General features: G+C 69.3%; 57 protein-coding genes (1 of these 57 cut by a window edge). 29 read left to right on the top strand and 28 right to left on the bottom strand.

What is annotated here, in order from left to right:
- Positions 1 to 615: the 5' portion of an ATP-binding cassette domain-containing protein gene (locus VHC63_12970; GenBank protein HVV37514.1), read on the bottom strand. It extends 276 nt beyond the left edge of the window; 615 of the gene's 891 nt are visible here — the first part of the coding sequence; the start codon lies at positions 613 to 615; the stop codon falls past the left edge of the window.
- 64 nt (positions 616 to 679) lie between these two features.
- Here VHC63_12970 and VHC63_12965 point away from each other — a divergent pair, with 64 nt between their 5' ends.
- The gene (locus VHC63_12965; protein HVV37513.1) at positions 680 to 2,344 is read left to right on the top strand and encodes a fatty acyl-AMP ligase; all 1,665 of its coding nucleotides are present in this window, start codon (positions 680 to 682) and stop codon (positions 2,342 to 2,344) included.
- 71 nt (positions 2,345 to 2,415) lie between these two features.
- Here VHC63_12965 and VHC63_12960 read toward each other — a convergent pair whose 3' ends face one another.
- Genes VHC63_12960 through VHC63_12950 form a run of 3 tightly spaced genes read right to left on the bottom strand, consistent with a single transcriptional unit; the run spans position 2,416 to position 4,669 of the window.
- Positions 2,416 to 3,045 carry a zf-HC2 domain-containing protein gene (locus VHC63_12960; GenBank protein HVV37512.1) on the bottom strand — a complete coding sequence of 210 codons (630 nt, stop codon included), beginning with the start codon at positions 3,043 to 3,045 and terminating at the stop codon, positions 2,416 to 2,418.
- Entirely contained in the window at positions 3,035 to 3,610 is a 576-nt protein-coding gene (locus tag VHC63_12955) for a sigma-70 family RNA polymerase sigma factor (protein HVV37511.1), read from the bottom strand. Before VHC63_12955 ends, VHC63_12960 begins: the two co-directional genes overlap by 11 nt.
- 42 nt (positions 3,611 to 3,652) lie before the next feature.
- Entirely contained in the window at positions 3,653 to 4,669 is a 1,017-nt protein-coding gene (locus VHC63_12950; protein ID HVV37510.1) for an LLM class F420-dependent oxidoreductase, read from the bottom strand.
- A 62-nt stretch (positions 4,670 to 4,731) separates the two neighbouring features.
- On the opposite strand from VHC63_12950, the gene VHC63_12945 reads away from it, so the two are divergent.
- The gene (locus VHC63_12945; protein ID HVV37509.1) at positions 4,732 to 6,021 is read left to right on the top strand and encodes a DUF4389 domain-containing protein; all 1,290 of its coding nucleotides are present in this window, start codon (positions 4,732 to 4,734) and stop codon (positions 6,019 to 6,021) included.
- On the opposite strand, the gene VHC63_12940 is transcribed toward VHC63_12945, so the two are convergent.
- From VHC63_12940 to VHC63_12930, 3 genes are read right to left on the bottom strand one after another with little or no spacing between them, the layout of a single operon-like run.
- Positions 6,022 to 6,876, bottom strand: a complete 855-nt coding sequence (locus VHC63_12940) for a CPBP family glutamic-type intramembrane protease (GenBank protein ID HVV37508.1) — start codon at positions 6,874 to 6,876, stop codon at positions 6,022 to 6,024.
- Between the two features lie 3 nt (positions 6,877 to 6,879).
- Positions 6,880 to 7,752, bottom strand: a complete 873-nt coding sequence (locus VHC63_12935; protein HVV37507.1) for a PAC2 family protein — start codon at positions 7,750 to 7,752, stop codon at positions 6,880 to 6,882.
- A gap of 3 nt (positions 7,753 to 7,755) precedes the next feature.
- Positions 7,756 to 8,796 (bottom strand): phosphotransferase family protein, encoded by a 1,041-nt coding sequence (locus VHC63_12930; GenBank protein ID HVV37506.1) that lies wholly within the window; start codon positions 8,794 to 8,796, stop codon positions 7,756 to 7,758.
- A gap of 59 nt (positions 8,797 to 8,855) precedes the next feature.
- Between VHC63_12930 and VHC63_12925 the strand changes: the two genes are divergently transcribed.
- The 10 genes from VHC63_12925 to VHC63_12880 all read left to right on the top strand — a co-directional run bounded on the left by VHC63_12925 (position 8,856) and on the right by VHC63_12880 (position 18,473).
- The gene (locus VHC63_12925; GenBank protein HVV37505.1) at positions 8,856 to 9,563 is read left to right on the top strand and encodes a tetratricopeptide repeat protein; all 708 of its coding nucleotides are present in this window, start codon (positions 8,856 to 8,858) and stop codon (positions 9,561 to 9,563) included.
- Positions 9,530 to 10,123 (top strand): DinB family protein, encoded by a 594-nt coding sequence (locus VHC63_12920; GenBank protein HVV37504.1) that lies wholly within the window; start codon positions 9,530 to 9,532, stop codon positions 10,121 to 10,123. The genes VHC63_12925 and VHC63_12920 overlap by 34 nt, the downstream gene beginning before the upstream one ends.
- A gap of 164 nt (positions 10,124 to 10,287) precedes the next feature.
- Complete coding sequence (locus tag VHC63_12915; protein ID HVV37503.1) at positions 10,288 to 10,449, top strand: hypothetical protein; 162 nt, start codon at positions 10,288 to 10,290, stop codon at positions 10,447 to 10,449.
- 141 nt (positions 10,450 to 10,590) lie between these two features.
- Positions 10,591 to 11,256, top strand: coding sequence for a helix-hairpin-helix domain-containing protein (locus VHC63_12910; protein ID HVV37502.1), 666 nt, complete (start codon positions 10,591 to 10,593; stop codon positions 11,254 to 11,256).
- The gene (locus VHC63_12905) at positions 11,249 to 13,042 is read left to right on the top strand and encodes a ComEC/Rec2 family competence protein (GenBank protein HVV37501.1); all 1,794 of its coding nucleotides are present in this window, start codon (positions 11,249 to 11,251) and stop codon (positions 13,040 to 13,042) included. The genes VHC63_12910 and VHC63_12905 overlap by 8 nt, the downstream gene beginning before the upstream one ends.
- Positions 13,017 to 13,862: a dihydropteroate synthase gene (gene folP / locus VHC63_12900; GenBank protein ID HVV37500.1), complete on the top strand. Its 846-nt coding sequence runs from the start codon at positions 13,017 to 13,019 to the stop codon at positions 13,860 to 13,862. Before VHC63_12905 ends, folP begins: the two co-directional genes overlap by 26 nt.
- Positions 13,859 to 14,848 carry a DNA polymerase III subunit delta gene (holA, locus tag VHC63_12895; GenBank protein HVV37499.1) on the top strand — a complete coding sequence of 330 codons (990 nt, stop codon included), beginning with the start codon at positions 13,859 to 13,861 and terminating at the stop codon, positions 14,846 to 14,848. The genes folP and holA overlap by 4 nt, the downstream gene beginning before the upstream one ends.
- A 9-nt stretch (positions 14,849 to 14,857) precedes the next feature.
- Complete coding sequence (locus tag VHC63_12890; GenBank protein ID HVV37498.1) at positions 14,858 to 16,156, top strand: pitrilysin family protein; 1,299 nt, start codon at positions 14,858 to 14,860, stop codon at positions 16,154 to 16,156.
- Entirely contained in the window at positions 16,153 to 17,481 is a 1,329-nt protein-coding gene (locus VHC63_12885; protein ID HVV37497.1) for a pitrilysin family protein, read from the top strand. The genes VHC63_12890 and VHC63_12885 overlap by 4 nt, the downstream gene beginning before the upstream one ends.
- Before the next feature lie 83 nt (positions 17,482 to 17,564).
- A complete protein-coding gene (locus VHC63_12880) occupies positions 17,565 to 18,473 on the top strand; it encodes a glycosyltransferase family 1 protein (GenBank protein HVV37496.1) in 909 nt (302 codons plus the stop codon).
- On the opposite strand, the gene rpsT is transcribed toward VHC63_12880, so the two are convergent.
- The gene (rpsT, locus tag VHC63_12875; protein HVV37495.1) at positions 18,470 to 18,730 is read right to left on the bottom strand and encodes a 30S ribosomal protein S20; all 261 of its coding nucleotides are present in this window, start codon (positions 18,728 to 18,730) and stop codon (positions 18,470 to 18,472) included. The genes VHC63_12880 and rpsT overlap by 4 nt on opposite strands.
- Positions 18,731 to 18,799: 69 nt before the next feature.
- Between rpsT and VHC63_12870 the strand changes: the two genes are divergently transcribed.
- Both VHC63_12870 and lepA read left to right on the top strand, forming a co-directional pair.
- Positions 18,800 to 19,720 carry an NAD(P)-dependent oxidoreductase gene (locus VHC63_12870; protein HVV37494.1) on the top strand — a complete coding sequence of 307 codons (921 nt, stop codon included), beginning with the start codon at positions 18,800 to 18,802 and terminating at the stop codon, positions 19,718 to 19,720.
- The gene (lepA, locus tag VHC63_12865; GenBank protein HVV37493.1) at positions 19,707 to 21,503 is read left to right on the top strand and encodes a translation elongation factor 4; all 1,797 of its coding nucleotides are present in this window, start codon (positions 19,707 to 19,709) and stop codon (positions 21,501 to 21,503) included. Before VHC63_12870 ends, lepA begins: the two co-directional genes overlap by 14 nt.
- A gap of 3 nt (positions 21,504 to 21,506) precedes the next feature.
- Here lepA and VHC63_12860 read toward each other — a convergent pair whose 3' ends face one another.
- Together VHC63_12860 and VHC63_12855 are read right to left on the bottom strand one after the other, a co-directional pair.
- Positions 21,507 to 22,343, bottom strand: coding sequence for a hypothetical protein (locus VHC63_12860; protein HVV37492.1), 837 nt, complete (start codon positions 22,341 to 22,343; stop codon positions 21,507 to 21,509).
- On the bottom strand, positions 22,340 to 22,837 hold the full coding sequence (locus VHC63_12855; GenBank protein HVV37491.1) for a GGDEF domain-containing protein: 498 nt from the start codon (positions 22,835 to 22,837) through the stop codon (positions 22,340 to 22,342). Before VHC63_12855 ends, VHC63_12860 begins: the two co-directional genes overlap by 4 nt.
- Positions 22,838 to 22,858: 21 nt before the next feature.
- Between VHC63_12855 and VHC63_12850 the strand changes: the two genes are divergently transcribed.
- Complete coding sequence (locus VHC63_12850; protein HVV37490.1) at positions 22,859 to 24,130, top strand: nucleotide sugar dehydrogenase; 1,272 nt, start codon at positions 22,859 to 22,861, stop codon at positions 24,128 to 24,130.
- A 3-nt stretch (positions 24,131 to 24,133) separates the two neighbouring features.
- Here the strand turns inward: VHC63_12850 and VHC63_12845 are convergent, their stop codons facing one another.
- From VHC63_12845 to VHC63_12835, 3 genes are read right to left on the bottom strand one after another with little or no spacing between them, the layout of a single operon-like run.
- Complete coding sequence (locus tag VHC63_12845; protein HVV37489.1) at positions 24,134 to 24,802, bottom strand: hypothetical protein; 669 nt, start codon at positions 24,800 to 24,802, stop codon at positions 24,134 to 24,136.
- A gap of 50 nt (positions 24,803 to 24,852) precedes the next feature.
- Positions 24,853 to 26,721 carry a DUF4012 domain-containing protein gene (locus VHC63_12840; GenBank protein HVV37488.1) on the bottom strand — a complete coding sequence of 623 codons (1,869 nt, stop codon included), beginning with the start codon at positions 26,719 to 26,721 and terminating at the stop codon, positions 24,853 to 24,855.
- Positions 26,696 to 27,724: an MraY family glycosyltransferase gene (locus VHC63_12835; GenBank protein HVV37487.1), complete on the bottom strand. Its 1,029-nt coding sequence runs from the start codon at positions 27,722 to 27,724 to the stop codon at positions 26,696 to 26,698. Before VHC63_12835 ends, VHC63_12840 begins: the two co-directional genes overlap by 26 nt.
- 34 nt (positions 27,725 to 27,758) lie before the next feature.
- Between VHC63_12835 and VHC63_12830 the strand changes: the two genes are divergently transcribed.
- Entirely contained in the window at positions 27,759 to 28,832 is a 1,074-nt protein-coding gene (locus VHC63_12830) for an ATP-dependent DNA ligase (GenBank protein HVV37486.1), read from the top strand.
- A gap of 803 nt (positions 28,833 to 29,635) precedes the next feature.
- Here the strand turns inward: VHC63_12830 and VHC63_12825 are convergent.
- The 6 genes from VHC63_12825 to VHC63_12800 all read right to left on the bottom strand — a co-directional run bounded on the left by VHC63_12825 (position 29,636) and on the right by VHC63_12800 (position 35,686).
- Complete coding sequence (locus VHC63_12825; protein ID HVV37485.1) at positions 29,636 to 30,055, bottom strand: PPOX class F420-dependent oxidoreductase; 420 nt, start codon at positions 30,053 to 30,055, stop codon at positions 29,636 to 29,638.
- A gap of 3 nt (positions 30,056 to 30,058) precedes the next feature.
- A complete protein-coding gene (ligD, locus tag VHC63_12820) occupies positions 30,059 to 31,039 on the bottom strand; it encodes a non-homologous end-joining DNA ligase (protein HVV37484.1) in 981 nt (326 codons plus the stop codon).
- On the bottom strand, positions 31,036 to 32,502 hold the full coding sequence (locus VHC63_12815) for an AarF/ABC1/UbiB kinase family protein (protein HVV37483.1): 1,467 nt from the start codon (positions 32,500 to 32,502) through the stop codon (positions 31,036 to 31,038). Before VHC63_12815 ends, ligD begins: the two co-directional genes overlap by 4 nt.
- Before the next feature lie 10 nt (positions 32,503 to 32,512).
- Positions 32,513 to 32,881, bottom strand: coding sequence for an NUDIX hydrolase (locus VHC63_12810; GenBank protein HVV37482.1), 369 nt, complete (start codon positions 32,879 to 32,881; stop codon positions 32,513 to 32,515).
- Between the two features lie 85 nt (positions 32,882 to 32,966).
- Positions 32,967 to 34,070, bottom strand: a complete 1,104-nt coding sequence (locus VHC63_12805) for an acyl-CoA dehydrogenase family protein (GenBank protein ID HVV37481.1) — start codon at positions 34,068 to 34,070, stop codon at positions 32,967 to 32,969.
- Complete coding sequence (locus tag VHC63_12800; GenBank protein ID HVV37480.1) at positions 34,070 to 35,686, bottom strand: AMP-binding protein; 1,617 nt, start codon at positions 35,684 to 35,686, stop codon at positions 34,070 to 34,072. The genes VHC63_12805 and VHC63_12800 overlap by 1 nt, the downstream gene beginning before the upstream one ends.
- A gap of 20 nt (positions 35,687 to 35,706) precedes the next feature.
- On the opposite strand from VHC63_12800, the gene VHC63_12795 reads away from it, so the two are divergent.
- Both VHC63_12795 and VHC63_12790 read left to right on the top strand, forming a co-directional pair.
- A complete protein-coding gene (locus VHC63_12795; GenBank protein ID HVV37479.1) occupies positions 35,707 to 36,702 on the top strand; it encodes an NAD-dependent epimerase/dehydratase family protein in 996 nt (331 codons plus the stop codon).
- On the top strand, positions 36,702 to 37,841 hold the full coding sequence (locus tag VHC63_12790) for an acyl-CoA dehydrogenase family protein (protein ID HVV37478.1): 1,140 nt from the start codon (positions 36,702 to 36,704) through the stop codon (positions 37,839 to 37,841). Before VHC63_12795 ends, VHC63_12790 begins: the two co-directional genes overlap by 1 nt.
- Here VHC63_12790 and VHC63_12785 read toward each other — a convergent pair.
- The 6 genes from VHC63_12785 to VHC63_12760 all read right to left on the bottom strand — a co-directional run bounded on the left by VHC63_12785 (position 37,831) and on the right by VHC63_12760 (position 44,810).
- Complete coding sequence (locus VHC63_12785) at positions 37,831 to 38,694, bottom strand: polysaccharide deacetylase family protein (protein ID HVV37477.1); 864 nt, start codon at positions 38,692 to 38,694, stop codon at positions 37,831 to 37,833. The two genes, VHC63_12790 and VHC63_12785, sit on opposite strands and share 11 nt — an antisense overlap.
- A 143-nt stretch (positions 38,695 to 38,837) precedes the next feature.
- Positions 38,838 to 40,031: an NAD(P)/FAD-dependent oxidoreductase gene (locus tag VHC63_12780; protein HVV37476.1), complete on the bottom strand. Its 1,194-nt coding sequence runs from the start codon at positions 40,029 to 40,031 to the stop codon at positions 38,838 to 38,840.
- A gap of 6 nt (positions 40,032 to 40,037) precedes the next feature.
- A complete protein-coding gene (locus VHC63_12775; GenBank protein ID HVV37475.1) occupies positions 40,038 to 41,420 on the bottom strand; it encodes a wax ester/triacylglycerol synthase family O-acyltransferase in 1,383 nt (460 codons plus the stop codon).
- A 9-nt stretch (positions 41,421 to 41,429) separates the two neighbouring features.
- Entirely contained in the window at positions 41,430 to 42,299 is an 870-nt protein-coding gene (locus VHC63_12770; GenBank protein HVV37474.1) for a TIGR01777 family oxidoreductase, read from the bottom strand.
- Positions 42,300 to 42,309: 10 nt separating this feature from the next.
- Positions 42,310 to 44,028 (bottom strand): VanW family protein, encoded by a 1,719-nt coding sequence (locus tag VHC63_12765; GenBank protein HVV37473.1) that lies wholly within the window; start codon positions 44,026 to 44,028, stop codon positions 42,310 to 42,312.
- A 26-nt stretch (positions 44,029 to 44,054) separates the two neighbouring features.
- Positions 44,055 to 44,810: an alpha/beta hydrolase gene (locus VHC63_12760; GenBank protein HVV37472.1), complete on the bottom strand. Its 756-nt coding sequence runs from the start codon at positions 44,808 to 44,810 to the stop codon at positions 44,055 to 44,057.
- A gap of 31 nt (positions 44,811 to 44,841) precedes the next feature.
- Between VHC63_12760 and VHC63_12755 the strand changes: the two genes are divergently transcribed.
- The 11 genes from VHC63_12755 to VHC63_12705 are packed head-to-tail and all read left to right on the top strand — an operon-like array spanning position 44,842 to position 53,114.
- Positions 44,842 to 45,534: an RsmE family RNA methyltransferase gene (locus VHC63_12755; GenBank protein HVV37471.1), complete on the top strand. Its 693-nt coding sequence runs from the start codon at positions 44,842 to 44,844 to the stop codon at positions 45,532 to 45,534.
- 18 nt (positions 45,535 to 45,552) lie between these two features.
- Complete coding sequence (locus VHC63_12750) at positions 45,553 to 46,107, top strand: transcriptional regulator (protein HVV37470.1); 555 nt, start codon at positions 45,553 to 45,555, stop codon at positions 46,105 to 46,107.
- Entirely contained in the window at positions 46,088 to 47,182 is a 1,095-nt protein-coding gene (gene hemW, locus VHC63_12745; GenBank protein HVV37469.1) for a radical SAM family heme chaperone HemW, read from the top strand. The genes VHC63_12750 and hemW overlap by 20 nt, the downstream gene beginning before the upstream one ends.
- A gap of 13 nt (positions 47,183 to 47,195) precedes the next feature.
- Complete coding sequence (locus VHC63_12740; GenBank protein ID HVV37468.1) at positions 47,196 to 47,909, top strand: hypothetical protein; 714 nt, start codon at positions 47,196 to 47,198, stop codon at positions 47,907 to 47,909.
- Between the two features lie 9 nt (positions 47,910 to 47,918).
- Positions 47,919 to 48,188, top strand: coding sequence for an excisionase family DNA-binding protein (locus VHC63_12735; GenBank protein HVV37467.1), 270 nt, complete (start codon positions 47,919 to 47,921; stop codon positions 48,186 to 48,188).
- Positions 48,189 to 48,539: a histidine triad nucleotide-binding protein gene (locus VHC63_12730; protein HVV37466.1), complete on the top strand. Its 351-nt coding sequence runs from the start codon at positions 48,189 to 48,191 to the stop codon at positions 48,537 to 48,539. It abuts the gene before it with no gap.
- A gap of 25 nt (positions 48,540 to 48,564) precedes the next feature.
- The gene (locus tag VHC63_12725; protein HVV37465.1) at positions 48,565 to 49,536 is read left to right on the top strand and encodes a PhoH family protein; all 972 of its coding nucleotides are present in this window, start codon (positions 48,565 to 48,567) and stop codon (positions 49,534 to 49,536) included.
- Positions 49,533 to 50,030 carry an rRNA maturation RNase YbeY gene (gene ybeY, locus VHC63_12720; GenBank protein HVV37464.1) on the top strand — a complete coding sequence of 166 codons (498 nt, stop codon included), beginning with the start codon at positions 49,533 to 49,535 and terminating at the stop codon, positions 50,028 to 50,030. The genes VHC63_12725 and ybeY overlap by 4 nt, the downstream gene beginning before the upstream one ends.
- Positions 50,027 to 51,304 (top strand): hemolysin family protein, encoded by a 1,278-nt coding sequence (locus VHC63_12715; GenBank protein HVV37463.1) that lies wholly within the window; start codon positions 50,027 to 50,029, stop codon positions 51,302 to 51,304. The genes ybeY and VHC63_12715 overlap by 4 nt, the downstream gene beginning before the upstream one ends.
- 2 nt (positions 51,305 to 51,306) lie before the next feature.
- Entirely contained in the window at positions 51,307 to 52,143 is an 837-nt protein-coding gene (era, locus tag VHC63_12710; GenBank protein ID HVV37462.1) for a GTPase Era, read from the top strand.
- 17 nt (positions 52,144 to 52,160) lie between these two features.
- Positions 52,161 to 53,114, top strand: a complete 954-nt coding sequence (locus VHC63_12705; protein ID HVV37461.1) for a 2-dehydropantoate 2-reductase — start codon at positions 52,161 to 52,163, stop codon at positions 53,112 to 53,114.
- 71 nt (positions 53,115 to 53,185) lie between these two features.
- On the opposite strand, the gene VHC63_12700 is transcribed toward VHC63_12705, so the two are convergent.
- The 3 genes from VHC63_12700 to VHC63_12690 form a co-directional block, all read right to left on the bottom strand.
- Positions 53,186 to 53,812: a hypothetical protein gene (locus VHC63_12700; protein ID HVV37460.1), complete on the bottom strand. Its 627-nt coding sequence runs from the start codon at positions 53,810 to 53,812 to the stop codon at positions 53,186 to 53,188.
- A 190-nt stretch (positions 53,813 to 54,002) separates the two neighbouring features.
- Positions 54,003 to 55,889, bottom strand: a complete 1,887-nt coding sequence (locus VHC63_12695; GenBank protein HVV37459.1) for an ATP-dependent DNA helicase — start codon at positions 55,887 to 55,889, stop codon at positions 54,003 to 54,005.
- A 29-nt stretch (positions 55,890 to 55,918) separates the two neighbouring features.
- The coding region (locus tag VHC63_12690) for an NAD(P)/FAD-dependent oxidoreductase (GenBank protein HVV37458.1) at positions 55,919 to 57,154 on the bottom strand (1,236 nt) is incomplete at its 5' end.

Here is a 57,154-nt window from a genome sequence, read left to right as displayed (position 1 = left end):
GCCGTTGGCGACGATCGTCACCCGTTCGCAGAAGTCCTCGACAAGGTCGAGTTGATGGCTCGAGAAGACGACCGCGACGCCGGCGTCGGCTTGCTCGCGGAGGATGCCCCCGACGTTCTCGATCGAGATCGGGTCGAGGCCGCTGAACGGCTCGTCGAGCACGAGCAGCTCGGGCTCGTGCACGAGCGCCGCCGCGAGTTGCACGCGCTGTTGGTTGCCAAGGGAGAGCGCATCAACCTTGTCCTCGGCGCGCTCACCGAGGCCGAGCCGCGCCAGCAGCTTGTGGGCGTTCTCGAGGGCGCGTGTGTGCTCGACGCCGTACAGCTGAGCGAAGTAGGCGAGCTGCTCGGCGATCTTCATCCCCGGATACAGGCCGCGCTCCTCGGGCAGGTAACCGAAATGGCGGCGCGAGTCGCTGTCGACAGGCTTGCCCTTCCACGTCACCGTGCCGCTGTCGGGCTCGGAGATGCCGAGGATGCTGCGCAACGCCGTCGTCTTGCCCGAGCCGTTCGGGCCGAGAAAGCCGACGACTTCACCCGGAGCGACCCGCAGCGAGAGACCGTCGAGCGCGACCACCTCACCGAATCGCCTGGTCAAGCCCTCCGCGATCAACATTGCCGCGCACCCTAACGAAATGTTCACGTGTAACCGGAACACGGGCGGGTAGGTCAGACCACTCGTGGCGGAGATTGTCGAAACGACGCTGGCTGGACGCATGCTCGCCGCTGCCGATCGTGGCGGACGAGTGCGCTTCATCACGGGCGACCAGGTGGACGAAGTGCGATGGACCGAGTTGCTCGACGACGCGCGACGCGTCGCCGGTGCCCTCGCAGCACACGGCGTCGGACCGGGTGCCCATGTGGCCTTGCTCGGCACCACCAGTCGCACACTGACGACGACGCTCCAAGCCACCTGGCTGTCGGGGGCCACGGCGATGGTGCTGCCGTTGCCGATGCGCCTCGGATCGGTCGAGGAGTTCGTCACGCAGACCCGCGCGCGTATCCGCGCCGCCGATACCGATGTCATCGTTATCGACGACGACCTCGCCGCCTTTTACGAACCGGTCGCCGCCGACCCTCCCGTCGTGTTGATGCGCGACCTGTTCGCCGAGGCGGGCACGCGGCGACCCGACATGTTCGACGTCCCCGTCGTCGATCCCGAAAGCCTCGCCGTCCTGCAGTTCACGTCGGGTTCGACGTCGGATCCCAAGGGCGTGATGCTGCCGCACCGCACGGTGCTGGCGAACCTCGACGGCGCGGCAACCGCCGCGCAACTCACCGACGACGACGTCGCCGTCTCGTGGCTGCCGCTGTACCACGACATGGGCCTCATCGGGTTGTTCACCCTGCCGATGGTGCTGGGGATCGACCTCGTCCTCGCGTCGCCGCAGGACTTCATGGCGGCGCCGGCGCGCTGGGTCGAATGGATCTCGGCCTACGGCGGGACGTGCACCGCCGGGCCCAACTTCTCCTACGCGTTGGCGGCGCGGGCGCTGCGGCGTGCCAGCGGGCTCGACCTCTCGCGCTGGCGCCTGGCGCTCAACGGTGCCGAGCCGGTCAACCCAGCGACGGTCAACGAGTTCTGCGAGGCGGGCGCGCCGTTCGGCTTCGCACCCGGCGCCGCTTTCCCGGCCTTCGGGATGGCGGAGCTCGCCATCGCCGGCACGTTCCCGGTACCCGGTACGGGACTGCGGGTCGACACCGTCGACAGCCGCGTCGTCGAATCGGACCACTTCGCCGCCGTCGTGGACCCGTCCGCCGCGCAGGCGCGCAGCTTCGCGCTCCTCGGCCGTCCGATCCCGGGACTCGAAATCCGCATCACCGATCCCGAGACGGGGTCGGCCATGCGCGAGCGTGAGGTGGGCGAACTTGAAATCCGCGGCACCTCCGTCACTCCGGGTTACTACCAGCGCCCCGAAGAAACGGCGGCCACCTTCCGCGGCGAGTGGTTCCGCACCGGCGACCTCGGCTATCTCGTCGACGGTGAGCTGGCGCTGTGCGGCCGCATCAAGGATGTGATCATCGTCGGGGGCCGCAACGTGTTCCCCGAAGACGTCGAGCGCGCCGCCGAGCGGGTGGACGGTGTGCGCCCGGGCAACGTCATCGCCTTCAGCATCCAGAACGAGCGGGGCAAGGAACGCCTCGTCGTCGTCGCCGAGACGAAAGCCGACGACCACGAACCGATCCGCGCTCAAGTCGCCACCCGCGTGCGCGAGGCGGTCGGCCTGCCCACCGACGACGTCATCCTCGTCCTCCCCGGCAGCCTCCCCAAGACCAGCTCGGGCAAGCTGCAGCGCAGCCTGTGCCGCAGCCGCTACGAAAGCGACGACCTTCAGCCCGCTTAGGTCACGCATCCAAACTTGTGTTCTGTCGCACCCGTTTCGTGTGCGACAGAACACAAGTTGCGCGGGGTGCGCTAGCTGAGCGTTCCCTGGCACACGATCGAGCCGTCGGGTTCGATCATGCGGATGGACCGGATCGTGGCGACGGGCACGGGGCTGCGGGCGCCGAGGGTGCCGTGGCCGGCGTGCAGCGCGAGGTCGCCCACGGACGTGACGTGGCCGCTCTGGTCGATCACCTGCAGCGTGAGCGACGGGTAGCTCTCGTCCGAGCGCATGTCGACGTAGATCCACCCCGGGGTGCCGGCGTGCACCCACGCCTTGCCGACGTACGTGCCCTGTGCCCGCAAGGCAACCGTGTGCAGGTCACTGCTGGTCGACGGCGCGCTCAGCCGGCCCAGGCCGAGGCCGACCACGAGCAGTGCGGCGGCGGCCGCCAGCAGACGCAGCGCGACGCGGCGACCGCGACGCGGCGCGCTGGCCCCTTGGACCCGGGAGAGAACCTTCGCCTCGAAGCCGACCGGCGGCTCGGCGAGCGGCGCCAACCCGAGGACGGCATCGGCCACCTCGACGAAGGCGTCGGCTTCGGCCCGGCACTCGGCGCACGTCTGCACGTGGGCTTCGACCGCGCTGCGATCGCGCCCGTCGAGGGCGCCGGCGGCGTACTCGGGCAACAGGTTGCGCGCGAGGGCGCAGTCAAGACTCATGGTGTTCCTCGTTGGGAGCCAGGGAAGCGAGTTGGTCGCGCAGGCGGATCATCGCCTGGCGGATGCGGGTCTTGGCCGTGCCGAGCGGAATCGACTCGGCCTCGGCGACTTCAGCGGCGGTGCGACCGCCGACGACGGCGAGCAGCACGGCGCGCCTTTGTGCCTCGGGCAGCGACGCCACCGCGGCGCGCACCTGCGCCGTGTCGCTCGCCTCCAGCGCCGGCACGTCGGCGAGGCCGATGGTCGACGGGGGCAACACGGCGGCGAGGGCGTCGGGGTCCGATGGCGTCGCCCGCCGCATCCGCAGCGCGTCGATGGCGGCGTTGCGCGTGATGGTCAGCAACCACGTCGCCACGGACGCGCGGCGGGCGTCGAACACCGCCGCGGCCTTCCAGGCGCGCACGAACGCTTCCTGGGCGATGTCGTCGGCCAGCGTGGCGTCGTTGGTCACGGCGTAGGCGAGGCCGTACACGCGGCGCTGAAACCGACGCACGAACGCGACGGCGGCATCGGCATCGCCGGCGGCCATGCCGGCGAGCAACGCGTCGTCAGTCGCAGCCCACACGTCTATGTACGAACCGAGGGCCCGCCGGGATTGCTTCGGGTGCTACCCCGCCTTGAGTTCGGCGACGACCTGCGCCCACACGTCGCGATCGCCGCCGTAGGGGGCGTAGAACGAGAGGCGGTCGAGGATGTCGCCGTAGCGCGCCAGCAGGCCTGACGCGACCTTGTCGGGCGAGGCGACGACGGCGAAGGCATCAAGGATGTCGTCGTTGATGACCGTGCCCATCTCTTCCCACTTGCCCTCCTTCGACATGGCGTTGAGCTTCGGGTGCACGTCGTCCCACCCGTGGAGTTCGAGCACGCCCTTGTAGGCCGGCGTCGACCCGTAGAACGCGATCTGGCGCCGCACACCCACCGCCGCCTTCTCCATCTCCTCGTCGTTTGCGCCGGTAACGACGAACGCCGGGATCGACAGCTCGAACTGCGAGCGTTCGCGGTTGCCCGCCTTGAAGCCGCGCTCGAGCGCCGGCAGCGTGACCTCTCGGATGTAGCGCTCGGTGGTGAAGCCGTGCACGAGCATGCCGTCGCACGTCTCGCCGCACACTTCGGTCATCTTCTCGCCGACGGCGGCGAGGAACACCTTGGGCGGACCGTAGGGGTTCGGGCCGGGGGAGAAGAACGGCGTCATCAGCGCGTGGGTGTAGAACTCGCCGCGGAAGTCGAGCTTCGTGCCGTTGTTCCAGCAATCCCAGATGGCGCGCATCGCGAGCACGAACTCGCGCATCCGGGGCGCAGGGTGCGACCACGGCATCGAGAAGCGCTTCTCGATGTGGGGCTTGATCTGGCTGCCGAGGCCGAGCAGGAAGCGGCCCTTGGATGCCAGCTGCAAGTCGTTCGCCGTCATGGCGGTGATCATCGGATTGCGGGCGAAGGCCACGGCGATGCCGGTACCAAGCTCGATGGTGTCGGTCGCCTCGGCCGCGAGCAGCAGCGGGAAAAACGGGTCATGGGATGTTTCCGCGCTCCAGATGCCGCTGTAGCCCTGGTCTTCCTGCAGTTTGGCGAGCGCGCCAACGCCTTCGGTCGATCCGCCGAACCCGAGTCCTCCGTCAACTTTCATGCCGCGCACACTAAAGGCAAATCATCCGACGTGGCGGCTCCCCGCCATGGGAAACTGCGCGCATGGCTGATGACGAGGTGCCCGCCCGTCCGCGGCGTGAGCGGCCTCTCCGCGCTCCCGGCCGCGAGGAACCGGCGAACGAACCGGCCGCACCACCGGCGCCGCCGGAACCGCCGACGGTGACGACGCCGCCGGTAGGCCCTCCCGTCGTGGAATTCGTGTCGCCCCAGGCGGAACCCGAGCGCGACGACCACGTTGTGGTCACCTTCGACGGGCCCACGACGCAGCGACGCTGGACGGTCGCGCTGCGGCTGATCCTCGCCATACCGCACTTCTTCTGGCTCGAACTCGTCACTATCGCCGCCGGCGCCGTCGGCGTCATTGCGTGGTTCGCCGCGCTCTTCACCGCGCGCGTTCCCGAGGGAATGGCGAACTTCCTCTCCGACGTCGTCCAGTACCAGGCGCGGGTCTACGCGTACTCGTACATGCTGTTGACCGACCAGTATCCGCCGTTCGCGCTGGCGAACTCCGACTACGCGGTCAGCGTCGCGACGCATCCGGGCCAGCTCAATCGAGCGGCGGTGTTCTTCCGCCCGATTCTGTTGGTTCCGGCGGGAATCATGACGTTCCTCGTCGGTGTCGGGATGCAGATCGCCATGATCGTGGGATGGATCATCACCCTGATCCTCGGACGCCTCCCGACGCCGTTGTGGGAAGCGAACGCCGCCGTCCTGCGTTACGCGACCCGCTTCCAGGCGTTCGCGTTCATGCTCACCGCCGAGCAGCCCAAGGCGTTGTGGGGCGACCCGCCGGCGCCTGCTGCGGCGGCAGCCGCATTGGGCGAACCAGACCTGCCCGAGAGACCGCGCATCACGCGGCTGGTTTTGTCGAAGGCGGCGCGCCGGTTGCTCGTGACGTTCATCGTGCTCACGATCGTCGTCTATGGCGGCCTTATCGTCGTCGGCGGCGTGACCGGGGTGAAGACGGCGCGGGCGTACCAGAAGCTCGACGACAGCCACCACACGCTGGGGGTCGCCGTCAACCAGTTCGGCGCCGACGCGCAGCAGTGCGCCATCAGCGGCGGCCTGACGTGCCTGCACGACGCCAACAATCGACTCGCCAACGCGTTCGACGGCTTTGCCACCGAAGTGGGGAACATCAGCTTCCCCGCGCAGCTCGACGCGTCGCCGCTGATCGCGGACGCGCACGACTGTTCCTCCGCGCTGCGGCGCATGGCGGTGGCCTCAACCCAGGCCGACTACGGCGCGGCGGCTGCCGATTACCAATCGGCGCTCAACCGCTTCAACCAGGACTACTCCGACTTCGCCTACAACGCCGACAACACCAACTGACTACGTCAGCAGCGCGGTCAACGCCACCGCCTGGGCGTTGAAGAAGAAGTGGGCCCACGTGCCCGGGCCGAGGCGTCCGGTCAGGTGACGGAGCAGGCCGAGCACAAGACCACCGCCCGCGATCGACGCGGCGTAGATGAACGTGATGCGGCCCTGCCAATTGATCATGTGGGCGGCGCCGAATAGCAGCGCCGTCGCCACGAGCCCCGGGGCGGTGCCGAAGCGCTGCACCAGGCGCGGCTGCATCAGACCGCGGAAGAACAGTTCTTCGATGAGCGGCGCGCCGACGCACACGATCAACACGAGGACGATCCAGTCGAGCGGCCCGCGCGCCACCCGATTGAAGATGTCCTTCTCGGGCGCGGTCGGGTGCCGGAAGGGAATCGGAATCGGGGCCACGACGATGCCGCCGACGAGTCGTCCGGCGAAGGCGCCGGCGAGTCCGAGGCCAACGTCGATCTTGCGGAAGCGCCAGTCGAAGTCGCGCCGCAGTGAACCGGTGCCGCGCCGGCGGCTCACCACCACGCACGCGCCGATGAGGCCCGACCACAGCCCGAGCTGGCTCACGATCACGTGCAGCAGGCGGTACTTGTCGTGCTTGTCGACCGTGTGGAACAACACGTCGACGAGGATCGCGAGCCCAACGCCGATGCCGTAACCCAACACGGCGGTGATGACGCCCGGCTTGACGGGGGCGACGTCGACTTCGGCGATTCCGGCGTTGGCCGGTTCGACGTCGTCCCACAGCACCTCGGCGTCGGCGGCGTACCCCGTCCAGCGCGCTCCGTCCCAGAAGCGGTAGCGGTGGCGGCCGAACGGATCGGCGTACCATCCCTTCGCCGGTGTCGTCTCCACGCGCTAGGAGTTCTGGTCCCGCAGGAACTCTTCGATCGCGCTGAGTCCTTCTTCGAGCGCGGCGGGGTCGGTGGCGATCGGGGTCGGGCCGACGGAGTCGTCGTCCGCGTCGACCTGCTGCTCGAGCTGCGCCACCAGCGCTCGGTGCTCGGCCGATTCCGCTACGAGCGAGTCGATACGCAACTTCGCCGCCGCGGCTTCGGAATGCAGGTCCGCCGACTGCAGGGTGAGGCCGGCGACACTCGCGAGACCGTCGATCAACGCCGCGGCGGCCGCGGGATACGCAGAGGCGGCGAGGTAGTGCGGCACCCGGGCCCACACGCCGAGCGCCGGCATGCCGACGGCCTGGCAGCTCGCTTCGATCGCGGCGTGGATGCCGCAGGGCACTTCGATCGCGCCCTTCACGTAGCCGATCTGCTCGGCCAGGGCGCGGGTCGCGGCGGTGGAGGCCAGCCGGGTCGGGCGGGTGTGGGGGACGGGCGCGGGGAACGAACCGAGGCCGACGACCATGCGCGCTTCGTAGCCCTGGGCGAGCGCGACCACCTCGGCGCAGAAGGCGCGCCACGCGGCGTCGGGTTCGGGGCCGTGAATGACGACGACGTCGTTGCCGCCGCGGTCGACGCCGTAGCGCACTTCGATCGTGGGCCACTCCACCGACTGGATCACGCCGTCGGAGAGCTGCATCGTCGGCCGGCGAGCGCGATAGTCGATCAGCGCGTCGGCGTCGAAGGACCCGATGCGGTGCGTGTCCATCTGCTCGAGCAGCGAGTCACGCGCCATCGCCGTGCCCGAGCCGGCGTCGACCCATCCGTCGAGCGCCAGCACGAAGACGGGCCGCTCGAGTTCGACGTGCTCCTCGGGGACATACAACGGCATGCGCTACAGATTCCTCGCCGCGTTCTTGGCCTGCTCGCCGAGGAAGACAACCTGCTGGCCGAAGCCTTCGAACGCCGCGCCGTCGTTGCCCATGGCGCCGTGGGCGTAGCGGGCGAAGACGCCCTCGAGGATGCAGGCGAGCTTCCAGTAACCGAACGAGACGTAGAAGTCGAGCTCGGCGACGTCACGGCCGGTCTTGTCGGCATACCGCTGCTTGAGCTCAGCGCGCGACGGAAAGCCGTCGACCGCGGTGGCGCTGACCGCTGGCAGCGCCGAGTCACGGTCGCTCTTCTCGTTCCAATAGACCATGAGCAGGCCCATGTCGGCGAGGGGGTCGCCGAGGGTGCACAGCTCCCAGTCGAGGACGGCGGCGACCGATCCGTCCGCCGCGATCATGCAGTTGTCGAGGCGGTAGTCGCCGTGCACAATCGCCGCTGGACCCTGCTCGGGAATGCGGGCGGCGAGGAAGTCGTGCATCTCGTCGATGACGGGCACGGTGCGCTCGTTCTGCGCCGCCGACGCCGTGAACTGCGAGTGCCAGCGCTTGAGTTGGCGCTCGATGTAGCCGTCGTGGCGCGCCAGGTCGTCGAGGCCGACCTCCTTGAGGTCGACGGCGTGGATGGCGACGAGCGTGTCGATGATGTCCTCGCCCATGTGGCGGCGCTGCTCTTCGGTGAACAGCTTCTCGGCCGTTGCGGCGTCGCGCACGATCGTGCCCTCGACGAACTCCATGACGTAGAACGGCGCACCGTTCACCGCCTCGTCGGTGCACAAGCCGACGGCGACGGGGACCGGGACGTTCGTCGGACCGAGGGCGGCGATCAGGCGGTGCTCCCGACCCATGTCGTGGGCCGACGCGAGCACGTGGCTCGTCGGCGGGCGGCGCAGCACCCACTTGCGTCCGTTGGCATCGGTGACCGAGAACGTGAGGTTGGAGCGGCCGCCGGCGACGAGCTCGAACGTCAACGGCGCCACGGCCTCGGGGACGTGCTGGGCGAACCAACCGGTCACCCCGGCGACGTTGATGCCCGTGGGATCTGCCATAGGCCGAAACTACCTGCTCGTGGATTACGTGAGTCGTTTTGAGCGTTAGCGTCTCTATCGTGATTGACGCCACTGACGACACATTCGAACGCGACGTCCTCGAGCGTTCGACCGAGGTTCCGGTCATCGTCGACCTGTGGGCCGAATGGTGCGGACCGTGCAAAACGCTGGGTCCGATCATCGAGAAGGTCGTGGCCGAAACCGACGGGCGCGTCGAACTCGTGAAGGTCGACGTCGACGCCAACCCGCGGGTGAGCGCCACGTTCCGCGTCCAGTCGATCCCCGCGGTCTACGCGCTCAAGGATCGCCGCGTCGTGGACAACTTCATCGGCGCCATTCCCGAGGCGCAGGTGCGCGCCTTCGTGGAGAACCTGGCCCCGCCGCCGTCCGAAGTCGACCTGCTGGTGGAGAGAGGCGACGAAGCCTCCTTGCGCGCCGCGTTGGCGATGGAGCCCGGCCACGTCGACGGTGTCCTGTCGCTGGCGAACCTGCTCGTGGATCGCGGCGACAACGAAGAGGCGCTGGCGTTGCTGGCGCGCATCCCGGAGAGCGCCGAGACGCGCCACGTCGCTGCCCGCGCCCGCGCCGGTTCGGTGGTCACCAGCGACAACAGCGACGAGAACGACGCGAAGCTCGAGGCGTTGCTGCCGCGCGTGAAGAGCGACGAGGACGCCCGCCAGCAATTCGTCGACATCCTCGAGTTGATGGGTGCGGACGACCCGCGCACGGCCGCGTGGCGCAAGAAGCTGACGTCGGCCCTGTTCTAAGGGCGGTCCTCGGGCAGCTCGACATCTGGTGGTGGGGGTCGGTCACCCACCGGATGGCGGGCCTCACCGGCGACGAGTTCCTCTGGCGCCCGACGCCCGACGCTTTCTGCCTGCGGCGCGAGGCCGACGGCCTCTTCTACGAGTGGCCACCCGGCAGCCGCGGCGAGACGACGCCGCCCGTCACCACCATCGCGTGGCGACTCGCTCACATCGCCCAGGGTTGCTTCATGGCGCGCTGGCACACGTACTTCGGCGCCGGGATGCTGGAGGACTGGACGACCGAGCCGTTCCCGTCGTCCGCCACCGGAGCGCTCGCCTACTTCGAGGAGTGGAAGACGAAGTGGTGCGACGCGCTGCGCACCGCCGGCGAAGACAAGTTGTGGGAACCGCTCACCGGCATCGAGGGCGACATCCCCTACATGCAGCTGGGCGTCGGCGATCCCTTCATCGGCATCGTCCTCCACGTCAACCGCGAAGTGATGCACCACGGCGCCGAGATCTGCCTCTTGCGCGACCTCTACCGCGCCGCCAACGACGCCGGGTTTCCGCGAACGACCTAGGCCGCGCGCAAGAAGCTCGTGGTTGTTTGGAGGGTTTTGGCCGCGGGGCCGTGGACGGTGACGGTGCCGGTGGTGGGGGTCCAGGCGATGTTCCATCCGCCTTCGTGCACGGGGTGGTGGTGGCAGGAGCACAGACGCCGTTGATGAGGTCTTCGTACTGGATGGTGACACCGACCGCGGCCACGTTGCGCCCGCCGTGGACGGGGGTTCTCCTCGGTGGCCGGTTGATCGCCAGTCCGGTTTCCGGACTCATCATGTCGTCGGGTGTGTCGATCACGATCCGGCCCAAGGCGTCGCCGAACCCGCGGGACCGCACGATGCCGTAGTGGTCGTCGAGGTTGCTCGGCTTCTTGTCTTGGTCGTAAAGGCGGCGTATTTGAACTGACTCTTGTGGGTCGGGACCGCGGCTTCTACCGTCGGTCTCGCCGCTTCCCCCTTGGCGTAGTTGTCGCGCGCAGGGGGAACCCGTGAACGAACTTCCTCGGCCGTTGCCGCCGCCGTCGTGGCGCGACCGCATCGGCGAGTTGCAGAGCATCCCGGTGGTGGCGGTGGTCGCCGTCGTCGTTGCCGCGCTCGCAGTCGGTGGCACGCTGGTGTTCGCGCGCGGTGGTGTCGGTGCGACGGGCGCGCCGAAAGTCGAGCTGTCGCTGCCGCGAGCCGACGCCCCGTCGAGCACCGACGCGTCCCCCACCACCACATCGGGCGAACTGCATGTGCATGCGGCCGGCGCCGTCGCGCAGCCCGGTGTGGTCACCGTGCCGGGCGGGTCGCGCGTGACCGATGTGGTCGCCGCCGCGGGCGGGCCCGCCGCTGACGCCGACCTCGACCAGATCAACCTCGCCGCGCCCGTGACCGACGGCGAACGCATCTACGTCCCGCACAAGGGCGAGGTCGTCGCGGCGCTGGCGAACGGCGGAGGCGCCGGCGGCGCGGCGGCCGACGCCATCGTCAACCTGAACGACGCCGACGAGACCGCACTCGAGACCCTGCCCGGTGTCGGACCGGCAACGGCCAGGGCGATCCTCGACTACCGCACCCAGCACGGCAAGTTCCGCTCCGTCGACGACCTGCTCAACGTGCGCGGCATCGGTCCGTCGAAACTGAGCCAGATCAAGCCGCACGCCCGTGTCTGATCGGCAGGTCGTTGTCCTAGCGATCGCGGTCGCCGCCGGAGCTGTGACCGCACGGTCCATGCCGTTGCTGCTCGTAGGCGTTGCCACGCTCGGGGCGTGGGCGGCGCGCCGGCCGTGGCTGCTCATCGCGTTCACCGCGCTGCTCGCCAGCGCCCTTGGTGCCCGCGCCCTCGATGGTTTGCGGCCGCCGCCGGCGACAGCGCTGCCCGCCACGTGGGCCACGCTGCTGACCGATCCGGCAACGGTGACAGGCGGGGCCGTGGGCGTCGAGCTACGGGTCGGTCATCGTCACGTCACCGCGTACGCGCGCGGCGCGGCCGCCTCGACGCTCGCGCCGCGCCTGGCGGGCGAGCGCGTGCGCGTCGACGGCGCGCTGGCACCGCTGTCACCGGTGCAGCGCGCCCGACTCCTGCCGCGTCACATCGCCGCGCAACTGACCATCAATCGCGTGACGGGCGTGCGCGCCGCCAATGTCGTCGGCCGCGCCGCCAACGCCTTCCGCCGCGTCGTTTTCCGCGGCGCCGAGGCCCTGCCCGAGGGCTTGCGGCCGCTCTTCGGCGGCATGGTCCTCGGCGACGACCGCGGTCAGAGCGTCGAGCTGGCCGACGCCTTCCGCGCGTCGGGCCTTACCCACCTCCTCGTGGTTTCTGGCGAGAACGTCGCGTTCGCCCTCCTCGTCGCCGCGCCGCTCGTCCGTCGCGGCCGCTTGTGGTGGCGCTTCGCTGCGACCATCGCCGTGCTGTTCGCCTTCGGCACGCTGACGCGGTGGGAGCCGTCGGTGCTGCGGGCCGAGGCGATGGCGGCGGTCGCAGCAGCCGGCGCTTTTGCCGGCCGGCCAATGGCGGCGACGCGCCTGCTGGCGCTGTCGGTAACGGGCTGCGTCCTCGTCGACCCGCTGCTGGTGCACAGCGTCGGGTTCCGGCTGTCGGTGGCGGCGTGCACCGGGCTCGTCGTGCTCACGCCACCGCTGCGACGCCGCCGCGTTCCGCTGCTGCTAGCGGCGTCGATTGGCGCGCAGCTCGGTGCCGCGGTCGTGCTCGTGCCGACGTTCGGCACCGTGCCGCTGGTGTCGCTGCCGGCCAACGTGCTGGCGGTGCCCGTCGCTGGTCCGTTGATGATGTGGGGCATGACGGCGGGCACCCTCGCCGGCCTCGTCACGCCGCTCGCCCCGCTGCTGCACGCGCCCACCCACCTCGCGTTGGCGTGGGAAGCGGCGGTGGCCGAGCACGCCGCCGCCCTGCCCGTCGCCCCGGTGGCGGGCGTCGCGTCGCTCGTCGTCGGCCTGGCGGTGCTAGCGACGATGGTCGACCGGCGGCTTGTAGTCGTGGCCTCGGCCGCCGTGCTGACCGTGGTTGGTCTGGCGTTGCGGGGGCCGGCGCCGGCGGCCGCGGCAACGATCGCCCCCGACGTGAGCCTATGGGTCGTGCGCGGGCGCGCCGTGGTGGTCATCGGTGCCCGCGTGCCGCCGAGCGTGCTCGACGACCTGCGCGCCCGGCGCGTCCATCGCATCGACGTGCTGATCGAGACAAGGCCCGGTGGTGCGGCTGCGGAGGCCGCCGAAGCCGTCATTCATGCGTTTCGCCCGCGGGTCGTGCTGGCTCCCGAGCACCATCAGATCGCAGGTGCCTACACCGCGCGTCTCGGGGCGGAGGTCGACGTGGGCGACGCCGCGGTTCGGGTGGTCGACGCCGGCCCGCCGCTGCGCGTGCGCGTCACACCCGCCCAGTCTCCTCGGGTCGGCTCGCTACGCTCGCTTTCCCATGGCCGTGATCCTCCGCCTCGGTGACCGGGCAGTCGACGTAACCCACCGCAGCCTCGTGATGGGCATCCTCAACCGGACACCCGACTCCTTCTACGACCGCGGCGAGTTCTGGAACTTCGACGCCTTTCTGCGCCTCGCCGACGCGCACGTCGCCGCCGGCGCCGACATCCTCGACGTTGGCGGCGTCAAGGCGGGTCCCGGGCCCGAGGTGACCGAGCAGGAGGAGCTCGACCGCGTGCTCCCCGCCATCGACGCACTCGTGCGGCGCTTCGACACGCCGATCTCGGTCGACACGTGGCGCGCGTCGGTAGCCAAGGGCGCCTACGAACTCGGAGCCGTCATCGGCAACGACATCAGTGGCTTCGGCGACCCCGAGTACCTGCCGGTCGCCGCCGCGGCCGGAGCCACCGTGATCGCCACCCACATCCGGCTCAAGCCGCGGGTTGCCGACCCCGAACCCGAGTACGCCGACGTCGTGCGTGACGTCGGTGCGTTCCTCGTCGAGCGCGCCAAGCGGGCTGTCGCCGCCGGTGTTGCCGCCGACCGGATCGTCCTCGACGCCGGGCTCGACCTGGGCAAGACGTGGCAGCAGTCGCTCCAGCTGCTGCGCCACTCGGCCGATCTCGCCAGCCTCGGCTATCCACTGCTGCTGTCGGCGTCGAACAAGACGTTTCTCGGCAAGCTGCTCGACCTCGAAGTCGGCGACCGGCGCGAGGCGTCCCACGCCGCGACCGCACTCGGCATCATCGGTGGGTGCCGCATCGTGCGCGTCCACGACGTGGCCGGTTCGCGCCGCATCTGTGACTTCCTCGCCGCCGTCCACGCGGCCGGCACCGCCGCATGATCGCACCCGTCTATCTGGTCAAGGGCGACGATCCGATCCTCGTGGCGCAGGCCATCAGCGCCACGCTCGAAGAGGTCGTCGGCGACGACGACGCCTCCCTCATCGTCGAGGACCTGTCCGCGGCGGACGACGCGCCCGCGAGTGCCGCGGAGTCCGCTGGCACCCCGAACTTCCTGGCGCCGCGCCGCGTGCTCGTGATCCGAGAGATCGGCCGCTTCACCCAAAACGCGGTCGCGCCACTCGTCGAATACCTGGCGGCCCCTATGGACGGATCGGTCATCGTGCTCGGGGCCGGTGGCGGCACTACGCCGGCACCGCTCGTCAAAGCGGTGCAGAAGGTCGGGCAGGTCGTCGACGCCGCTACACCGCGGGGCAAGGCGCGCACTTCCTGGGTGCTCGACCGGTTGCACGACGCGCCGGTCAAGATCGACGCCGCGGCGGCGCGCCTGATCGAGGGGCATCTGGGCGAAGACATCGCGCGCCTCGACCCGCTCATCACGATCCTGACCGCCGCCTACGGACCCGGCGCCAAGGTCGGTCCAGCGGAAGTCGAGCCGTATCTGGGCGAAGCGGGCAGCGCCGCGCCCTGGGACCTCACCGATGCCATTGACAAGGGCGACCCGGCGGCCGCCATCGAGGCCCTTCGTCGCCTGCTCGGGGGTTCGAACCGGTACCCGCTCGGGGTCATGTCGTCGTTGCACACCCACGTCGCCCGCATGGCGCGTCTCGACGGCGCCGGCGTCGCCAGCGAAGCCGACGCGGCCGCCCTGCTCGGCATCGCCGCCTACCCAGCGCGCAAAGCGCTCACCCAGTCCCGGCGCCTCGGCAGCGATGCACTGCTGCGCATGCTCACGCTCGTGTCCGACGCCGACGTCGACCTGCGGGGGCGTTCGGCCTGGGCGCCGGAGCTCGTACTCGAGGTTCTCGTGGCCCGTCTGGCGCGGGCGGGCCGGACGTCGGGTCGCTCGTCCCGCCGCGCTGGGTAAGTTCCAACGATGCCGTCCCACGTCTTGGCTCCCTCGTTCCCGATCGCGCGCCACACCTTGGGCAACGGCCTGCGCGTCGTCGTCGCCCCCGACCGCAGTTCGCCGGTAGTGGCCGTCGCCGTGCATTACGACGTGGGGTACCGCTCCGAGCCCGAGGGCCGCACCGGCTTCGCTCATCTCTTCGAGCACCTGATGTTCGAAGGCTCCGAGAGCCTGCCGAAGTTAGAACACGCCCGTCTCATCCAGGGCAACGGCGGCCAGTTCAACGGCAGCACGACGCCGGACTTCACGAACTATTTCGAGGTCCTGCCCTCGGGCGCGCTGGACTTGGCGCTGTTCCTCGAGTCCGACCGGATGCGCAGCCCGGTGATCACCGAGCACACCATCGCCAACCAGATCGACGTGGTGAAAGAGGAAATCCGGCTCAACATCATGAACCGTCCCTACGGCGGCATGCAGATGATCCACCTGCCCGAAATCGCCTTCACCACGTTCAACAACGCCCACAACGGTTACGGCAGCTTCGTCGACCTCGAATCGGCGACCGTCGCCGACGCCAAGGACTTCTGGAAGCGCTACTACGCCCCGGGTAACGCGCTGCTGACGATTGCGGGCGACGTCGACCCCGACGACGTGTTCAAGCTGGCCGAGAAGTACTTCGGCGACGCGCCCAAGCGTGCGGTGCCGAAGGCGCGCAGCTTCTCCGAACCCGTGCCGCAGAGCGAACGGCGCCGCACGCACCACGACCCGATGTCGCCGACGCCGGCGCTCGTCGTGGGGTATCGCACGCCGAATCCGATCACGCAACTCGACGAGTACGCCGCCTACTTCCTGCTGGTGCAGCTGTTGACCGAAAGCGATTCGTCCCGGCTGCACAAGCGGTTGGTGAAGACGGGGCTCGTCAGCGCGATGGCCGGCTTGATCGGTCCCTTCGACAACTGGCTCGAGATGCGCGACCCGGTGTTGTTCAACGTGATCGCCATCTATCCACCCGGCGGCGACGCCGACGTGTTGCTCGACGTGATCGAGTCGACCGTCGCCGAAGTCCGCGACAACCTCAGCGAGGACGAACTCGTGCGAGCGCACACCATGGCCACGGCGCGCTACCTCCGGGCCACCGACGGTGTGCTCAGCCGTGCGCTCACGATCGCGCCGCTCGAACAACAACGCGGTCGCGCCGAACTCATCAACGAACTCCCGTTCGCGCTGGCGAAGGTCACCGTCGACGACGTGAAGGCGGTCGCCGGCAGATGGTTCGGCGCCGACCGGCGGGCCGTCCTCGATTGGCAGCCGGGAGGCGAACGATGACGGCGCGACCGATCCCCGAAGTCCGTGAGACGAAACCGGGCAAGCTCCCCCCGGTCGTCGACGAGACCCTGGACAATGGGCTTCGCATTCTGGCGGCGCGCAAGCCGGGCATTCCGATGGTCCAGGTGCGTCTGCGCTTCGGCGTGACCAAAACCCGCGACTGGGGCAGCGGGGTGCTCGAGGACATCGTGTCCACCACGATCCTCACCGGCACGAAGTCGCGCTCGCAGACCGACATCGCCGACGAGATGCAGCACATCGGGGGTGACGTCCACAGCCTCGTCGACGCCGACAACCTGTTCATCTCGGCGACGTGCCTCGCCGACGAGCTCGACCGCTACCTCGCGCTGCTCAACGACATCGTCCGCCACGCCACCTACCCCGAAGAGGAAGTTGTTCTCGCAAAGGCGCAGACGGAGCAGGGCATCGCCATCATGCACAGCCAGCCGGCGGCGCGGGCGCAATTCGCCATCGCCGAGCGCGTCTTTCCCAACCATCCCTACGGCCGCCCGATGCCGCAGCCGCACGAGGTCGAGCCGATCACGCGAGCCAACGCCCGCGCCTATCACCGCTCTGTCGTGCGTCCAGGCGGCGCCCTCCTGACGTTGGTCGGCGACGTGCCGCCGGCCAAGATGGTCAAGGCGGCGGAGCGGGCGCTGGCCGACTGGACCGGCAGTCGCAAGCCCCCAAAGGTCCCGGCGCCGAAGCCGGTCGTGCCCGGACCAGTCCGGCTCGTACACCAGGCCGGGGCGGTGCAGACGAACATCCGCATCGGGGGTCTCGGTGTCAGCCGTTCGCATCCCGATTTTCCCGCTCTCACGCTGGCGCTGACCATCCTCGGCGGCGGGTTCACGTCCCGGCTCAACCACAATCTGCGCGAAGACAAGGGCTACACGTACGGTGCGTCGGCGGGCATCACGCACAATGTCGGCGCCTCGGTCGTCAACGTCGGCGTCGACGTGCAGACGTCGGTGACGGCTCCGGCGCTGGTCGAGACGCTGTACGAACTCGGCCGCATGGCGACGACCGTCGTCACCGACGAGGAACTCGGGGCGGCGAAACGCTTCCTCGTCGGCCAGCTGGCGATGTCGGCCGAGACCCAGGCCGGACTCGCCAGCTACGTCACCGCGCTGGCCATCGCGGGTCTCGACGTGTCGTATCTGCGCGAATTGCCGGTGCGGGCGCACAAGGTGACCGCTGAGGAGGTTGCGGCGGCCGCCGCCAAGTACCTTGCCCCGGCGATGCTCGCTCCTGTCCTGGTCGGCGACGCTGACATCATCGGCGAAACGGTCGGCCGGGTCGCACCCGTCGAGGTAAGCGACTGATCCACGTCGTCCACGTCCAGCGCCGTCCGTTCGCGGGGCTGAACTTCAGCGTCGAGCGGTTCTTCGCGGCGTTACGCCGCGACATGCCCGAGGACGTGGAGGTCCGCGTGCACGTCGTGCCGTTCCGCTCGCGCGGCGTGATCCGCCGTGGCGTCGACATGGTGACGACCGCCCTGCAGCGCGGTGATGTGGTCCACGTCGCCGGCGACGTGCACTTCCTGGTGTTCGGGCTGCGCCGGCACCGCAGCGTCCTCACGGTCCTCGACTGCGGCGACACCACCGGCCGGGGGGTGCGCACCGCCGTGTTTCGGTGGTTGTGGTTCCGTGGACCGGCGCGACGGGCGGCGCGGGTCGTGGCGATTTCGGACTTCACCGCCGACGAGTTGGTCCGCATTACCGGCCTGCCCCGCGACCGCATCGACGTCATCGCGGTGCCCATCGACGACTCCTTCGCGCCGAAACCGCCGCCGGCGAACACCCGTCCCATCGTGTTGTGCTTCGGCCAGACGCCGAACAAGAACGCCGAGCGCGTGATCGAAGCGGTGCGCGGGCTCGACGTCGAGTTGCGCATCATCGGCGGGCTACCGGACACCACCGCGGCGTTCTTGAGGGCCAGCGGTGTCCGGTTCAGCAACGGCGTCGGCCTGTCGGACTGCGACCTGGTGGACTGGTATGCCGCGGCCGACGTCGTCGTGTTCCCGTCGCTGTACGAAGGCTTTGGCATGCCCATCGTCGAGGCGCAGGCCATCGGGCGGCCGGTCGTCACCAGCGATCGGGCGCCGATGAACGAGGTGGCGGGGGGTGCGGCCTGTCTGGTCGATCCCGAAGACGTCGTGTCGATCCGCGCCGGGATCGAACGGGTCCTAGCGGACACGGAGTACGCGGCGTCGTTAGTGGCCGCCGGCTACCGGAATCGCGAGCGGTTCCGGCCGCGCGACGCCGCGGCGAAGTACGCCCAGGTGTATCGCGAAGTCGTGGGGGAGCGGCTCTAGGAAGCCGAAGAGGCGTTGACGCGCTTCATGAGGCGCGACTTGCGACGGGCGGCGGCGTTCTTGTGGATGACGCCCTTGGTCGCAGCCTTGTCGAGCTTCTTGATGGCCAGCTTGAGCGCGTCGGGACCGGTTTCGGTGCCGGCGGCGGTAACCGCAGCCTTGGTGCGCGTCTTCAACTCGGAGCGCACGGCCTTGTTGGCGACGCGTGCCTTCTCGTTCGTGAGGATGCGCTTCTTTTGGCTCTTGATGTTTGCCACGGGTTTCCTAGCTGCCTAGCTGTTCAAGGACGTTCCAAGCTAGCAGGCTTGCTCTCCTACTATCCACCTGTGGTCCGTGTAGCCCTTGCCCCGCTCCCGGCGCGCCCGTGGGCGCCCGCCGCCGTCGCCGCTGCCGGCGCGCAGCTGGTGGAGGACCCGGCCGACGCTGACGTGCTCATTTTCCTGGCCCCGGACGACACAGAGGGCCTAGCCCGGGCGCTGAAGGAGTCGCCGCAGGCGTCGTGGGTGCAGCTGCCGTGGGCGGGCATCGAAGCCTTCGTCGCCGCCGGCGTCCTCGACCCTGCCCGCACGTGGACGTGCGGCAAGGGCGTGTACGCCGAACCCGTCGCCGAGCACGCCTTGGCCCTCGCCCTCGCCGGGCTGCGGGAACTGCCCCGGCGCATCCGGGCGACCACGTGGGAAGCCCAAGGCGGAGTGTCGCTCTACGACGGCAAGGCGACGATCCTCGGTGGCGGTGGGATCACCGAGTGTCTCGTCGACCTCCTGACGCCGATGCGGACCGAGATCACGGTCGTGCGCCGCGACACTCGCGCGGTCATGCCGGGGGTCGCGCACGTCGTCGCTCCCGACGCGCTGCACGAGGCGCTGCGCGCCGCCGACGCCGTCTTCCTTGCCCTTGCCCTCACGCCTGAGACGCGCGGTGTCATCGACGCTGCGGCCTTGCGGGCCATGCAGCCCCACGCGTGGTTGGTCAACGTGGCGCGGGGCGCGCACGTCGTCACCGACGATCTCGTTTTGGCGCTGCGTGACGGATGGATTGGGGGTGCGGGCCTCGACGTCACCGATCCCGAGCCGCTGCCCGACGGCCATCCGCTGTGGGACCTACCCAACTGCATCATCACGCCCCACACCGCAAATTCGCTCGCGATGGGTTTGCCGTTGTTGGCTAGGCGGGTGACGGAAAACCTGAGGCGATTCGCGGCCGGTGAGCCGCTGGTCGGCTTGGTGGATCTCGATGCCGGCTACTGACGACCTCGACCGCATCCGCGCGGTCGCCATCGTCGCCCACGTCGACCACGGAAAGTCGACCCTCGCCGATCGCCTGCTCGAGATCTGTGGCGCCGTCGACCCGCGCAACATGAAGGCGCAGTATCTCGACTCGATGGACATCGAGCGCGAGCGTGGCATCACCATCAAGGCGCAGAACGTGCGCCTGCAGTACAAGGCCCACGACATTTTCCTGATCGACACGCCGGGTCACGTCGACTTCGGGTACGAGGTCTCGCGTTCGCTCGCCGCGTGCGACGGCGTCATCCTGCTCGTGGACGCGTCGCAGGGGATCGAAGCCCAGACGCTCGCCAATTGCTTCCTCGCGCTCGAGCACGACCTCACCATCGTGGCCGCGTTGAACAAGATCGATCTCCCCGCCGCCGACCCCGACCGGTACGCGGCCGAGATCGAACAGGTCCTCGGGATCCCCGCCGACGAGATCCTGCACATCAGCGCCAAGACGGGTGAAGGCGTGCGCGAGTTGCTCGACGCTGTCATCGAACGCGTTCCGGCGCCGACCGGCGATCAGGACGCGCCACTGCAGGCGTTGGTGTTCGACAGCTACTACGACCAGTACCGCGGCGTGGTCTCCGCCGTACGCGTGCTCAACGGGCAGATGAACAACGGCTCGAAGCTGCGGTTCATGCAGACCGGTGGCGTGCACGACATCGAAGAGATCGGTCTCAAGACGCCCGACATGACTCCGGTCGCTTCCATCGGCACCGGCGAGGTGGGTTACCTCATTGCCGGCATCAAGAACTTGGCCGAGGCCCGCTCGGGCGAGACCATCACCGAGCAGGCGCGCCCCGCGAGCGAGCCGTTGTCGGGTTATCAGGAACCCAAGCCCATGGTGTTCTGCGGTCTCTTCCCGATCGACGGCGACGAGTTCGAAGACCTGCGCGAGTCCTTGGAGAAGTTGCGGCTCAACGACGCATCGTTCACTTACGAACCCGAGACGTCGGGCGCCCTCGGCTTCGGGTTTCGCTGCGGCTTCCTCGGTCTGCTGCACATGGAGATCGTGCGCGAGCGCCTCGAGCGCGAGTTCAACCTGTCGCTGATCGCCACCGCGCCCTCCGTCGCGTACAAGGCGCACGTCCACGGGGGCGCCGAGATCGAGGTGTCGAGCCCCGCGGCGATGCCCAACGCCGGCGAGATCGAATTCATCGAAGAGCCGATGCTGACCATCACGATCCTCACGCCGTCGACCTACACCGGCACGCTGATGGATCTATGCCAGACGCGGCGCGGCGAGATGAGCCGCATGGAGTACCTGTCGCCCGAGCGCGTCGAGTTGCAGTACCGCATTCCGCTCGCAGAGGTCGTGATGGACTTCTTCGACGCGCTGAAGTCGCGCACCAAGGGCTACGCGTCGCTCGACTACGAGCCTGCCGGGTACGAACGGTCGGACCTCGTGAAGCTCGACGTGATGCTCAACGGCGTTCCCGTCGACGCCTTCTCGACGATCATCCATCGCCAGAAGGCCTACGACTACGGCCGGCGCATGACCGAGAAGCTGCGCGAGTTGATCCCGCGCCAGATGTTCGACGTGCCGATCCAGGCGGCGATCGGAGGGCGAATCGTCGCCCGCGAAACGGTGAAGGCCAAGCGCAAGGACGTGTTGGCCAAGTGCTACGGCGGCGACATCACCCGCAAGCGCAAGCTGCTCGAGAAGCAGAAGGAGGGCAAGAAGCGGATGAAGAACATCGGCCGCGTCGAGGTCCCTCAGGAAGCGTTCGTCTCCGCCCTCCGTCTCGACGACTGACCGCTACGTCGGCGTCAGCGAGCGGAGCTGGCGGTGCACGGTGTTGGCGTGGCCCGCGGCGGTAAAGGTGATGTCTTCGACCACGACCAGCAGCGTTGCCGGGTCGACGTGGCGAGTGTCGGTGAAGGTGAACGTGGTGCGCTCGCCGGTGGTGTCGTCGGTGCTCGAAAATGTCTCGGTGCCGCGCACCACATAGGTGGCAACGGACTGGCCACCGACCACGTCGGTGGCGCGGCCGGTGACGGCAATCGAGGTCGTCTCCCCGTCGCCGGCGTCGGCGTCGGCGCAGGTCGGCGTGGTCTTCCATTTGTCGCCCGTCGTCAGCGGGAGTTGCAGGACGAGCACGGGCGGCTTGTACGTGCACGTGTCGGGGTCCTCACCGGCGTAGGCCGACTCTTCGCTCAGCAACTCGAAGGCGTGTCGCGTGACGCGGTAGGTGTCGGTGGTCTTCACCGTGTCGCCGTCGTCGTCTTCGGTCACGACTGACGTGACGGTGACCGCGTCGGCCTGGCGCTGCGCCGTCCAGCGCTCGCTGGTGCTCGTGGTGTCGCCGTCCTGCGTCTCGTCGTAGGTGTAGGTGCCGTCGGCCGGCGCCGGCAGCGCGCCGGCGACGATGGTGGCGGTCGACGCCGCCGCCTTGGTGCGGCTGTGCGCCGTCGTGGTGGCGGTCGACTCGTCGCTCGCCGTTGTTCCCGAGCCGGGCTCACCGCGCAGTGCCGGGCTCGTCGGCGCCCCGTCCTGGGCGGTCAGGCTGTCCCATTCTTCTTGGCGCACCCGCGATCCGCATCCCGACGCCAGCAGCGCCACCACCGTGAGGAGCAACGCGAGCCGTCGGGTCACGCCGTGACCACGCGTCGCCCGCCGGCGCGCTTGGCCACCAGCAACGCGGCGTCGGCGCGCTCGAACGTCGCTTGGCCGTCGCCGCCGGCGTGCACGGCCACCCCCGCCGAAAACGGCGTCGGCGCGCTCTGGCGCAGGCGCTCGACGACCGCGCTGGCCGCCGACGCGCCGCCGCGCAGCACGATCACGAACTCGTCGCCGCCCCAGCGCGCCACGGTGTCCTGCGCCCGCACTCCGCGCGCCAAATGCGCGGCGAGCGCCTGCAGCAATGCGTCGCCCGCCCCATGGCCGCGGTCGTCGTTGACCGCCTTGAGTTCATCGAGATCGACGACCACGACGGCATCGCCGTCGCGCAGGCTGCGCAGCGCGTCATCGGCCGCGGGTCGCGTGGGGATACCCGTGAGCGGGTCGACCGGATGACGACGCGTTACGAAGCGCCACAAATAGGTCACGGCAACGCCGATTGCGATCCCGGCAAGCACGTACACCCCCATCACGCATGCGAGGATAGGGCGATGGGGAGCAATTCTCGTCGTCTGGTCGTCGTCGGACAGGGCTACGTGGGTCTGCCGCTCGCGATGCGCGCCGTCGAGGTGGGCTTTGAGGTCATCGGCTATGAGATCGACGACCACCGCGTCACCCGCCTGTCGGCCGGCGACTCCTACGTCGAGGACATCAGCAGCGAGGAGCTCGGCAACGCCATCGCCAGCGGTCGGTACCGGGCCACGTCGGATCCCGCGGACATCTACGGCTTCGACGTCGCCGTCATCACGGTTCCTACGCCGCTGCGCGACACGCTGCCCGACCTCAGCCACATCGAGTCGGCGGCGCGCACCATCGCCGCTGCCTTGACCCCCGGCGCACTCGTCGTGCTCGAGTCCACGACCTACCCGGGCACGACCGAGGAACTGCTCGTGCCCATGCTGCACGAGGGTTCCAACCTCGACATCGGCACCGACGTGCTCGTCGGCTACAGCCCCGAGCGCATCGACCCAGGCAACGCCGAATGGACGTTCGTCAACACGCCCAAAGTCGTGTCGGGCATCAACCCGGCCTCCCTGTCAGCCGTCGACGAGTTCTACGGACAGCTGGTCAACGAGACGGTGCCGGTCTCGTCGCCCAAGGAAGCCGAGCTCACCAAGCTGCTCGAAAACACGTTCCGTCACGTCAACATCGCGCTCGTGAACGAACTGGCAATGTTCGCCGGTGAGCTCGGCATCGACGTGTGGGAGGCCATCGACGCCGCCTCGACCAAGCCGTTCGGCTTCATGCGCTTCCTGCCAGGCCCCGGCGTGGGCGGCCACTGCCTGCCGGTCGACCCGAGCTACCTGTCGTGGCAGGTGCGCCGGTCGCTGGGGGAGAGCTTCCGCTTCGTCGAGTTGGCCAATGACGTCAACGCCCACATGCCGGCCTACGTCGTGCGGCGCCTCTCGCGGGCGCTCAACGAACGCGGCCGGGCCGTCAACGGCAGCCGGGTGCTGTTGCTTGGCATCGGCTACAAGCGCAACACGAGCGACGCCCGTGAGTCGCCGGCGATCACCGTCGCCAGCGAACTCGTGGCGCTCGGCGCCAACGTGCGCGTCGCCGATCCCTTCGTGCAGCACAGCGTGCTCGAGGGCAAGGTCACCCGCGTCGAGTGCGATCGCGAGGAGCTTTCGTCGGCCGACGCCGTGCTGATGCTCACGAACCACGACGCCTTCGACGTGAAGGCCGTCGCGGAGCACGCTCGTTACGTGCTGGATTGCCGCCGCGCCGTCCCGGCCGGCGACAACGTCGAGTACCTGTAGCGGCTAGGCCTGCGTCGTCGCGTTGCGGCGGCGCTTGGAGGCCAGCACCATGAGGTAGCCGATGCCGATCAGGCCGAGGCCGAACGGCGTCCACTTCACGATCTCGGTACCAGTGCGCACGATGCCCGAGCGGGTAACGGTGCCGGGCTTGGCCAACGTGTAGCTGATCGTGACGGAGCGAGCCAGACTGTTGCTGCCGGTACCCGTCGAAACGATGTCGACGATGGTGCCGTAGGGCCCGAAAGTCACGGTCTGGCCGTTGATGTGACCCTGCACCTTCGTGCCCGCGGCGGCGAGGCCCGTGGCGGCGAAGGGATGCAGCGGCGAGCCCAGCGCGACGAGCGTCCGCAGGATCTCGATGCGCACGGTGATGCAGCCGTTGCTGTCGGCCACAACCGGCGCCAGGGTGATGCCCGGTGGCTGGACTCGGATGGTCACGGTCGTGCCCGGGGCGAAGTTGCACTCGCTGACGTTGACGACCGAACCCGGAACCAGCGGGCCAAGGTCACGCACGTCGACGGTGGGCTGCGGCGCCACGGTGGTGGCCGGCCCGGGGTAACCGGGCTCCGTGGTAGTGGTCTGGGCGAATGCCGTACCAGGCGTCAGCAGCGGGGCGGCTGCAAAAACGAGGGCCGCCATGCGAAAGACCGATCCGGTCCTGATCCAGCGCATAGCGGACATGCTACCCCTGGCGCTCTTTTCGGCAAACACCCTCTGATGTTTCATCTCTGGCGGACGGACCACTTCAAGTCAAGCGTGCGGTCCCAGTCGGTTGTGGTCGACGGGTGCTCGACGCGCCACCCCACGGCGCTGACCTGGACCTTCAGGTGCATCGGGCGCACACGAGGTTGGGGCACGAGCCGCAGCACCAACCGGCCATGGCGCACCGCGTGGGGGACCACGCTCGTGAATGACACCTTCCCGGTGTGGCCGGCAAGCACGTCGGTGACCTGAAAACTCAGTCGCAGTCCCGACTCCGCGACGCTGTCGAGCTGGTCGGCGGTGGACGGGCCCCAGAAATACACACGGGCGCGGTAGAGCCCCGCCTCGTTGCTGACGAAGCCGTCGGGCCCGAACTGCTCGCCGGACGGGGTCGGCACCGGCGCCGTGTTGGGCAGCGTCACCGTGGTCGTCACGATGGCGGTGCCGTCGGTGGTGAGCGCCACGCGCATGTCGACGGACGGGTCGACGAAGTAGTCGAGCTTCGTCGCCGTGCCGTTCTGCACCGACAGGTGGATCGTGCGTTCGGGGTGGAAGCGGCCAGGGCTGCCGCCGAGCCCGGCGCGCTCGATCGCTGTCTGTTGGGCGGGGTCGGCGGTCGACACCCAGATGTGGCCGCCGCGGGCGGCGCCGCCGAGCGCGTGCACCAGCGCCGCGGCGTCGAGCGAGCCGGACTGCACGTGGCTCACGACGGCCGCGAGCGTGGCCGCCACCTGTTCGAGGCGATGCGGGTCGCGGAACGTGGCGCCGGCTTGGGCGTAGAGGTCGTCGAGCAGGACCGCCGCCGCGTTCGCCGCGGTGATCGGTTGGTCTATGCCCGGCACCGTCACCGGGCCGGTGACGCTGAGCAACGCGGCGAGCGTTGGGACGTCGAGGGCCACGACGGCGTCGGCGCGCTCGCCCGTCGCCTGCTGGTACATCGCCCGCATCAGGGCTCCCGATAGCGACCTGTCGGCTGACGCGTTGACCGATTGCCACAGTCGGTTCGGTTGCAGTCCCCCGAAGATCTGCTGCGTGCCAGTCGGTAACGCCGGGTTGGTCGCGGGCCGGTCGACCGGGATGTCGAGCGTGCTGCCCGATCGGGCTAGGTGAAAGGCGCCGTCGGCCGTGTCGGCCACGGCGTAGCTCAGCACCATGCCCTGGTCGCGCATCTCGGCGTTGTTGAGCAAGGCCACGAACACGTGGTTCGGGCCGTGCGCGCCGAGCAGATCGGCGGCGACCCCCATCACGCCGGCGCCGTTGGTCAGGCGCGTCGCGGTGTCGCTCAGCAGTGCGTCGAGGTCCGTGGTGGCGTGGCCGAGAGGACCCCACTGGGCGTCGGAGTGCGTCGGTCTGATGGCGCGCAATTGCGCGCCCGCACGGGCCGTCGCGTCGCCGAGCGCCTGCAGTGATGCGAGGTCCACAGTGCCGTCGTGCACGGCGAGCTGGTTGGCGCGGCGCTGGGCGACGGCCGCCAAACGGTCGCCGATCGCGGCGGCATCCCGAGCGGCGCGCACGGCGTGGACGAGTCCGGACCGTTGGGTGTGCAGCACTGGCAACCAACCGGCGACGCGCAGCACGGGAGAGTTGCGCACTCGACGGTCGGCATGGTTGGTGCGGGCGACGGCGTGTCGGGTCGCGGTGCGCAGGCGCGTCGCCACCTGCGCGTCCGCCGCGTTCCCCAAGTCCGCCGCCGCGGCGGACAACTCTTGGCGCGAGACCAGCAGGTCGCGGCGCGCCGCGCGGAGGTCCCACGCCGTCCACAGGCCCAGCACGACCACGAGGAGGGCGGCGGCGATGAGCCACGGCCGCCCGGGCAGCCGCCCGCGCCGCCGGCGACGGCCCGAGAGGCGGCGCAGGCGGCGGTCAGTCGCGGTGGGACGGTGCGCCATACGAGTTCGTCGGTACAGGTGCCTCGGCGGGGAGTCGGAGCAGCGCGACGAGTCCGGCGGCGGCCACGAGCGTCAGCGGGACGATCACGGGCACCGGGTCCAGGGCGCCGCGGCCTACGGCGACGCCCAGGCCACCGCAGGCGGCGGCCACGAGCGTGATGAGCGACGCCACGACACGCGTCGGGAGTCCGAGGCGCAACAGACGATGCGACGTGTGATCGGTGCCGCCGACGTAGATCGGCCGGTGGCGGGCGATGCGTGAGATGACGACGAGCGTCGTGTCGAACAGTGCTGGCGCGGTGAACAACACGACCGCGGCGATCGACGCCTCGTGCGCGACCGGGAAGCGCAGCTTCAACGCGATCGCCGCCAGGAGATACCCGAGTGGGAGGGCGCCGGCGTCGCCCATGAAGATGCGCGCCGGGTGCCAGTTGTAGATCAGGAAGGCAAGACACGTGCCGGCGACCACCGCCGCCATACCGCTCACGAGTACTTGGTGGTTCAGACCCGCGGTGATGAGCAACGCCAGTGCGGTGGCCGCCGCGATGCCGCCGGCGGCACCGTCCATGTTGTCGACGAGGTTGAACGCGTTCGTCACCCCGACGAACCACACCACCGTCAACACAACGTCGACCACACCGCCGAACAGCTGCACGTGCGCGCCTGCGGCGACCGCCGCCAAGGCGGCGCCGGCTTCGGCGACCAGGCGCGGCGCCGGCCGGAGGTTGCGGAGATCGTCGAGCAGGCCGACGACGCCGAGCAACAACGCGCCGCCGATGATCACCGCCGCCTCGAGTTGCCACTCGCCGATGAAGGGCGACGCCGCCGCGGCCACGAGCACGATGGGGACCCCGCCGAGGTACGGGGTGGGCGTGTCGTGGAGACGGTCGGCGCGGGGCATCGACGTCACGTTGTTCAGCACGGCGACGCGCTGCGCGAGCGGAATGACGATGAGTGCGGCCACGAACGCCCCGATGCCCAGGAAGACGGCGCTGAGTGGCACGAGGCCGAGGGTATTCGGCCTCTAGCCTCCTCCTGTGGACACACCGCTGAAGCCGCCGGTCTCACCCATGTTGGCGAAGTCCCAGCCGACGATTCCCCTCGGTGAAGGGTGGCGATACGAGCCGAAATGGGATGGATTTCGCTCGATCATCTTCCGGCACGGCGACGACGTCGAGCTCGGCAGCCGTAACGCCAAACCCTTGACGCGCTACTTCCCCGAAGTCGTCGAGTACGTGAAGGCGGCGTTTCCGGACGACGCCGTCGTCGACGGCGAACTGGTGATCGTGGGGGACAACGGTGCCGTCGACTTCGACTTGCTGAGCCTGCGGGTGCACCCGGCGAAGTCGCGCGTCGAGCGCCTGAGCACCGAGATCCCCGCCCTCTTCGTCGCCTTCGACCTGCTCGCCGTCGACGGCGAGGACATCTGCGACCAACCCTTCGACGTCCGCCGGGCGCGCCTCGTCGACGCGCTCGACGGCAAGGGCAAGGGCATCTACGTCACGCCGATGACGACCGACCCCGCCGAGGCGCAGGTGTGGTTCGAGCGCTGGGAGGGTGCGGGCCTCGACGGCGTGATGGCCAAGAAGGGCGACGACACCTACCACCCCGGGCAGCGCACGATGATCAAGATCAAGCACGAGCGCACCATCGACTGCGCCGTCGCCGGCTTCCGCTGGCACAAGGACGGCCAAGGCATCGGCTCGCTCCTGCTCGGCCTCTACGACGACGCGGGCAACCTGCATCACGTCGGCGTGACCGGTTCCTTCACGCAGGCGAAGCGGCGCGAACTCGTCGACGAGCTGGCGCCGCTGCGCGAGAACGCGACGGACAACCACCCGTGGGGCGAGTGGGCCCAGATGCAGGCATCCGGCATGGACAAGCCGCCGACGGGCAACCGCTGGAACGCCGGCAAGGACATGTCGTGGGTACCCCTGCGCGTCGAACTCGTCGTCGAAGTCGCCTACGGCCATTTCCAGGGCGGCACTCGCATGCGCCACGCCGCGTCGTTTCGCCGCTTCCGCTACGACCGCGAGCCCCGCTCGTGCACCTACGAACAGGTGCGCATGCCCGACACCGTCAACATCGCCGAAGTCCTCGCCGCGACTTAACATCGAACGGGCAGTAGCGACGTCGCGCAAGAGCGAAAGAACCGGCATTCGTGCGTGGGTTGCCGCTCGGGGCTTCGACGTGCAGTTAGGGACGTGAGAGCCTTCGGTGAAGTGCCTCCAGCGTCCCCAACTGCACGCGAAAGTCGAGAGCGCGTACGGCCGATCTCGACTTTCGCGAAACTGCGTGGTTGGCTGACCGCGAGCGCGACGATTACAGAGCGTGATCTTGGGCAAGTTATCGACGCTGCTGGCCGCCTCGGTGCGTGCACCGGAACTCGCAGTCGCGCTTCTCGTGGGCTTGACAGGTGCAGTGGTCATCGCTGGCTTGGTGTTCGTCCCATCCAAGATCGCAACTGAGCGGAATAGGCGGAGTCTCCTTCGAGACTGCCCAGATGACGTTCGCTACGTGTGCTCGGCGTACGCGTGGCCGTCACGATCGGATGACCCGTCCGATCCTTTCGAGCGATTTCGATTCCCGCGCGTGTTGGCGTCCGAGCTGAAGAACAAGCACGTGCTGGCGTAAAGCCAGGACCGTGTCGGCTCCGGCAGGAGGCAAACGTGCTTCGATCTCGCCGCTCCGCACCGTGTGACCATTACGCGACGCAGACAGAGCGTGAGCGTCTCACCAAGGTCCGCGCGATGACAGAAGACGAGCTGCGAGCAGAGCTGCTCGCTGCCGAGCGCAGGAACGGTCGGTGAAGCCAAACAAGGCGCTGAGTGCCGCGATGTGCGGTTGATGCAGACCAAGGAAAGCGTCCCCGCGGAACGGCTTATGCATCAGCGCCCGAGGTCCTCGCCGCGACCTAACCCTCGTTCCAGGGGCCGATGCCGCCGACCTTGTCGACGCGGTAGTGGACGACGTAGCCGGCGTTCGGGTCGTCGCTCGGGCGGAACTCGGCGTCGGGACCGACGTAGATCTTGCCGAGGTCGTAGAGCAGTTGGGCCGCCCCACCTTCGGTGACACGTGCGGTGGCGTGGATGAGCAGCGTGTGTTGCATGCCGTTGGGCAGGCGTGTGTCGCCCTCGATCGACAGCACCACACGCGGCTCGCGCTGCAGGTTCTTTACTTTCTGCCACGCGCCGAGGTGGCCCGAGACGAGTTCGTCGCCGTCGAGGCCGACCCAGATGACGCTCAGCTGGGGCGACCCGTCGGCGTTCACGGTGGCGCAGAGGGCGAGCTTGCCCGAGCGGATCAGGTCCTTGGCGGCATCGTTGAGTTGCACTGGTCAGTCCTTCTTCTTGCGCGAGGGGTTCACCCGCGGCGGTTCGTTCGGTTGTTTGGGGTACACGGGCGGCCAGGGAGCGTCGAGCATGCCGTTGGCGGTGTCGCGGGCGTTCATGTCGAGCAACGGTTGCAGCGACTGCGGGTCGTCGTACATGGCCGCCCACGGGTCGCCGTTGGCGGCGAGGCGCGCCGGCACCGTCGCGAGGTTGAGAGCGTAGATGTCGACGGTCGGCAACTCGTCCCAGGTGAAGGGCGCACTGACGCGGGCGTCGTCGTTGGCGCGCACGCCCCACGCGCCGAACACCGTTTTGTGCGGGCAGTTCTGGTTGTAGTCCACGAAGACGCGCGCGCCGCGCTCCTCCTTCCACCACTGCCACGTCATGAGATCGGGGCGGCGGCGCTCCAGTTCGCGGGCCAGGGCGACGGCGCACGAGCGCACCTGGTAGCTGTCGAGGCGCGGCGCCACGTTGACGTAGATGTGGATGCCCCGCGATCCCGTCGTCTTGGGGAAGCCCTTGATGCCGAGTTCGTCGAGCAGCGCCTTCACCTCGGCGGCGCCCTCGCGCAACATCTCGAAGTCGACACCGGGGGAGGGGTCGAGGTCGATGCGCAACTCGTCGGTCATGTCGGGCGTGGCCGCGTGGTACGGCCACACGTGGAAGCCGAGCGAACCGAGGTTGACGGCCCACAGCACATGTTCGATGTCGGCGATCACGAGGGCGTCCGACGTCGTGCCGTTGGGCGTCGACACGACGGTCGTCTGGAGCCAGTCGGGTCGCTTGTCCGGCACGCGCTTTTGGAAGAACGACGGCCCGCTCGCGCCGTTGGGGTAGCGCTGCAACAGCACGGGCCGACCGCCCATCGCCTTCAGGATGGGCACCTCGACGGAGCGGTAGTAGTTCGCCAGGTCGGCCTTGGTCTCGCCGCGGTCGGCGAACATCACCTTGTCGGGGCTGGTGATCTCTACGTGCGGCGAAGTCACCCCCGCAGTCTTGCCACCCACGCCGCCTCGGCGCGGCCAAGCTCCGTCGACGGTGCGCCCCCGGCGAAGGGCCAGATCTCCTCGGTGATCTTCAGCCAGTCGGCCTTGGCTTCGAGGCGGGCGAGGATGGCGTAGAGGCCGAGGTTGATCCGCTGGAGGATGGCGTACTGCGGGAGCATGTTGGCGTACTTCTGCACCTTCGAGCCGTTGGGGTCGAAGAACTTGCCGACCATCGCGGCCGCGTACTCATGGGTGACGAGCCGGTGGCCGCCACCGTGGCGGATCAGTTCGTAGAAGTACCCGAAGTACTGCTCGACCTCTTCGTCGGTCAGTGGCGCGTCGCGGTGCAAGAAGCCGATGTCCTCGACGGTGCGGCGGTACGCGGCGATGTCGTCGTTGAGTACGAGCGTTTCGATCATCGCCGCCGCGCCATCCATGTCGCGCTGCGTGAAGCGCTTCACCAAACCGAAGTCGAGGAACGTCACGCGGCCGCCGGGATGGAACAGGTAGTTGCCCGGATGCGGGTCGCCGTTGAAGGCGTGGAAGGCCCAGAGGCTGCGGAACACGAAGCGGTAGATCGCCTCGGCGGCGAGCTGCTTCTCGTCGTCCGGCCACTGCTGCGCCACCTCGTCGAAGCGGGCGCCGTCGACTAACTCGGTTGTCAGCACGCGCTCGGTCGACAGTTCGTTGAACACGCGCGGCACGTGGATGAAGGGATGCTCGGTGTACCACCGGGCGAAGTCGGTCTGATTCTTCGCTTCGATGCGGTAGTCCGTTTCTTCACCGAGGCGCTCGCGCAGTTCGTCGACCAGCGGCTTGGGGTCGAGGTGCGGGAACAGCATCTTGAGCATTGAGAACAGCATCTGCGAGTTGTCGAGGTCGGCGGTGATCGCCTCGGCCACCCCCGGGTACTGGACCTTGACTGCGACTGCCTCGCCGTCCTTGGTCACGGCTCGGTGCACCTGGCCGATCGACGCCGCCGAGATCGGCTGCGGATCCCATTCCGCGAACACCGCGTCGGGCGCCGCGCCGAGCTCGCGCTCGATCACCTGCGCCGCCAGATCCGCGCTCATGGGCGGCGCGTCGGCCTGGAGCGTGGCCAGGGCGTCGCGCATCGCCTCGGGCAGCCCGTCGTCGAGGAAGCTCGCCATCTGGCCGATCTTCATCAGCGCGCCCTTCATGTTGCCGAGGACGTTGGCGACCTCCTCGGCGGTTTTCATCTCGAACGCGGCGTCAAGTTCCGCTTGCTTCTCGGGCGACGCCGTTGCCCGGCGCGCCTGGTGCGACGCGTACGACGCACCGACCTTCGCCGACGTGCGCGCCAGCGCGACGTTGCGGGCCATCGCCGAGGTGTGCACGACGCCGGCGCCCGCCGTCGCCGGCGACGGCCGCGACCGCTTGTAAAGCTCGACGCCGGTCCATCCGACGCCGACGAGCAAGAGGAGGCGCAGGAGGCGACGCATCGCGCTTGTTCTACGCCACCCGGTCGAGGGTCGCCGACACGCGGTCAGTGCAGCGACGGCGCGCCTCGTCGATCGACACCCACTCGTACTCGTCGGCGTCCACGACGAAGTGCTGGTCGTTGACCGACGCCACGAAGACGATCCACGACGGGTCGAGGTCACCGAGAGGCCACATCGGCAGGCGCAGCCCGGCGAGTTCGTACAGGGCGCGGGCCGCGCACGTGGCGACGGGCTCGTCCGGGAGCCGCGTCGCCGCCGGCGGGCCCCACTGGCCGCGTCGGCGCAGCAGCAGCAGCTCGTCGGGTCCGCGGCGCACGAGCACCGACGCACCCCACGGAGGCGTGGGGGAGAGGAACAGACCGTCCAGGGGAACTTGCAATTGCGGTTCCGTCACTTGTCAGCCTCCGGTCGTAGCACGACCCCCTCGTGAATCCTTTCACAAAGTCCGAAGGCGGGGCAAGGCTTTACTTCGGCTCGCGGGGGAGTCCGAGCAGCCGTTCGCCGATGATGTTGCGCTGGACCTCGCTCGTCCCGCCGCCCAGGCGGGCGCCCGGAGAGCTCACGACGGCGCTCGCCGCCGGCCCTTCGAGCATGGCGTCGGCGGTGGTGGCGCGCACGGCGGCGAGTTCCATCGACAGCTCGGAAATGCCGAGCTTCGCCAGCGACGACGCCACCGACGCCGTCGGGCCCTGCCGCTGTGTCAGGTAGCTGAGCGCCTTGCCCGTCGAGTACGCCCGCACGCGCCGGTCTCGTTCGATCGCGTTGTCGCTCGCGTGCGTGACTATCGACGCCAGCCGTGCTTCCAGCGCCTTCACGCTGCCGCCGATGAACCCGCGCTCGCGCGTCAACGCACCCATGGCGACGCCCCAGCCGCCGTGTTCGGGACCGAGGAGCGCAGCCGCGGGCAGGATCGCGTCGTCGAGCGTCACCTCGTCGAACTCGGCCGACCCGGTCATCTGCCGCAGCGGGCGGAACTCGATGCCCGGCGTCCTGCAATCGACGACGAAGAACGAGATCCCTTCGTGCTTCGGCGCTTCGCTGAGCGACTTGGTGCGCGCCATCAAGATCGCCCAGTCCGCGGCGTGACCCGCGGAGGTCCACACCTTGCGGCCGTTGACGCGCCACACGTCGCCGTCGCGCTCGGCCTTGGTGGTGAGCGCCGCCAGGTCGCTGCCGGCGTCGGGTTCGGAGAACATCTGGCACCACACGCGCTCGCCGCGCGCGGTGGGCGGCAGGTGCGCCGCCTGCTGTTCGGGCGTGCCGAAGGTCAGCAGGGCCCCGGCGGTGAGCACGAGGCCGACCATGTTGAGCACCGCCGGCGCTTCGAACTCGGAGCACGCTTCGCGCCAGGCGGCCACGTGGTCGGGCGTGAGGCCGCGCCCGCCGTATTCGACGGGCCAGTCGATGGCGGCGAAGCCGGCGTCGAAGAGATCGCGTTGCCAGGCGCGGCCGACCTCCGTCATCGGCCCGGGCAGGATGGCGCCCCAGTCGGACGGGAGCGTGCCCGCGTCCTTGCGCTGGCGCAGGAATGTGCGCGCCGCGGCGGCGAACTCCTCGACGCTCGTCACTAGGACGGCGCGCCGACGCGCTCGGTCGCTTCGGTGGTGAGCCGCTTGTAGTCGACCTTGCCGTTGGCGGCGCGACCGATGCTCGGCACCTGCAGCACGCGCTTGGGCGCCTTGAACGACGCCAGCTTGCTCTTGACGTGGGTGATGATCTCGCCCTCGTTCAACTCGGCGTCAGGCGCCAGTTCGACCATGGCGACGATCGCCTGGCCGAACTTCTCGTCGGGCACGCCGACGGCCACCGCGTCGCGCACGTGCGGCGCCGTCTTCAGCACTTCCTCGACTTCTTCGGGGAAGACCTTCTCGCCGCCGGTGTTGATGCACACCGAGCCGCGGCCGAGTAGTTCGAGCGTGCCGTCGGCGGCGACGGTGGCGTAGTCACCCGGGATCGAGTAGCGGGCGCCGTTGATGGTGACGAAGGTGGCGTCGGACTTGGCCTGATCCTTGTAGTAGCCGACGGGCGTGCGGCCCTTGACCGCCACGCGCCCGACCTCACCCGAGCCTGGTTCGACAGGAGTGCCGTCGTCGCGGATGACCATGGCGTTCTCGCCGAGGGTGAACTTGGCGGTGTGGGCCGCGCCGGCGGCCGAGGACACCGACGACCCCATGCCCAGCGCCTCGGAGGAAGAGAACGCGTCCATCAGCAGCATGCCCGGATGGTGCTTGAGCAGGCCCTGCTTGGTCTCCTCGGCCCACATCACGCCGGAGCTGACCATGGCGATGAGCGATGACAGCGTCCAGCGGTCGGGGTTGGCCTCGAGGGCGCGCAGCATCGGCTTGGCAAACGCGTCGCCGACGATGGCGACGATGTTCACGCCCTCGCGGTCGATGGTGTCGAGCAGTTCCTCGGGCGAATAGGTGCGGTTCGTCAGCGTGACGATGAAGCCGGCGGTGTTGAGCGTCGTGAAGCTGGTGAAGCAACCCGTGCCGTGCATGAGCGGCGCGGCCGGGATGGCGCCGCCGCCGGGCATCGTCAGCGCGGCGCGCACGTCGTCGAGGGTGCCGTGCTCCGGGTAGCGCGCCGTCAGTCCCGTGCAGGACAGCGACACGAACACGTCGTCCTGGCGCCACATCACGCCCTTGGGCATGCCCGTCGTGCCGCCGGTGTAGAGCATGTAGAGGTCGTCGCCCGAACGGCCCCACGCCGGCGTGCACCGACCCTTGTCGATCGCCGCGGCGTCTTCGTACTTGTCGGCCCAGTCGGGGCACGGACCCGAGCCGTCGTCGACCCACAGGTAGCCCTTGACCTTCGGCAGCTTGTCGCGCAGAGCGCCGATGCGATCGGAGAACGTGCCGTGGAAGACGACCGCCACGGCGTCGGCGTTGTCCCACAGGTACAGCAGCTCTTCGTCGGCGTAGCGGTAGTTGGTGTTCACCGGGACCGTCGCCGCCTTGAAGATCCCGAACATCGACTCGAGATATTCGGGGCAGTTGTACATGTACTGCGCGACCTTGTCCTGCTGCTGGGCGCCGATGCCGACCAGCCAGTGCCCGATGCCATCGGCCCGCTCGTCGAATTGCTTCCACGAAAAGCGGCGGTCGCCCTGAATCTGGGCGGGGGCATCGGGGAAGGTCTCAGCAATGACCTCCCACACATCGGCAAAGTTCCATCCGGACATGGGCGGACATACTACGGAGTATGGAGTTGCTGGTTATTGGCGGAACGATGTTCCTCGGCCGCCACGTCGTCGACGCCGCGCTGGCGGCGGGCCATTCGGTCACGCTGGCCAACCGCGGGAAGACCAACGCGGACCTGTTCCCGTCGGTCGCCCGCCTGACCGTCGACCGCGACGGTGACCTCTCCGCGCTGGCGACGGGGGAGTGGGACGCAGTGATCGACACGTGCGGGTACTTCCCGCGTCACGTCCGTCCGGTCGCCGAACTGTTGCGCGACCGCGTCGGTCACTACACGTTCGTCTCGAGCGTGTCGGTGTACGCCGACGTATCGCAGCCCGGCGTCGACGTCGACGGCGCGCTGGCCACGACCGACGACGTCGACGCCACCGAGATCACCGGCGAGAACTACGGCGCGCTGAAGGTGCTGTGCGAGGACGTCGTGCGCGAGGTCTACGGCGACCGCGCCTGCATCGTGCGGCCGGGGCTGATCGTCGGGCCGTGGGATCCGTCGGACCGCTTCACCTACTGGCCGCGCCGCTTCGACCTCGGGGGCGACGCGATCGTGCCCGACTGGAAGGACATGCCGGTGCAGCTGGCCGACGGGCGCGACTTGGCCGAGTGGATGGTGCGCATGGCGGCCGCCGGCACGTCGGGCACGTTCAACGGCTGCGGGCCGGCGGAGCCGTGGCGCTTCGAGGACGTCGTCGCCGCTTGTCGGCGCGCCGCGGGCGAGCACGCGGCGGCGCCGGTGTGGGTCGACGAGCAGTTCCTGCTCGAGCACGCAGTTGCGCCGTGGCAGGAGCTGCCGGTGTGGATCCCGTCGCTGTCGGAGAGCGCCGGGATGCTGTCGGTCAACGTGGCGCGATCCGTCGACGCCGGCCTCACCTTCCGGTCGCTCGACGAGGTCGTACGCGACACGCTGGCATGGGACCGCACCCGGCGTGACCAACCGCTGCGCGGTCCGCTGGCCCCAGAGAGAGAGCAATCGGTGCTCGCCGAGTGGGAGGCTCGCGCCTGATGGATTTTGACCTTCCTGCTGACGACGACCCGCGCCGGCTCAAGGTGCGCCAGTGGCTCGCTGACAACCCGTCGCCCGACGGCAAGACGCTGGCCGAGGCCGGCTACGTCGTGCCGCACTGGCCCGAGCCGTGGGGCCTCAACGCCGACCCGATCGAGCAGATCATCATCGACGACGAGCTGCGCAAGGCGGGCGTCAACCGGCCGATGAACCCGATCGGCATCGGCTGGGCCGGCCCGACGATCGTGTACGCCGGTAGCGACGAGCAGCAGCAGAAGTACCTGCCGCGACTGCTCTCCGGCGAGGACGTGTGGTGCCAACTCTTCAGCGAGCCGGGTGCGGGCTCGGACCTCGCCGCGCTGTCGACGCGCGCCGTGCTCGACGGCGACGAGTTCGTGGTCAACGGTCAGAAGATCTGGACCTCGCTCGGCCACGTCGCCAAGTACGGCATCCTCATCGCCCGCACCGATCCCGACCAGCCGAAGCATCAGGGCGTGTCGTACTTCGTGTGCCCGATGGACACGCCCGGCATCGAGGTGCGGCCCATCATCGAGATGACGGGCGCGCACATGTTCAACGAGGTCTTCTTCACCGACGTGCGCATCCCGAAGGAGAACCTCGTCGGGCCGCTCCACGGCGGGTGGGCGCTGGCCAAGGTGACGCTGGGCAACGAGCGCGTGTCGCTGTCGGGCGAAGGCGCGTTGTGGGGCCGCGGGCCCACGGCGACCGATCTCGTGGAGTACGCCCGCGGCCTCGGTGTCACCGACCCGCTGCTGCGTCAGCGCATCGCGTCGGTCTACACGGAGGCCGAGATCCTGCGGCTGATCCGGCTGCGCACGGTGTCGGCCGTCATCAAGGGCCGCGCGCCGGGGCCCGAGGCGTCGATCCGCAAGGCGCTCGCCGACGAACACGGCCAGCACATCATGGCGGTCGCCAAGGATCTCCACGGCGCCCGCGGCATGCTGGCGGCCCAGGACATGTGGGAGTACGGCTTCCTGTTCGCGCCGGCGCTGACGATCGGCGGCGGCACCAGCGAGGTGCAGCGCAACATCATCGGCGAACGCGTGCTCGGCCTGCCGCACGACATCGACGTCGAAGTCGGCAAGACCTGGGCCGAGTCCCGCGTCGTCATGCGATGACGCCGGCGGCAGTCGCGAAGCTGTAGCCCTTCGCGCGGAGGCCGTCGATCATGCGCTGGAGCCCCGAGTAGTCGCTCGACGCGCCACCGACGTGCAGGAGGAAGATCGCGCCGGGCACGGCGCCGTCGACGACGCGCTGCACGGCTTCGTCGGCGGGGACACCCTTCCAACCCCACGAGTCGACGGTCCACATCAGCTCGTAGCGGTAGCCCCCCAGGGCGACGTCGGCGCGCACCGACGCGTCTTCGGCGCCGTAGGGCGGGCGGAACCACGGCTTGGTCGTCGCCCCTGATGCCGCGTGCACCGCGGCTTCGGTGCGCGCCAGTTGGTCGAGGCGTTGCGCCTGGGTGAGGACGGGTCCGCCGTACCCGCCGGTGAACGACGGGTGGTCGTAGCTGTGGTTGACCAGCAGGTGCCCTTCGGCCGCCATGCGCGCCACGAGGCCCGGGTTGGCCTCGGTCCACTTGCCCGTGAGGCCGAACGTCGCCTTGATGCCGTTGGCTTTGAGGACGTCGAGGATCTGCGCCGCGTATCCCGTGTCCGAACCGGCGTCGAAGGTGAGCGCCACCGTCATCCGATTCGGATTGCCGCGCCGCACGACGATGGCCGGTGCCACGGCGGCGGTCGTCGTCGTTGTCGCTCGACGCGTTGTGGTGCTCCCCGGCGTCGTGGTGGTTGTCGTTGACGGCGTCGTCGTCGACGCGGTCGACGTGGTTGTCGTGCTCGTGGAGGTCGACGTGGTTGTCGTCGTCGGGGTCGACCTGTTGCCGCCGGAGCGGGCGATCACGAGCGCGACCGTCGCGATGACGGCCAGCACCGCGGCCATCACGGCGATCAACGTGCGTCGCGACATGCCGCGAGGGTCCGCCGTTCATAGGCCGCGCAGTAGGGACGAAAGTCCCACCCAAGTGCCCATGTGGCGGACTTAGGAACGTGAATCGCGCCGGATCACGTTCCTAACTCCGCCAAACGGTTCAGTCGGCGGGGTTGAGGCATCTACGGCTTGAAGGCGCCGTCTCTTTCGAGGAAGTGGCGGTGCCAGCGGTGCGGCGTCGCCAGGATCGCCCGGGGCTCGTCTTCGAAGAGCCAGCGGGCGAAGTTGCGCCGCGTCCAGTCGGTGAGCCCGGCGACGCGCAGCGCGTAGCGGATGCCCTTGCGGTGCGCGAGGCCGTTGCGCGACAACCAGCCGGCGAGGCGGTTGTCGCGCGCGAGGCCCGTCGCGACGACCCTCCGGTAGCGCGCCGCCGGATCGCCGCTGCTCAGGATCGCCATCGCCGCGTACTCGCCCGTCTCGAGCGCCTGGCCGATGCCTTCGCCCGTCATGGGGTCGGTGGCGCGGGCGGCGTCGCCCACGAACAGCACTCGCCCGTCGAGTGCGTCGAGCGCCGTCTTTTCGACCCGGGCCGGGATCGGCCACGCCTTGGCCGGGGACTCCTCCGCCGATTCACCGATCACGTCGACGAACTGGGCGCGCTCGAGCACGTCGCGGAACCGGCGGCCGAGGTCCTTCGTCGGCTCGCCCGGCTTGCGCAGGATGCCGATGCCGACGTTCACGATGTCGTCGGCGAGCGGGAACGACCAGGCATACCCAGGCCGCAGGTCTTCTTCGAACAGCACCCACAGATCCCGCGCCGCCGGCGCCGTCGACTTGCGGTACTGGCGGAACGCGTGCCACTCGCCGAGGTACCCCTCTTCGTCGCTGGCGCCCGTCAGCTTGCGCACCGCCGACCACACGCCGTCGGCGGCGATCACGTAGTCGGCGTCGAGCACGTCGCCGTCGTCGGTCGACACACGCACACCGGTACCGACGGCCGCGACCCCGGCGACGCCGACGCCCTCGCGCACGTCGGCGCCCGCGGCGCGGGCCAACTCCACGAGGGCGGCGTCGAGTTCGCTCCGCCGGACGACCGCGGCGTACACGCCGCGACCACGCGGCATCGGGAAGCGGAACGTGCGGCCCGACACGCTGCGCACCACGACGTCGTCGACCGTCTGCCAACTCGGCAACGCTGCCGGGTCGAGGCCGAGTTCCTCGAGGCGGCGCAGCGCACCCGTCGTGAGGCCGTCACCGCAGCACTTGTCGCGCGGGAAGGTCGCCTTGTCGATCACGACGACGGTCGCGCCGCCGCGGGCCAACGTGATGGCCGCGGCGCTGCCCGCCGGTCCCGCACCCACAACGACAACGTGCATCGACGACTACGCGAGCTTGAGGATCTCGTCGAAGCCTTCGTGCAGGCAGCCCACGAGTACCTCAGGATCCGGAACCGCCGCCGGGTCGGAGTTGACGCCGATGTAGACCTCTTCGGGCCCTGACATGAGCGTGATGTTGAGGGCCGCGCCCGACAGCGGACCAAAGGGGAACGACGCCTCGAGGTGCGCGCCCGCGAGGTAGACGTCCATCGGCGCACCAGGCACGTTCGAGGTCGTGAAGTCGACGCCTTTGAGCATGGAGCCGAACAGCTGGGTCGTGACCCGCGACGGCAACCGGGTCAGCACTCCCGCCATCGGACTTACGAAACCCAGCGCGGGCTCGGCGCGCTGGGCGAGCACGAGTTCACGGATCGCGGCCATACGCTCGACGGGATCGCTGATGTTCGTCGGCACGGCGAAGCGGGCCGGCACGAACTGGTTGCCGCCGGCGGCCGCCGAGGCCTCGCGGATGTTGATCGGCATGCCCATGCGCAGCGCTTCGATGTCGACGCCGTGATGCGCGTGGTACGCCCGCAACCCCCCGGCCACACCGCCGACGAACGCGTCGTTGAGCTTGCCGCCCGCCGCCTTCGCCGCTGACTTCAAGTCCGGCAACGAGATCGTGAGCGTGTCGTAGTGCGCCGACAGCGACCGCTCGACCATAAGGGGCGACAGCGGCTCGAACGCCGGCGCCAGCATGCGCGCCAGCGACGAGACCATGTCGTTGGCGGCGGTCGCGGTGTCGCGGGGCGTGCGCACCGCTTTGACCACCTCGCCGGCGAGGCGCGAGACGATGCCGGCTTGGCGGCGCGCCTCATGGGCGATGCCGTCGGTGAGTAGTTCGAGGGCGTTGAACCGCTGCGGTGCCGGTGCCTCGGGTAGCGGACCGAGATCGACGGTCGGTTCGCGTTCGAGGTCGAGCATGGTGAGCGCGATCTCGACGCCGCCGACGCCGTCGGTCACGGAATGGTGCACCTTCTGCACCATCGCCGCCTTGCCGCCTTCGAGTCCTTCCACGATGTAGAACTCCCACAGCGGCCGAGCGCGGTCGAAACCCTGCATCCCGATCGGCGCCACCAGGTCGAGCAACTCGCGCAGCGTGCCGTTGCCCGGCGCCTTCAGGAAGCGCAGGTGGTAGTTGAGGTCGAAGTTCGGATCGAACACCCAGCGCGGCGGCGCGGCCGAGAGCGACGACTGCACCGCGTGCTGGCGCAGCCGCGGAATGAGCAACGTCGACCGGTGAATGCGGTCGACCAACCGCTCGCGATCCGGTGCTCGGTCGAGAATCGCGACCGCCACGATGGTGGAACGCAGCAGCGGATCTTTTTCGATGCCCCACATCAGGGCATCGGAGTCGCTCATGCGATCGTCGAACTCGAGATCAGCCATGAACGAATGCTACGTGGTCAGTGCGGCGGCGAGCCCTTCGTCGATCGTGGGGTAGCGGAACTCGAAGCCGGCATCGAGGAGTTTGCGGGGCACGACGCGCTGGCTGGCGAGCAGCGAGTCGACCAGTTCGCCGCCGAGCGCGAGGCGCAGGGCGATCGGCGGCACCGTCAGGAACGTGGGGCGGTGCAGCACGCGCCCGAGCGCTTTGGTCCACTCGGCGTTGGTCACCGGATTCGGTGCCGTGAGGTTCACCGGCCCCGTGAGCGACGGTGTGTCGATGGCGAAGCGCAGGGCGCGCACTTCGTCTTCGAGTGCGATCCAGCTCACGTAGAAGTCGCCGCTGCCGATCTTGCCGCCGAGGCCGAGTTTGAACGGCAGCAGCTGCCGCTTCAACGCGCCACCGCGTGCGCTCTGCACGATGCCGGTGCGGGCATGCACGACGCGCGTGCCGGCGCTCTCCGCGGCGGCGGTCGCCGCCTCCCACGCTGTGACGACGCCGGCGAGGAAGTCGTCGCCCGGACGTTGCGACTCGTCGACGATGGTGGCGCCGGGCGCGCCGTAGACGCCAACGGCCGATCCCGACACGAGGGTCGGCACCTTCGCCGCCGCGCACGCCTCGGCGATCGCGGTGGTGCCCACGACGCGCGAGTCGCGGATGCGCTGCTTTTGCTCTTCCGTCCAGCGTTTCTCGGCGACGCCCTCGCCGGCGAGGTTGACCACGGCGTCGACGCCGTCGAGCACGCCCGGCGCGACTGAGCCCGCGACCGGGTCCCACTGCTGGCCGCGCTGCATGCGGATCACCTCGTGCCCGTCAGCGGTGAGCGACGCCGTGAGCGCGCTGCCGATGAGTCCGCTGCTGCCCGTTACCGCGACACGCATGCGCGCGACCCTAGGGGCTCGTCGTGGAAGGCGACGCGGGCTTCGTCGTGGTCGTCGCCTTCGGTGGGCTCGTCGTCGTGGTTGCGCTCACTGTCCCGTCGCAGTTCTGTCCTTCGCCGGGTCGGTACACCGCGTGGATCTTGTCGACCTTCTTCGTCCCGTCGGGATACGTGCGCGTGCGCTCGGTCACGACGTCGGTGCACACGCCGCGCTTGCCCTGGGTCTGGTTGGTCTGCTCGGCGATGGCGTACTTCGTCGAGTACAGCGTGACGGTGAGCGACGTCCCCGTGTACGTCGGCCACACCAGCACGCCGTAGGGCGTGCTGTTGCCGATCACGAGATCGGGCTGCGGGTAGTTGAGCGTGGCGTCGCGGCCGTAGGGGTACCGGCTGATGTAGATGCTGTGGCTCTGGTGTGAAATCAGATCGAGACCGCCGAAGAACGCCGCGTTCCACAGTGTCGTGGCGAATTGGGAGATGCCACCGCCGACGGCTTCGGAGAACACGCCGTCTTCGATCACGTGGTCGACGACGAAGCCCTTCGCCAGCGTGCGCGGCCCGATGAGCGTGTTGATCGACAGCCGGGTGTGGGGCTTCATCACGTAGCCGCGCACGAGATCGGCGATGTGGTGGATGTTCTGCACACGCGGCTGGCAGCACACGTGGTGCGTGGTGAACGTACCGATCACTTCCTTGATGCCGAAGGCGTTGATGTCGGCCTGGGTGATGTCGGGCTCGGTGATCTTCAGCGGCAGGGTGATGGGCTTGGCCGGCGGGCGGCGGATTGCCGCAGTGAGCAGCGTCGACACCTGATCCGGGTCGCAGCACTTGGTGCCTTCCGAACCGGGGGTAACCACGACGGCGCCACTGCTCGAGATGCCGTACTTCGTCTGCGCGACAGGCTTGCCGACGTCGGGGAACAACTTCTGGAGGTCGGTGACTGCTCGCGGGCCGTTGACGCCGAGCAACAGCGCCTCAGCCGTGGGCAGCGCGTCGATCCAACCGGCGAGCATCGTGGGCGACACTGTCTGCGTCTCGCCGCCGGCGCTTACCTTCAACTCCAGCTTGCCCAGCGCGTTCGCTTGGCGGGCGAGCGCTTCGGCGTCCGCCATCGTGTAGCGCGGTGGCACGCGCCCGCGGCCGACCTTGAGACGGATGGGCGCGCCGTCGGCAACAGCTCCGGGCAGCAAGCGCGCCACCTCGGTCGGATCGATGCCGTAGCCCGCTTGGCCGTTGACGGCGACGAAGACGCCCTTCGTGCGCGTGAGCGACGGCTCCTTCGACGGGGTCTTCGGCCCGGGGTCGTGGGCGGCGACGGCGGCGCGCAGCTTCGCTTCGTCGATCGAGATCTGGATCGACGCCGGCCGCTCTGAGACCCACGCCTTCACCGCGCTCCACAGCCGTCCGAGCGGGTTGCCGCTCCGGCCGACGCGCATGGTGGCCTTGACGGTTTTGGCGACGTCGACGCGGGCGCCGAGATCGTCGAGGGTGATCTTGAACCCGTGGCGCGGCGCGTCGATTTGCACTGTGGTCTTGCGCAGTTGGGTGTCGATGGCCTTCACGCGGGCGGTGAGCTCTGCGCGCGACAGCCCGGCGACGCTGTGGCCGCTCAGCGTGACGTGGCGCGCCACCTTGCCATGGCCGTTGATGGCCATGGCCGTGCCGACGAGCCCGCAGGCGAGAACCGCCACTCCGAGCGCGACGAAGACAAGCCGCCGCCTGGGATGCATCACGACTAACGCTCGCGCAGATTCCGTCACGGGTTGCGCATGGTGCGCCGCACAAACGACGCGAACGGACCCGGGTGACTCATGTGGCCCCCATGGCCCGCGCCTTCAATCCACTGCACTTCGGTGTCGAACATCTTCGCCATTACTTCACAGCCCTGCTTGTGGTGCTCCTGTGTAAGTGAACCACCCGCAACGGCCACAGGAACCGTCACCTCCTGCGCCTCGAACGGCGCGGCACCGCCGTGGAGCATGCGCAGATCGGACAACAGCGCCGGGCCCTCGGCCTTGCGCTGCTGTTGGGTCTTCATCGGCAGCATCTCCCACGCCTCGTCTCCGGCGAGGTATCGCATGAACGACTCGGCGGCCGTGGCGGGGTCGGAATCCTCGGCCAGCGTGCGTGCGCCGGCCGTCGTCGTGGGCCACTCCGGCAGCCACGGCATCGGTGATTCGTAGACGCCGACCGCTTTCACCAGATCAGGCCGGCGCGCCGCGGCAGTCAGCGTGATGACGCCGCCGAGGCTGTGGCCGATGAGGTACGCCGGCTGGTCGCCGATCACGTCGATCAGGTCGTCGACGTGCGTGTCGAGCGAGTCTGACAGCGGCGCTTCCATCGAATGGGCGTAACCGCGACGGTCATAGGTGATGACGACTTCGTCGTAGAGGTAGCCAACGACGCGACTGAAGCTCGCGCCGCGGTCCATCACGCCATGGACGAGCACGACGCGGGGCGCGTCGTCCTCGCGGTCGTCGTCGAAGACCTGCACCGACAAGTGGGGTTCCACGCCCGAAAGATTGGCAGGCCACGATGGGGGAATGCGTCATCGTGGAGCCGCGCACGTTTTCGTCGCCGACCTGGCCGCGCCGGTGCTGACCAGCGACGACGCGCACCACCTCGCCCGGGTGCTGCGCTTGCGCGCCGGCGAACCCGTGACGGCATCGGACGGCCGCGGCGGCTATCGGCTGTGTGCCTTCGCCGAGAATGACGCGCTCGAGCCGCTCGGCGCCGTCGAGTACGACGACGCGCCGGGGGTCGCCGTCACCGTCGCGTTCGCGCTCACCAAGGCCGACAAGCCCGAGCTGGCGGTCCAGAAGCTGACCGAGCTCGGCGTCGACCGCATCGTGCCGGTGGCGGCGGCGCGCAGCGTCGTGCAGTGGGACGCGGCAAAGGCGGCGCGCAACGTCGAGCGCTGGCGCGCCGTCGCCCACGCCGCCGCCATGCAGTCGCGGCGGGTGTTCCTGCCCGAGGTCGCCGACGTCACCCCGCTGGCCGGTGTCGCGGGGGAGGGCGTGGCGCTGGCCGAAGCCGAGGGCGGCCCGCTCGACGCCCGGATCCACACGATCGCCGTCGGCCCCGAGGGCGGCTGGACCGACGAAGAACTGGCGGTGGTGCCCCGCCACGTCGATCTGGGGCCGACGACGCTGCGCGCCGAAACCGCTGCCGTGGCCGCCGGCGTGCTGCTGACGGCCCTTCGGGACGGTCGCCTCATTGCTGGGGGTGGCCGCTGACCACCTAGAGTGGTTTTCGTGGACGAGGACGCGACGACCAGCGACGCGGACGCCAACTACAGCCTTCGGGTGGGTCAGCGCCTGCGGGCCGTCCGCAAGCAGCGAAATCTGTCGTTGCAGGCGGTGGAGGCCCGTTCCGAGGGCGAGTTCCGGGCGTCGGTGCTCGGGGCCTACGAACGCGGCGAGCGCGCCATCTCCGTCGCCCGCCTGCAGCGCCTGGCGGCGCTGTACGACGTTTCCGTCGACTACCTCCTGCCCGGCCACGCCGATGCAAGCGTGACGCTCGACCTGCGCGAGACGGCGGTGGCGGGCGCGCCGCCGAGCTGGCCCGTCGCCGGCGACGAAGGTCCGCCCGTCGTCATCGACCTCGACGGCCTCGAACGGCTGCCGGCGGACGAGCGGGAGCTGATCGGCCGCTACGTCGGCATGATCCAGGTCAAGCGTCAGGACTTCACGTCGCGCCGCATCGCGATCCGTCGCGACGACCTGCGGGCCCTTGCCTTCCTCTTCGAAACGACGCCGGCGATCATGCGCCGGCGGCTGGACCAGTTGGGTGTTTCCATCCGCGCCTGACGCGTACGGCGTCTACATCCACGTCCCGTTCTGCTCGAAGCGCTGTGATTACTGCGCCTTCGCCACGTGGACCGACCGGCATCACCTCCAGGCTTCCTACGTCGACGCCTGCCGCGCCGAACTGGCGCGCGCTGACCTGGTGCCGGCCACCTCGGTGTTCGTGGGCGGCGGCACGCCGTCGCTGCTCGACCCGGTGCTCCTCGGTGAACTGCTGCGTGACGTTCGCCTGGCGCCGGGCGCCGAGGTCACCGTCGAGTGCAACCCCGACAACGTGACGGCCGGCCTGCTGGCGATCTACCGCGACGCGGGCGTCACGCGCATTTCGCTCGGCGTCCAGTCGACGGTGCCCCACGTGCTGCGGTCGCTCGGCCGTGAGCACGACCGCGCCGCGGTCCACCGCGCCGTCGAACTCGTCGCCGGCGCCGGTTTCGCCAGCTGCAACGTCGACCTCATCTATGGCGCCGCCGGCGAGTCGGTCGCCGACTGGGAGACGACGCTGCGCGACGTGCTCGCCCTCGCGCCGCGGCCGCCCCACGTCAGCGCCTATGCCCTGACGGTCGAGCCGGGCACGCCGCTGGCGGCACAACCCGCCCGCCACCCCGACGACGACGACCAGGCGACCAAATACCTCCTCGCCGAGGAGTTGCTGGGCGCCGCCGGACTGGCCAACTACGAGATCTCGAACTGGGCCGAGCCGGGCCACGAGTGCCGGCACAACTGGCTGTACTGGTCACAGGGCGACTACCGCGGCATTGGTTGCGCCGCCCATTCCCACGCGGCGGGCCGGCGCTGGTGGAATCACCGCACCCCCGAGCGCTACATCGACGCCGTCGCCTCGGCCACGAGCCCTGAGAGCGGAGCCGAGGAACTCGACGAGACCACGCGTGAAGAAGAGGCCCTGCAATTGGCGCTGCGCACCCGCGACGGCGTGCCCGTCGGCGCCCTCGACGAGTCCGATCCCGACCTCGCGGACCTCGTCGAACGCCGAGGCGGGCGGCTCGTTCTGACCGTCGCCGGGCGGCTTTTGGCCAACGAAGTGGCGCTGCGGCTCCGATCACCGGCCCGTAGGCCCTAACGTCGCGCTTGAGATGAAACCGCGCAAGAACCTGGGCAATATCGCCATCGTCGCCGTTGCCGTCGTCGCTTTCGGTGCGTTCGTGCTCCTCGCCACCAAGGGCGGCAAGCACCACAGCAACCTGTCGGCGGTCGCTCCGACCACCACGCTCAAGCGCGTCACCACGACGACCGAGGAGCCGACGACCACTACGACCGTGTTCGTCGAGGACACCACGACCACCGCCCCGGCCCCCGTGACCACCGTCGCCACCACCACCGCGACCACCGTCAAGCACACGACGACGACCAAGAAACCCACGACGACCACGACGGTCGCCTCGCCGAGTGGTCCGGTCACGGAGCACACCGACAACAGCGCATCGTTCACCCACGGTTCCGACGGCTCGTTCAGCGCCAGCGCCACCCAGCCGCCGAGCGGGGCCGATCCGTTCCGCTTCACGATCAAGACGGCTGCGGGCGGCGGCGTCAGCGGCGACACCGCCTCGGTCAAATTCACGGTCACCATGGACAATCAGTCGGGCAAATCTGTCGCCTTCCCCGACAACAACATCGTCGTGACGGTCACGCTGCACACGTCTGGGGGCAGCGACATCGTCTTCACGATGACGGCGAGCAACCAGGCGCCCCTCAAGTCGGGCGAGGCCATCACCCTTTCCCAGACCCGGGACGTGTCCGGATACGGCACTTTCGACGCGACTGCGACATGTGATGTCAATTACGGGTAATGCAATCCCATGGCTGATCCGATCGTTTGGTTGAGCACGAAGGAATGCTGTGCGCGGCTGGGTGTGACCGTGCGCACGCTGTACCGGTTCATCGACGAGGGCCAACTCGTCGCCTATCAAATGGGTCGCGTCATCCGCGTCCAGGAGCAGGACCTCGACAAGTTCGTCGAGAGCGTCCGAATCGCCCCGGGATCGCTGGCGCATCTGTATCCCGACACCGCCGGCGGGGAGATGCTCAGCATCCACGGCCGGCCCGACTACGACGAGCAGGAGGGGTAGTTGGGCGAGGCGGAGTGCCTGTTTTGCAAGATCGTCCGTAGCGAGATTCCCGCCACCGTCGTCCTCGACGACGACGACGTGGTGGCCTTTCGCGACCTGAACCCGATGGCGCCGACCCACGTCCTCGTCATCCCGAAGCAGCACATCGTCGGCGCCGACCACATCGCGGACGAGCACGGCGACGTGCTGGCCAAGATGTTCATGGCCGCCCGCGCGGTGGCGGTGGCCGAGGGCGTCGACGCCTCCGGCTACCGCACCGTGTTCAACGTCGGGCCGGACTCGGGCCAGTCCGTCCCGCACCTCCACCTCCACGTACTCGGAGGCCGGCAAATGTCCTGGCCTCCGGGGTAGCCCCCGGTACGCTTCGCGTAACTCAGTGTCGCCAACCGCTACCTACCTCGTCCCCGGCAACGACCTCATGGCCGCGCTCGTCGGCCAGCACGACGAGATCCTGCGCGCCATCGAGGCGGCGTTTCCCGGCACGTCGATCGTCGTGCGGGGCAACGAGGTCATCATCGACGGGGGCGACGCCGGCAACGTCGAGCGTCTCTTCTCCGAGCTCGTGAAGCTGCTCGAGTCGGGCACGCCGCTCGACACCGCCAACGTGGTGCGCACCATCGACATGATCCGCAAGGACGAGGTGCCGAGCGAGATCCTGACCGCCGAGGTGTTGAAGTCGGCGCGCGGGCGCAGCGTGCGGCCCAAGACCGCCGGCCAGAAGCGCTACGTCGACGCCATCATGAGCCACACCGTCACCTTCGGCATCGGGCCGGCGGGCACGGGCAAGAGCTATCTCGCCGTCGCCCTGGCGGTGCAGGCGCTCCAGGCCAAGGCCGTCGAACGCATCATCCTCACGCGCCCCGCCGTCGAGGCGGGCGAGCGCCTCGGCTTCCTGCCCGGCGACATGCTCGCCAAGGTCGATCCGTACCTGCGTCCGCTCTACGACGCCCTCTACGACATGCTCACCACCGAAGGTGCGTTGAAGCTCTTGGAGCGCAACACGATCGAAGTTGCGCCGCTGGCCTTTATGCGCGGCAGGACGCTTAACGGTTCCTTCATCATCCTGGACGAGGCGCAGAACACGACGCCGGAGCAGATGAAGATGTTCCTCACCCGCATCGGCTTCGGCTCCAAGGCGGTGGTGACGGGCGACGTCACCCAGGTCGACCTGGCAACGGGGAAGTCGGGGCTCGTCGGCGTCGAGGCGATCCTCGGCGGCGTCGACGACATCGCGTTCGTCCGTCTCAGCGATCGTGACGTCGTGCGTCACAAAATCGTCGCCGACATCGTGTCGGCCTACGAACGCCACGACACCGCCAACGCCAAGACGTCGCGGCGAAAGCATTGATCCACGTCTTCGTCAGCGACGAGCAGTCGGACCAGCCGGTCGACGCCCCGCGCTGGCAACTCCTCGCCGACAAGGTGCTGCGCGCCGAGAAGGTCAAGGGTGACGCCGAGTTGTCGGTTCTGTTCGTCGACGAAGCCACCATCGCGTCGTTGAACGAGCGATTCCTCGGCAAGAGCGGCCCCACCGACGTGCTGGCGTTTCCCCTCGACGACGACCCCGACGAGCCGGGGCGGTGGCCCGACGCCGGTGGACCCGCTCCCGGTCGCGAACCGCCCGAGCCGAGCGATCTGCCGACGCTGCTGGGCGACGTCGTCATCTGTCCGTCGGTGGCGGCGCGCAACGCGCCCGAGCACGCCGGCACCTACGACGACGAGATCGCACTGCTGCTTGTGCACGGCATCCTCCACCTACTCGGGATGGATCACATCGAGGAAGCCGACGCCGAGAAGATGGAAGCGCGCGAACGCGAGCTGCTGGCGGAGTTCCACTCGTGAGCGGCGGCGAGATCGTCATTCTCGTGGTGGTCGTGCTGCTCGTCTTCAACGCGAGCCTGCTCGCGCTCGCGGAGACGAGCATCACGCGCATGAGCAAGCACAAAGCCACCGTGATGGCCGACGAGGGCCGCCCGGGAGCCCGCGAGCTCGTCCGCATCACCAGCCAGCCCGAGCGTTACCTCAACCCGGTCTTGCTCGTGGTGCTCGGGTCGCACCTGGCGGTCGGCACGCTCGTGGGCATTGTCGCGGAGCGGCATTTCCACCAGTGGGGCGTCGTGTTGGGCATCGTGTTCGAAATCGCGATCCTCTTCGTCGTAGGTGAGGCGGCGCCGAAGACGTGGGCGGTGCTCAACGGCGACCGCGCCGCGCTGCTTGTTGCCCGGCCCGTGCTCGCCATCGGCAACTTCCCGCCGCTGCGGGCGATTGCCCGTGCACTGATCGCGGTGTCGAACGCGCTGTTGCCTGGCCGGGGACTCAAGCAAGGCCCGTACGTGTCGGAAGAGGAACTGCTGGCGCTCACCGACGCGGCGGCCGACGAAGACGTGATCGAGCAGGAAGAGCGCGAGCTCATTCGTTCGGTGTTCGAGTTCGGCGACACGGTGGCGCGCGAGGTGATGGTGCCGCGGCCCGACGTCGTCGCCGTCGAAGGGGCGCAGCAAGTCACCGAGGTGATCGAGGTGGCGCTGCGCCACGGGTTCTCCCGCATACCCGTCTACGACGAGAACATCGACAACATCATCGGCGTCGTGTTCACCAAGGATCTGCTGCGCGCCGAGCGCGAAGGGCGCGCCGACATCGGCGTGCGCAACCTGGCGCGCGAGGGCCTGTTCGTACCCGAAAGCAAGCCGGTGGCGGAACTGATGCGCGAGATGCAGCGGCGCAAGCTGCATCTCGCGTTCGTGCTCGACGAGTTCGGCGACACCGCTGGCATCGTCACGCTCGAAGACCTCATCGAGGAACTCGTGGGCGAGATCACCGACGAGTACGACGTCGAGGAGGCGCCGATCGAGCGCCTGCCCAACGGCGACGTGCGGGTCAACGGCAAGATGCCCATCGACGAGGTCAACGAGCTGCTCAAGATCGCACTGCCCGAGGGCGATGACTGGGACACGGTCGCGGGTCTGCTGTTCAACAAGATGGGCCACGTCCCGGTCGACGGCGAGCACGTGATGTGCGGCGGCCACATGCTCACCGCCGAGCGCGTGCAGGGTCGACGCATCGGACGCGTGCGCATCAAGGTCGGCGCCGCGCCCGCATCCGACCACCACGAGTGACGATGCGCTCCGGATTCGCCACGTTGGTGGGCCGGCCGAACGTCGGCAAGTCGACGCTGCTCAACACCATCCTCGGCACGAAGGTGTCGATCGTCTCGAACAAGGTCCAGACGACGCGCCACGCGGTGCGCGGCGTGCTCACCCGCCCCGATGCCCAGATCGTCTTCGTCGACACGCCGGGCATCCACAAGCCGCGCACGCGCCTCGGCACGCGTCTCAACGCCACGGCCACCGACGCCCTCGACGGAGTCGACGTCGTGTGCCTCGTGCTCGACGCCACCGCGCCGCTCGGCGACGGTGACCGCTTCGTCGCCAGTCTCACGCCGCCGGGCGCGCTCGTCGTGGTCAACAAGTGCGACCGGGCGTCGAAGGATCAGATCATCACGCAGCTCGCGGCCGCCGGCGGGCTCGACAAGGCCGAGTACTTCCCGGTCTCGGCCCGCACAGGTCAAGGCGTCGACGCGCTGGTCGACGCCATCGCGCAACGCTTGCCCGAAGGCCCGCTGCTCTACCCCGCCGACCAGGTGAGCGACACCAGCGAAGAACACTGGGTCGCCGAGTTGGTGCGCGAGCAGCTGCTGGCGATCCTGCGCGAGGAGTTGCCGCACTCCGTCACGTGCCGTGTCGTCGACTGGGACTGGCCAGTCGTGAAGGTCGAGATCCTCGTCGAGCGCGATTCGCAGAAGGGCATCGTCATCGGCAAGAAGGGCGAGGTACTCAAGCGCGTCGGTATTGCCGTGCGCGAGCAGATGCCCGAAGGCGTGTTCCTCGATCTCGTCGTGAAGGTGGAAAAGGACTGGCAGCGCCGCGACGCGTCGCTCGATCGGCTCGGGTTCTGAGCGCGGCCCGGCGTTTCGTGATCTACGGCGCCGGCGCCATCGGCGGCGTCGTCGGCGCGCAGTTGTTCCGCGCCGGGACCGAGGTCGTGCTCATCGCGCGCGGCGCGCACGCGGATGCGATGCAGCGGCGGGGCATCACCCTCGAACACGGCGACGACGAAGAAACCTTCGCCGTCCCCGTCGTCACCGATCCGGCCGCGATCGACTGGCGCGCCGACGACGTCGTGGTGCTCACGATGAAGTCGCAGGACACGTCGGCGGCGGTGCGGGCCCTCGCCGCGGTGGGGCCGCCGTCGCTCGCGGTCGTGTGCGCCCAGAACGGCGTCGACAACGAGCGGGTGGTATTGCGCCACTTCGAGCACACCTACGGCTGCGTCGTGATGATGCCCGCTGCCCACCTCGAAGCGGGCGTGGTGCAGGCGCACGCCTGGCCGACGCCGGGCCTGCTCGACGTGGGCCGCTATCCCCGCGGCAGTGACGACACCGCCCATGAGGTCGTCGCCGCGTTCAACGCTGCGGGGTTTCACTGCGTCGTGCGCGACGAGGTCATGCGGTGGAAGTACACGAAGCTGCTGATGAATCTCGCGAACGCGATCGTGGCGTTGAGTGGCTCGAGCGAGGAGGCGGGACAGCTCCGGCGCGCCGCCCGGCACGAAGGCAAGGCGGTGCTCGACGCCGCCGGCATCGACTACGCGTCCGACGAGGAAGACCGCGAACGGCGCGCTGACCACCTGACGATCGTGCCGATCAAAGGTGAGCACCGGCTCGGCGGGTCGACGCACCAGAGCCTCGCTCGCGGCGCGGGCGACGTCGAGACGGACTGGCTCAACGGCGAGATCGTGCTGCTCGGTCGTCTTCACGGGGTAGCGACTCCGGTGAACGCTGCACTCCAGCGGCTGGCCAACGAAGCGGCGCGCGCGCACGTGGCGCCGGAGTCGATTCCCGCGGCTGCGATTCTCGAACAGATTTAGCGGGCGGCGTCCGGCGGAGGGGGGAGGGGTCGCCGGAAGCCGGCCCGCTGACGAGGCGTCACCGTGCCGGGTTAGGCGGCGACCTCGTAGACGAAGTTCTTCTTGCTGAAGTGGCGCCGCGTTGCCCGCACGGCGTCGGCGACGCGTACGGCCATCCGCTGCTCGAACTCTTCGGCGATGGCGGGGCCCGAAATCGTGACGCGCAATTCGCCACCGGTCGTGTCGAAGCCGAACCGCAGTTCGTGGGCGACGAGGCCGGCGTCGTCGAGAATCGGATGGATCCGGCGGAAGATCTCGTGGCGCAGGTCGTCGTTGCTGGCGTCGATCGCTTCCTCGCAAGCGAGGACCACGTCACCGTGAACGCGTGCGCCGACCCAGGGCTCGTAGGGGTCGTACGCCTCGAGGCCACGCTCGACCAGCGGGATGCCGGCGCGCAGGGCGCACTGCGCTCCCGCCTCGAGGCCGGTGGGACGCGGTTGCGCCTGGGGGCGCACGACGAGGGCGACGTCTACGCCGTCCTCGATCGGGCACGTGCCCTCGGCCACACCGGTGCACACGAAGGGGTGCGGCCGCGGTTGGTCGCCCCACCGGTCCGGGAAGCAGCCCACGACGCTGTGGCCGGCTTCGAGGAGACGAGTCGTGTCAGCGAGCCCACTGCCGGGCTGGCTTTCGACGAGTAGGACCTTCAGTCCGGTCATCGCCGTGCCGCCCGCTGGACGCGGACGACGCGGACGCCCACGGCGTGGCGGCGCACGATCTCGAGCGCCGAGCCAACACTCGCAAGCATGAGGGCTGCGACAAGCCATTCGGTCATGCCTGTATTGGACCCGTCGCCGGCGCGGCGGCAGTAGAGGCAGAAGTCCCGGCGCCGGTGGGACTCCCGTCGGTTCAATCCGCGGCGTGATACCGCCGCAGGAACGCCGCGACTTCCGCGCGGTCCTTCGTGCGCTTCATCGGGGGCAACGCGTTGATGAGATCCCAGCGGTAGTTGGCCGTTGCCAGGCGGGAGTCGAGCACGGCGACCACCCCGTGGTCCGTGGCGGAACGAATCAGGCGTCCCGCGCCTTGGGCCAGCAGCGTGGCGGCGCGGGGCAGGTCGATGAGCCGGAACGCAGCGCTGCCGGCGCGCTCGCGGCGGGCGAGCAGCAGCGGTTCGTCGGGCCGAGGGAACGGGATGCGGTCGATGGTGACTAGCGACAGCGTGCGGCCCGGCACGTCGACGCCCTGCCAGTAGCCCATGGTGGCGAACAGGCACGCCGCCTCTTCGCGGGCGAAGGCGTCGACCAGCTTGGGCTTGGGCAGGTCGCCTTGGGCGAGGATCGGGACCTTCAGCCGCGTCCGCATTTCCTCGGCGGCCTTCTGCATCGCCGTCCAGCTGGTGAACAGCGCCAGCGTGCGGCCGCCGGCGGCGTCGATTAGCACGCTGAGTTCGTCGTGCAGCTGGTCGCGGTAGGTCTCGTTGCGGGGGTCGGGCAGGTGGGTGGCGCAATACAGCAGCGCCTGGGTGCCGAAGTCGAACGGGCTGCCGGCGTCGAGCTCGTCGTGCGCGTCGGCCGGGATGCCGACGCGCACCGCCAGGCTCGCCGGCACGGTCGCGCTCGTGAGGATCGCCGTGTGCTCGGGCCACAGCCGTTCGGACAGCTCGCCGCCGACGTCGATCGGCGCCACCTTCAGCACCGGGGCGTGGGCGGGACCCTCGACCCAGCGCACGTGCGACGCCCCGACGTCGCGCACCACCGACAAGTCGCCGGCGAGGTGGCCGCCGGCCATCTGGACCCGCGCCTTCGTCGGGTCGTCGTCGGGCGCGCCCTTGATGGCGCGCAGCAGCGCCTGCGTGCGCTCGATGCCCTCGGTCAACATCTCGGCGAGCGGGGTCGGCAGGTCGCCGACGAGGCGCTGGTTGACGTAGGGCTCCACGGCGCGCTCGAAGCGGTCGCCCGCCGCGATCAACTCGTCGACGGACGCGCCGTCGCCCGGACCGACGAGCCGGCGGGCGTTGCGGGCCAGGCTGCTGAAGCGGCCCGAGGTCATCTCGAGGCCCAACGAACTCGCCGCGATGTCTTCGAGCTCGTGCGCCTCGTCGAAGATGACGACGTCGTGATCGGGCAGCACGTGGCCGCCCGATGCCAGGTGGCTGCCGTAGAGGTGCGTGTTGACGATGATGACGTCGGCCTGTTCGGCCGCCATCCGCGCCCGCTCGGCGAAGCAATCCATGCCCGACGGGCACTTGGCCGCCCCCGGGCACTCCATACCGGTGACGCTCACCATCGACCACGCCTTGGGCGACGGCTCGAACGGCAGGTCGCTGCGATCGCCAGTGTGGGTCTTGCGGCCCCAGTCGACGAGCTGCACGATCTCCTTGCCGAGGCTGGTGGTGGTGGCCACCTCCTCGATCTGGAGTTGCTCGTCGCCGCCGCCCTGCACCTCGCGGGCGCGCTGCTTGCACAGGTAGTTCGACCGACCCTTGAGCACGGCGAACTCGAACGGGACGGGCAACGCTTGCTGGAGAAACGGCAAGTCGCGGGCCGACAATTGGTCTTGCAGTGCCTTGGTCGCGGTGGACACAACGACCTTGCCGCCGCTCAGGATCGCCGGCACCAAGTACGCCAGCGTCTTGCCGGTACCCGTCGACGCCTGCACGATCAGGTGGCGTTTGGTGTCGATGGCGTGTTCGACAGCGACGGCCATCTCGACCTGGCCGTCACGGACTTCGCCGCCGCCGGGCAGGCGCGCGATCACGTTCGCGAGCGCGCCGACCAGACCTTCCTCCGCCATGAGGCGACCTTACAGACGGGGTGTACGGGTTACTCGGACGGTGGCAGCGGCGTGGGCTGGCCGAGCGTGCCCAGCTGTGACACGTCGCGGGGGAAGAACAGCGAGATCGTCCAGTCGCTGACCACCCGGGACTTGCGGGCGAGGCCCGGCATCATCAGCAGGTGGTACGAGCGGCCCATGAACCACGCCAGCGGGCCGGTGAAGGTCAGCCGTTTGACCTGGGCGACGCCCTGATTGCGCCCGAGCGTCACCGCCAGGCCGCGGTTGCGGTAGCGGAACGCCTTGGGCTCGCCGACGCCGAGCGCGGCGGCGACGTTCTCGGCGGCCACGACGCCCTGGCGTAGGGCGTGCTGCGCGGTGGGCGGGCACGGCTGGCCGTGCTCCGCCGGATCGGGCACCGACGCCGCGTCGCCGATGGCGAAGGCGTCGGGCAGACCGGCGATGCGCAGGTACTCGTCGACGGGCACGCGCCCGCGCCCGTCGACCTCGAGGCCACTGGCGGGGCCGAGCGGGCTGGGCTGCTGGCCGGCGGTCCACACGATGGTGCCCGAGGCGTAGGGCGCCACGGTGCTGGAGGACAGCGTGACGATTCCGTCTTCACAGCTCGTCAGCTGCGTACCGAGGTGCAGCTCGATGCCCTTCGCCCGCAGCTTGCGCTCGGCGTAGCGGGCGAGACGGGCGTCGAGGCCCGGCAGGATCGTGTCGGCGGCCTCGACGAGGACCCAGCGCATGTCGGCCCAGCGCAGCTTCGGATACGACCGCTCGATGGCGTCGCGGGCGAGCGACTCCAACTCGGCCAGCGCCTCGACGCCCGAGTAGCCGCCGCCGATGAAGGTGAAGGTGAGCAGCTGGCGCCGGCGTGACAAGTCCTCGGCGGCATCGGCGGCTTCGAGCTGGCGCAGCACGTGGTTGCGCAGGTAGATGGCGTCGGGCAACGTCTTGAACCCGACGGCGTGCTCGAGCAATCCGGGAATCGGTCGCGTGGTGGGCGTCGAGCCCGGAGAGAACACCAGGCAGCGGTACGCCACTTCGTGCGTGTCGCCGTTGAGGTCGACCACCTTGGCGCGCCGCCCCACCGGGTCGAGCGACGACACCTCCCCGGTGATGACACGCGTGCGCGGCAGGAACTCGCGCAGCGGGATGACGGAGTGACGCGGCTCGAGCGTGCCTGACGCCGCCTCAGGCAGCAGGGGAGAGAAGAGGAAGAAGTTCTCGGGAGCGACGAGCAGCACCCGCTCCGACCGCGCCCGCAGCAGGTGTTCGAG

The organism is Acidimicrobiales bacterium, assembly GCA_035546775.1.
Classification (GTDB): domain Bacteria; phylum Actinomycetota; class Acidimicrobiia; order Acidimicrobiales; family JACCXE01; genus JACCXE01.
This window is presented reverse-complemented; position numbering and strand designations above follow the sequence as displayed.

Coding starts and splice junctions, on each gene's coding strand:
- VHC63_12775 (HVV37475.1), bottom strand. CDS start 41,420: ATGGCTGATCTCGAGTTCGACGATCGCATGAGCGACTCCGATGCCCTG.
- folP (HVV37500.1), top strand. CDS start 13,017: ATGGCCGTGATCCTCCGCCTCGGTGACCGGGCAGTCGACGTAACCCAC.
- VHC63_12765 (HVV37473.1), bottom strand. CDS start 44,028: ATGCATCCCAGGCGGCGGCTTGTCTTCGTCGCGCTCGGAGTGGCGGTT.
- VHC63_12845 (HVV37489.1), bottom strand. CDS start 24,802: ATGCGCTGGATCAGGACCGGATCGGTCTTTCGCATGGCGGCCCTCGTT.
- VHC63_12795 (HVV37479.1), top strand. CDS start 35,707: ATGGAGTTGCTGGTTATTGGCGGAACGATGTTCCTCGGCCGCCACGTC.
- lepA (HVV37493.1), top strand. CDS start 19,707: ATGCCGGCTACTGACGACCTCGACCGCATCCGCGCGGTCGCCATCGTC.
- VHC63_12935 (HVV37507.1), bottom strand. CDS start 7,752: ATGCCGTTGTATGTCCCCGAGGAGCACGTCGAACTCGAGCGGCCCGTC.
- VHC63_12945 (HVV37509.1), top strand. CDS start 4,732: ATGGCTGATGACGAGGTGCCCGCCCGTCCGCGGCGTGAGCGGCCTCTC.
- VHC63_12850 (HVV37490.1), top strand. CDS start 22,859: ATGGGGAGCAATTCTCGTCGTCTGGTCGTCGTCGGACAGGGCTACGTG.
- VHC63_12735 (HVV37467.1), top strand. CDS start 47,919: ATGGCTGATCCGATCGTTTGGTTGAGCACGAAGGAATGCTGTGCGCGG.
- VHC63_12840 (HVV37488.1), bottom strand. CDS start 26,721: ATGGCGCACCGTCCCACCGCGACTGACCGCCGCCTGCGCCGCCTCTCG.
- VHC63_12960 (HVV37512.1), bottom strand. CDS start 3,045: ATGAGTCTTGACTGCGCCCTCGCGCGCAACCTGTTGCCCGAGTACGCC.
- VHC63_12890 (HVV37498.1), top strand. CDS start 14,858: ATGCCGTCCCACGTCTTGGCTCCCTCGTTCCCGATCGCGCGCCACACC.
- VHC63_12855 (HVV37491.1), bottom strand. CDS start 22,837: ATGGGGGTGTACGTGCTTGCCGGGATCGCAATCGGCGTTGCCGTGACC.
- VHC63_12885 (HVV37497.1), top strand. CDS start 16,153: ATGACGGCGCGACCGATCCCCGAAGTCCGTGAGACGAAACCGGGCAAG.
- era (HVV37462.1), top strand. CDS start 51,307: ATGCGCTCCGGATTCGCCACGTTGGTGGGCCGGCCGAACGTCGGCAAG.
- VHC63_12740 (HVV37468.1), top strand. CDS start 47,196: ATGAAACCGCGCAAGAACCTGGGCAATATCGCCATCGTCGCCGTTGCC.
- VHC63_12780 (HVV37476.1), bottom strand. CDS start 40,031: ATGCACGTTGTCGTTGTGGGTGCGGGACCGGCGGGCAGCGCCGCGGCC.
- VHC63_12880 (HVV37496.1), top strand. CDS start 17,565: ATGCCCGAGGACGTGGAGGTCCGCGTGCACGTCGTGCCGTTCCGCTCG.
- VHC63_12770 (HVV37474.1), bottom strand. CDS start 42,299: ATGCGTGTCGCGGTAACGGGCAGCAGCGGACTCATCGGCAGCGCGCTC.
- VHC63_12950 (HVV37510.1), bottom strand. CDS start 4,669: ATGAAAGTTGACGGAGGACTCGGGTTCGGCGGATCGACCGAAGGCGTT.
- VHC63_12800 (HVV37480.1), bottom strand. CDS start 35,686: ATGTCCGGATGGAACTTTGCCGATGTGTGGGAGGTCATTGCTGAGACC.
- VHC63_12815 (HVV37483.1), bottom strand. CDS start 32,502: ATGCGTCGCCTCCTGCGCCTCCTCTTGCTCGTCGGCGTCGGATGGACC.
- VHC63_12930 (HVV37506.1), bottom strand. CDS start 8,796: ATGGCAGATCCCACGGGCATCAACGTCGCCGGGGTGACCGGTTGGTTC.
- VHC63_12700 (HVV37460.1), bottom strand. CDS start 53,812: ATGACCGGACTGAAGGTCCTACTCGTCGAAAGCCAGCCCGGCAGTGGG.
- VHC63_12695 (HVV37459.1), bottom strand. CDS start 55,889: ATGGCGGAGGAAGGTCTGGTCGGCGCGCTCGCGAACGTGATCGCGCGC.
- holA (HVV37499.1), top strand. CDS start 13,859: ATGATCGCACCCGTCTATCTGGTCAAGGGCGACGATCCGATCCTCGTG.
- VHC63_12755 (HVV37471.1), top strand. CDS start 44,842: ATGCGTCATCGTGGAGCCGCGCACGTTTTCGTCGCCGACCTGGCCGCG.
- VHC63_12790 (HVV37478.1), top strand. CDS start 36,702: ATGGATTTTGACCTTCCTGCTGACGACGACCCGCGCCGGCTCAAGGTG.
- VHC63_12785 (HVV37477.1), bottom strand. CDS start 38,694: ATGTCGCGACGCACGTTGATCGCCGTGATGGCCGCGGTGCTGGCCGTC.